At 32.4% G+C, this 56,985-nt stretch carries 67 protein-coding genes (1 of these 67 only partly in view); 44 read left to right on the forward strand and 23 right to left on the reverse strand.

Going from position 1 to position 56,985, the window contains the following annotated elements; translation table 11 throughout:
- Positions 1-76 precede the first annotated feature (76 nt).
- The 3 genes from FOF46_RS04575 to FOF46_RS04585 form a co-directional block, all read right to left on the reverse strand.
- The gene (locus FOF46_RS04575) at positions 77-562 is read right to left on the reverse strand and encodes a hypothetical protein (RefSeq protein WP_143915614.1); all 486 of its coding nucleotides are present in this window, start codon (positions 560-562) and stop codon (positions 77-79) included.
- Between the two features lie 21 nt (positions 563-583).
- Positions 584-2,011 (reverse strand): hypothetical protein, encoded by a 1,428-nt coding sequence (locus FOF46_RS04580; RefSeq protein WP_143915615.1) that lies wholly within the window; start codon positions 2,009-2,011, stop codon positions 584-586.
- Between the two features lie 185 nt (positions 2,012-2,196).
- The gene (locus FOF46_RS04585; RefSeq protein WP_143915616.1) at positions 2,197-2,490 is read right to left on the reverse strand and encodes a hypothetical protein; all 294 of its coding nucleotides are present in this window, start codon (positions 2,488-2,490) and stop codon (positions 2,197-2,199) included.
- A 255-nt stretch (positions 2,491-2,745) separates the two neighbouring features.
- Here FOF46_RS04585 and FOF46_RS04590 point away from each other — a divergent pair, with 255 nt between their 5' ends.
- The 4 genes from FOF46_RS04590 to FOF46_RS04605 all read left to right on the forward strand — a co-directional run bounded on the left by FOF46_RS04590 (position 2,746) and on the right by FOF46_RS04605 (position 6,220).
- A complete protein-coding gene (locus FOF46_RS04590; RefSeq protein ID WP_143915617.1) occupies positions 2,746-3,510 on the forward strand; it encodes a hypothetical protein in 765 nt (254 codons plus the stop codon).
- A 126-nt stretch (positions 3,511-3,636) separates the two neighbouring features.
- Positions 3,637-4,407, forward strand: coding sequence for a hypothetical protein (locus tag FOF46_RS32485; protein ID WP_244299568.1), 771 nt, complete (start codon positions 3,637-3,639; stop codon positions 4,405-4,407).
- Between the two features lie 67 nt (positions 4,408-4,474).
- Positions 4,475-4,855, forward strand: coding sequence for a hypothetical protein (locus FOF46_RS04600; protein ID WP_143915618.1), 381 nt, complete (start codon positions 4,475-4,477; stop codon positions 4,853-4,855).
- A gap of 12 nt (positions 4,856-4,867) precedes the next feature.
- On the forward strand, positions 4,868-6,220 hold the full coding sequence (locus FOF46_RS04605) for a site-specific integrase (protein ID WP_143915619.1): 1,353 nt from the start codon (positions 4,868-4,870) through the stop codon (positions 6,218-6,220).
- Positions 6,221-6,545: 325 nt separating this feature from the next.
- Here FOF46_RS04605 and FOF46_RS04610 read toward each other — a convergent pair whose 3' ends face one another.
- The 6 genes from FOF46_RS04610 to FOF46_RS04630 all read right to left on the reverse strand — a co-directional run bounded on the left by FOF46_RS04610 (position 6,546) and on the right by FOF46_RS04630 (position 9,809).
- Complete coding sequence (locus FOF46_RS04610; RefSeq protein WP_143915620.1) at positions 6,546-6,773, reverse strand: hypothetical protein; 228 nt, start codon at positions 6,771-6,773, stop codon at positions 6,546-6,548.
- Positions 6,774-6,808: 35 nt separating this feature from the next.
- Positions 6,809-6,937, reverse strand: coding sequence for a hypothetical protein (locus tag FOF46_RS32925; protein WP_262713246.1), 129 nt, complete (start codon positions 6,935-6,937; stop codon positions 6,809-6,811).
- Positions 6,938-6,945: 8 nt separating this feature from the next.
- On the reverse strand, positions 6,946-7,515 hold the full coding sequence (locus FOF46_RS04615; RefSeq protein ID WP_143915621.1) for a hypothetical protein: 570 nt from the start codon (positions 7,513-7,515) through the stop codon (positions 6,946-6,948).
- Between the two features lie 256 nt (positions 7,516-7,771).
- On the reverse strand, positions 7,772-8,047 hold the full coding sequence (locus FOF46_RS04620; protein WP_143915622.1) for a hypothetical protein: 276 nt from the start codon (positions 8,045-8,047) through the stop codon (positions 7,772-7,774).
- A complete protein-coding gene (locus tag FOF46_RS04625) occupies positions 8,037-8,936 on the reverse strand; it encodes a hypothetical protein (RefSeq protein WP_143915623.1) in 900 nt (299 codons plus the stop codon). The genes FOF46_RS04620 and FOF46_RS04625 overlap by 11 nt, the downstream gene beginning before the upstream one ends.
- Before the next feature lie 144 nt (positions 8,937-9,080).
- Positions 9,081-9,809, reverse strand: coding sequence for a LexA family transcriptional regulator (locus FOF46_RS04630; protein ID WP_143915624.1), 729 nt, complete (start codon positions 9,807-9,809; stop codon positions 9,081-9,083).
- Between the two features lie 205 nt (positions 9,810-10,014).
- Here FOF46_RS04630 and FOF46_RS04635 point away from each other — a divergent pair, with 205 nt between their 5' ends.
- Positions 10,015-10,209 carry a hypothetical protein gene (locus FOF46_RS04635; RefSeq protein ID WP_143915625.1) on the forward strand — a complete coding sequence of 65 codons (195 nt, stop codon included), beginning with the start codon at positions 10,015-10,017 and terminating at the stop codon, positions 10,207-10,209.
- Between the two features lie 23 nt (positions 10,210-10,232).
- The gene (locus FOF46_RS04640) at positions 10,233-10,427 is read left to right on the forward strand and encodes a DUF4248 domain-containing protein (protein WP_143915626.1); all 195 of its coding nucleotides are present in this window, start codon (positions 10,233-10,235) and stop codon (positions 10,425-10,427) included.
- 179 nt (positions 10,428-10,606) lie between these two features.
- Here FOF46_RS04640 and FOF46_RS04645 read toward each other — a convergent pair whose 3' ends face one another.
- Positions 10,607-11,359 (reverse strand): hypothetical protein, encoded by a 753-nt coding sequence (locus tag FOF46_RS04645; RefSeq protein WP_143915627.1) that lies wholly within the window; start codon positions 11,357-11,359, stop codon positions 10,607-10,609.
- Positions 11,360-11,420: 61 nt separating this feature from the next.
- Entirely contained in the window at positions 11,421-12,110 is a 690-nt protein-coding gene (locus tag FOF46_RS04650; RefSeq protein WP_143915628.1) for a hypothetical protein, read from the reverse strand.
- A 179-nt stretch (positions 12,111-12,289) separates the two neighbouring features.
- Between FOF46_RS04650 and FOF46_RS04655 the strand changes: the two genes are divergently transcribed.
- From FOF46_RS04655 to FOF46_RS04720, 14 genes are all read left to right on the forward strand, one after another.
- A complete protein-coding gene (locus FOF46_RS04655) occupies positions 12,290-12,793 on the forward strand; it encodes a hypothetical protein (RefSeq protein WP_143915629.1) in 504 nt (167 codons plus the stop codon).
- Positions 12,794-12,797: 4 nt separating this feature from the next.
- The gene (locus FOF46_RS04660; RefSeq protein ID WP_143915630.1) at positions 12,798-13,094 is read left to right on the forward strand and encodes a hypothetical protein; all 297 of its coding nucleotides are present in this window, start codon (positions 12,798-12,800) and stop codon (positions 13,092-13,094) included.
- On the forward strand, positions 13,091-16,219 hold the full coding sequence (locus FOF46_RS04665; RefSeq protein WP_143915631.1) for an LPD1 domain-containing protein: 3,129 nt from the start codon (positions 13,091-13,093) through the stop codon (positions 16,217-16,219). The genes FOF46_RS04660 and FOF46_RS04665 overlap by 4 nt, the downstream gene beginning before the upstream one ends.
- A gap of 31 nt (positions 16,220-16,250) precedes the next feature.
- On the forward strand, positions 16,251-16,904 hold the full coding sequence (locus FOF46_RS04670; RefSeq protein WP_143915632.1) for a hypothetical protein: 654 nt from the start codon (positions 16,251-16,253) through the stop codon (positions 16,902-16,904).
- A 78-nt stretch (positions 16,905-16,982) separates the two neighbouring features.
- The gene (locus FOF46_RS04675; protein ID WP_143915633.1) at positions 16,983-17,405 is read left to right on the forward strand and encodes a hypothetical protein; all 423 of its coding nucleotides are present in this window, start codon (positions 16,983-16,985) and stop codon (positions 17,403-17,405) included.
- A complete protein-coding gene (locus tag FOF46_RS04680) occupies positions 17,402-17,755 on the forward strand; it encodes a hypothetical protein (RefSeq protein WP_143915634.1) in 354 nt (117 codons plus the stop codon). Before FOF46_RS04675 ends, FOF46_RS04680 begins: the two co-directional genes overlap by 4 nt.
- Positions 17,748-18,098, forward strand: coding sequence for a hypothetical protein (locus FOF46_RS04685; RefSeq protein WP_143915635.1), 351 nt, complete (start codon positions 17,748-17,750; stop codon positions 18,096-18,098). Before FOF46_RS04680 ends, FOF46_RS04685 begins: the two co-directional genes overlap by 8 nt.
- On the forward strand, positions 18,095-18,424 hold the full coding sequence (locus tag FOF46_RS04690; protein ID WP_143915636.1) for a hypothetical protein: 330 nt from the start codon (positions 18,095-18,097) through the stop codon (positions 18,422-18,424). The genes FOF46_RS04685 and FOF46_RS04690 overlap by 4 nt, the downstream gene beginning before the upstream one ends.
- Positions 18,425-18,434: 10 nt before the next feature.
- The gene (locus FOF46_RS04695) at positions 18,435-19,394 is read left to right on the forward strand and encodes a hypothetical protein (RefSeq protein ID WP_143915637.1); all 960 of its coding nucleotides are present in this window, start codon (positions 18,435-18,437) and stop codon (positions 19,392-19,394) included.
- Entirely contained in the window at positions 19,381-19,635 is a 255-nt protein-coding gene (locus FOF46_RS04700; protein WP_143915638.1) for a hypothetical protein, read from the forward strand. The genes FOF46_RS04695 and FOF46_RS04700 overlap by 14 nt, the downstream gene beginning before the upstream one ends.
- 38 nt (positions 19,636-19,673) lie before the next feature.
- On the forward strand, positions 19,674-20,084 hold the full coding sequence (locus tag FOF46_RS04705) for a hypothetical protein (RefSeq protein WP_143915639.1): 411 nt from the start codon (positions 19,674-19,676) through the stop codon (positions 20,082-20,084).
- 145 nt (positions 20,085-20,229) lie between these two features.
- Positions 20,230-20,715: a M15 family metallopeptidase gene (locus tag FOF46_RS04710; RefSeq protein WP_208746749.1), complete on the forward strand. Its 486-nt coding sequence runs from the start codon at positions 20,230-20,232 to the stop codon at positions 20,713-20,715.
- A 598-nt stretch (positions 20,716-21,313) separates the two neighbouring features.
- A complete protein-coding gene (locus FOF46_RS04715; protein ID WP_143915641.1) occupies positions 21,314-21,988 on the forward strand; it encodes a hypothetical protein in 675 nt (224 codons plus the stop codon).
- 20 nt (positions 21,989-22,008) lie between these two features.
- The gene (locus tag FOF46_RS04720; RefSeq protein WP_143915642.1) at positions 22,009-22,227 is read left to right on the forward strand and encodes a hypothetical protein; all 219 of its coding nucleotides are present in this window, start codon (positions 22,009-22,011) and stop codon (positions 22,225-22,227) included.
- Here FOF46_RS04720 and FOF46_RS04725 read toward each other — a convergent pair.
- On the reverse strand, positions 22,224-22,667 hold the full coding sequence (locus tag FOF46_RS04725) for a helix-turn-helix transcriptional regulator (RefSeq protein WP_338120331.1): 444 nt from the start codon (positions 22,665-22,667) through the stop codon (positions 22,224-22,226). The genes FOF46_RS04720 and FOF46_RS04725 overlap by 4 nt on opposite strands.
- A 210-nt stretch (positions 22,668-22,877) precedes the next feature.
- Here FOF46_RS04725 and FOF46_RS04730 point away from each other — a divergent pair, with 210 nt between their 5' ends.
- The 8 genes from FOF46_RS04730 to FOF46_RS04765 all read left to right on the forward strand — a co-directional run bounded on the left by FOF46_RS04730 (position 22,878) and on the right by FOF46_RS04765 (position 31,233).
- On the forward strand, positions 22,878-23,141 hold the full coding sequence (locus FOF46_RS04730) for a hypothetical protein (RefSeq protein ID WP_143915644.1): 264 nt from the start codon (positions 22,878-22,880) through the stop codon (positions 23,139-23,141).
- Positions 23,142-23,226: 85 nt separating this feature from the next.
- A complete protein-coding gene (locus tag FOF46_RS04735) occupies positions 23,227-23,496 on the forward strand; it encodes a hypothetical protein (RefSeq protein WP_143915645.1) in 270 nt (89 codons plus the stop codon).
- A 117-nt stretch (positions 23,497-23,613) separates the two neighbouring features.
- Entirely contained in the window at positions 23,614-23,775 is a 162-nt protein-coding gene (locus tag FOF46_RS31365; RefSeq protein ID WP_167571746.1) for a hypothetical protein, read from the forward strand.
- 283 nt (positions 23,776-24,058) lie between these two features.
- Positions 24,059-24,586, forward strand: coding sequence for an FKBP-type peptidyl-prolyl cis-trans isomerase (locus FOF46_RS04740; protein WP_167571747.1), 528 nt, complete (start codon positions 24,059-24,061; stop codon positions 24,584-24,586).
- Between the two features lie 1,143 nt (positions 24,587-25,729).
- A complete protein-coding gene (locus FOF46_RS04750) occupies positions 25,730-27,298 on the forward strand; it encodes a T9SS type A sorting domain-containing protein (protein WP_143915648.1) in 1,569 nt (522 codons plus the stop codon).
- Positions 27,299-27,321: 23 nt separating this feature from the next.
- Positions 27,322-29,721 carry a hypothetical protein gene (locus tag FOF46_RS04755; RefSeq protein WP_143915649.1) on the forward strand — a complete coding sequence of 800 codons (2,400 nt, stop codon included), beginning with the start codon at positions 27,322-27,324 and terminating at the stop codon, positions 29,719-29,721.
- A 19-nt stretch (positions 29,722-29,740) separates the two neighbouring features.
- Positions 29,741-30,526, forward strand: a complete 786-nt coding sequence (locus FOF46_RS04760; RefSeq protein ID WP_160113999.1) for a hypothetical protein — start codon at positions 29,741-29,743, stop codon at positions 30,524-30,526.
- A gap of 26 nt (positions 30,527-30,552) precedes the next feature.
- Positions 30,553-31,233, forward strand: a complete 681-nt coding sequence (locus FOF46_RS04765; RefSeq protein WP_143915650.1) for a hypothetical protein — start codon at positions 30,553-30,555, stop codon at positions 31,231-31,233.
- A 291-nt stretch (positions 31,234-31,524) separates the two neighbouring features.
- On the opposite strand, the gene FOF46_RS04770 is transcribed toward FOF46_RS04765, so the two are convergent.
- Positions 31,525-35,535 carry a DUF6923 family protein gene (locus tag FOF46_RS04770; RefSeq protein WP_143915651.1) on the reverse strand — a complete coding sequence of 1,337 codons (4,011 nt, stop codon included), beginning with the start codon at positions 35,533-35,535 and terminating at the stop codon, positions 31,525-31,527.
- A 300-nt stretch (positions 35,536-35,835) separates the two neighbouring features.
- Here FOF46_RS04770 and FOF46_RS04775 point away from each other — a divergent pair, with 300 nt between their 5' ends.
- The 7 genes from FOF46_RS04775 to FOF46_RS04805 are packed head-to-tail and all read left to right on the forward strand — an operon-like array spanning position 35,836 to position 41,399.
- Positions 35,836-36,402: a LemA family protein gene (locus tag FOF46_RS04775; RefSeq protein ID WP_235010876.1), complete on the forward strand. Its 567-nt coding sequence runs from the start codon at positions 35,836-35,838 to the stop codon at positions 36,400-36,402.
- Complete coding sequence (locus FOF46_RS04780; RefSeq protein WP_143915652.1) at positions 36,403-37,554, forward strand: glycosyltransferase family 4 protein; 1,152 nt, start codon at positions 36,403-36,405, stop codon at positions 37,552-37,554. It begins immediately after the preceding gene.
- A gap of 1 nt (position 37,555) precedes the next feature.
- Positions 37,556-38,485: a hypothetical protein gene (locus tag FOF46_RS04785; protein ID WP_143915653.1), complete on the forward strand. Its 930-nt coding sequence runs from the start codon at positions 37,556-37,558 to the stop codon at positions 38,483-38,485.
- Positions 38,486-38,491: 6 nt separating this feature from the next.
- On the forward strand, positions 38,492-38,878 hold the full coding sequence (locus FOF46_RS04790; RefSeq protein ID WP_109433959.1) for a hypothetical protein: 387 nt from the start codon (positions 38,492-38,494) through the stop codon (positions 38,876-38,878).
- Complete coding sequence (locus FOF46_RS04795; RefSeq protein WP_143915654.1) at positions 38,879-39,982, forward strand: glycosyltransferase family 4 protein; 1,104 nt, start codon at positions 38,879-38,881, stop codon at positions 39,980-39,982.
- Complete coding sequence (locus FOF46_RS04800) at positions 39,979-40,596, forward strand: hypothetical protein (RefSeq protein ID WP_143915655.1); 618 nt, start codon at positions 39,979-39,981, stop codon at positions 40,594-40,596. Before FOF46_RS04795 ends, FOF46_RS04800 begins: the two co-directional genes overlap by 4 nt.
- Positions 40,593-41,399 (forward strand): hypothetical protein, encoded by an 807-nt coding sequence (locus FOF46_RS04805; protein ID WP_143915656.1) that lies wholly within the window; start codon positions 40,593-40,595, stop codon positions 41,397-41,399. Before FOF46_RS04800 ends, FOF46_RS04805 begins: the two co-directional genes overlap by 4 nt.
- Here FOF46_RS04805 and FOF46_RS04810 read toward each other — a convergent pair.
- The 7 genes from FOF46_RS04810 to FOF46_RS04840 are packed head-to-tail and all read right to left on the reverse strand — an operon-like array spanning position 41,394 to position 47,211.
- The gene (locus FOF46_RS04810) at positions 41,394-42,110 is read right to left on the reverse strand and encodes a LytR/AlgR family response regulator transcription factor (RefSeq protein WP_109433955.1); all 717 of its coding nucleotides are present in this window, start codon (positions 42,108-42,110) and stop codon (positions 41,394-41,396) included. The two genes, FOF46_RS04805 and FOF46_RS04810, sit on opposite strands and share 6 nt — an antisense overlap.
- Positions 42,111-42,123: 13 nt before the next feature.
- Positions 42,124-42,444, reverse strand: coding sequence for an Hpt domain-containing protein (locus tag FOF46_RS04815; RefSeq protein ID WP_143915657.1), 321 nt, complete (start codon positions 42,442-42,444; stop codon positions 42,124-42,126).
- A gap of 3 nt (positions 42,445-42,447) precedes the next feature.
- On the reverse strand, positions 42,448-43,509 hold the full coding sequence (locus tag FOF46_RS04820; protein ID WP_143915658.1) for a sensor histidine kinase: 1,062 nt from the start codon (positions 43,507-43,509) through the stop codon (positions 42,448-42,450).
- A gap of 1 nt (position 43,510) precedes the next feature.
- Positions 43,511-44,644, reverse strand: a complete 1,134-nt coding sequence (locus FOF46_RS04825; RefSeq protein WP_109433952.1) for an FIST signal transduction protein — start codon at positions 44,642-44,644, stop codon at positions 43,511-43,513.
- Positions 44,645-44,649: 5 nt separating this feature from the next.
- Positions 44,650-46,245 (reverse strand): PAS domain-containing sensor histidine kinase, encoded by a 1,596-nt coding sequence (locus tag FOF46_RS04830; RefSeq protein ID WP_143915659.1) that lies wholly within the window; start codon positions 46,243-46,245, stop codon positions 44,650-44,652.
- Complete coding sequence (locus FOF46_RS04835) at positions 46,238-46,783, reverse strand: heme NO-binding domain-containing protein (RefSeq protein ID WP_109433950.1); 546 nt, start codon at positions 46,781-46,783, stop codon at positions 46,238-46,240. The genes FOF46_RS04830 and FOF46_RS04835 overlap by 8 nt, the downstream gene beginning before the upstream one ends.
- 20 nt (positions 46,784-46,803) lie before the next feature.
- Complete coding sequence (locus tag FOF46_RS04840) at positions 46,804-47,211, reverse strand: response regulator (protein ID WP_109433949.1); 408 nt, start codon at positions 47,209-47,211, stop codon at positions 46,804-46,806.
- 68 nt (positions 47,212-47,279) lie between these two features.
- Between FOF46_RS04840 and FOF46_RS32930 the strand changes: the two genes are divergently transcribed.
- From FOF46_RS32930 to FOF46_RS04880, 9 genes are all read left to right on the forward strand, one after another.
- Entirely contained in the window at positions 47,280-47,408 is a 129-nt protein-coding gene (locus FOF46_RS32930; RefSeq protein ID WP_255412198.1) for a hypothetical protein, read from the forward strand.
- 194 nt (positions 47,409-47,602) lie between these two features.
- Positions 47,603-48,454, forward strand: coding sequence for an ABC transporter ATP-binding protein (locus FOF46_RS04845; RefSeq protein ID WP_143915660.1), 852 nt, complete (start codon positions 47,603-47,605; stop codon positions 48,452-48,454).
- Positions 48,438-49,190 (forward strand): hypothetical protein, encoded by a 753-nt coding sequence (locus tag FOF46_RS04850; protein WP_143915661.1) that lies wholly within the window; start codon positions 48,438-48,440, stop codon positions 49,188-49,190. Before FOF46_RS04845 ends, FOF46_RS04850 begins: the two co-directional genes overlap by 17 nt.
- Before the next feature lie 2 nt (positions 49,191-49,192).
- Positions 49,193-49,573, forward strand: coding sequence for a GntR family transcriptional regulator (locus FOF46_RS04855; RefSeq protein ID WP_109433946.1), 381 nt, complete (start codon positions 49,193-49,195; stop codon positions 49,571-49,573).
- Positions 49,560-50,129, forward strand: a complete 570-nt coding sequence (locus FOF46_RS04860; RefSeq protein ID WP_143915662.1) for a GIN domain-containing protein — start codon at positions 49,560-49,562, stop codon at positions 50,127-50,129. The genes FOF46_RS04855 and FOF46_RS04860 overlap by 14 nt, the downstream gene beginning before the upstream one ends.
- Positions 50,130-50,192: 63 nt before the next feature.
- Positions 50,193-50,882, forward strand: coding sequence for a DUF4386 domain-containing protein (locus FOF46_RS04865; RefSeq protein WP_109433944.1), 690 nt, complete (start codon positions 50,193-50,195; stop codon positions 50,880-50,882).
- A gap of 82 nt (positions 50,883-50,964) precedes the next feature.
- Positions 50,965-51,417 carry a hypothetical protein gene (locus FOF46_RS04870; RefSeq protein WP_143915663.1) on the forward strand — a complete coding sequence of 151 codons (453 nt, stop codon included), beginning with the start codon at positions 50,965-50,967 and terminating at the stop codon, positions 51,415-51,417.
- Between the two features lie 96 nt (positions 51,418-51,513).
- Positions 51,514-52,344: a DUF2306 domain-containing protein gene (locus FOF46_RS04875; protein ID WP_109433942.1), complete on the forward strand. Its 831-nt coding sequence runs from the start codon at positions 51,514-51,516 to the stop codon at positions 52,342-52,344.
- Positions 52,345-52,392: 48 nt separating this feature from the next.
- The gene (locus tag FOF46_RS04880; protein ID WP_143915664.1) at positions 52,393-53,556 is read left to right on the forward strand and encodes an acyl-CoA dehydrogenase family protein; all 1,164 of its coding nucleotides are present in this window, start codon (positions 52,393-52,395) and stop codon (positions 53,554-53,556) included.
- A 9-nt stretch (positions 53,557-53,565) separates the two neighbouring features.
- Here the strand turns inward: FOF46_RS04880 and FOF46_RS04885 are convergent, their stop codons facing one another.
- The 3 genes in view from FOF46_RS04885 to FOF46_RS04895 are tightly spaced (at most 4 nt apart) and all read right to left on the reverse strand, a layout consistent with a single transcriptional unit that may run on beyond the window.
- Positions 53,566-55,302 carry an efflux RND transporter periplasmic adaptor subunit gene (locus FOF46_RS04885; protein WP_143915665.1) on the reverse strand — a complete coding sequence of 579 codons (1,737 nt, stop codon included), beginning with the start codon at positions 55,300-55,302 and terminating at the stop codon, positions 53,566-53,568.
- Between the two features lies 1 nt (position 55,303).
- On the reverse strand, positions 55,304-56,038 hold the full coding sequence (locus FOF46_RS04890; protein ID WP_143915666.1) for a heavy-metal-associated domain-containing protein: 735 nt from the start codon (positions 56,036-56,038) through the stop codon (positions 55,304-55,306).
- Positions 56,039-56,042: 4 nt separating this feature from the next.
- Positions 56,043-56,985 carry the 3' portion of a TolC family protein gene (locus tag FOF46_RS04895; protein WP_143915667.1) on the reverse strand. Its footprint extends 329 nt past the window's final position, so 943 of the gene's 1,272 nt are visible here — the last part of the coding sequence; the start codon falls outside the window, past its right edge; the stop codon is at positions 56,043-56,045.

Here is a 56,985-nt window from a genome sequence, read left to right on the forward strand (position 1 = left end):
TACAAGTTATTTAATACACACACTTTTGGGGGTGGGTCAATTTAAACAAGAATAGGTGGGTCAGTTTAAATAGGATTTACTGGGTCAATATAATAGGAATAGGTGGGTCAGTTTGGCAAGAATTTCCACCCTTATATCCTTTAACCCATACTTTGTCATGACTAGTGATAATACAAATCTGTAATTGATCCACATTGAGGTTATGCGCTTCAGAAAACTCAGCCATAAATGTTTCTATTCCGCGTATCACTTTGGCTTCCAGATTAAAAAATCCAGAGGGTTCGGAATTTGTAAATAGGGTAATTAGTTCTTTAACAGGTATCTTTTTAACAGGTCTTCCCTGATTATGCACTGCAACATTTATAGCTGTTCTATCTTTGAAAATTCGTACTACTAATCTATCCTGTGGTAAGTCCGTTTCTTTAGAAAGTTTTGAAAAATAGCTAATGATGTTTTTGGTTACTCTTGTTTCATATCCGAACACATCAACATTCAAATTTTTAACAGCTTTTCTTAATTTTTCTGCCAACCTTGGACTTTTCCTTTTTGTCTTTTGTTCCATTTTTTCTCTTTTTTTATTGAATTATTCCTTTAATTTTGGGTTTAAAACAGCAGCATAAAACTTGCTTAACAACTCTGGTATCCCCAACTTACTTATACGCTGTTCGCACTCCCTGAATACCGTCAGGCGAGGTCGTGATTCTGCCGTATCCTTCTTTTCATTATTCCTGAATTTTCTAATTTCTTGCCGTAAAACCCTTTTTAATTTTAAGCCCTCCTTATGTTTTTTATCAGCCTGATACCAAGGCATTGTCCCTGCAAAACCACCTTCGGATTTAGGATTAAAATATTCATATGGAAGTTTGATAAAACGATGATCAGGATCACGATCAACATAGTCACGAGCGATGTGAATTCGGGATTTGTAGACATTATGAACATATTCTATTTTTTCATCTGAGACAGGTTCATACCACTGATACAAAAGAGACAGCGCAATGTTACATTGTCGCTTATTTAACCACGTATCCTTGTACAAAACGTCCTTTGCCAATGCCCAAAGCTCATTGACATATTTCGATAGGAAAGCGTGGCGGGTAGCATCACAGGGATGGTCGTTGACTTCCTTGCTATGTTCGTTCTTGATTTTTTCAGCGCCAGTTTGCCTACCCTGCGCAGTTTTTTCATCAAGCTCGGTTTCTTCCCGCCAAGCATCTTTCCTTCGTGCATCTTCTTTCAAAAGGTCTTTCCTTCGTGTTTTTTCAGTCTCTTTTTTAGGTTTTTTTTCAGTTAGATCGTTAACCGTGAGCGAAGGCGAACACCTTTCTTCTGTTTTTTCAGCACTTTTATTTGTATTTTTTTGAGTCAAATCCGAAGCTGAATCGAAATTCACTTGCCAACTGTTTTGAAGCTTTTCAACAGCTATTATTCTATTATTTCTTTTATTAGTTTTTTTACTAGTGTATGAATGAGGACATTTTGGAGTAATATTATTTTTAATGTGCTGATTTTCAATGTTTAAATTTTCATCACCCTTTCTGTTCTCTTTTGCCTTATCAACACTTCCAACGCCTTTTATCCACAAGATTTTCGGATTTATGAACAGCTCATAACTGGAATGAGAACCATGCCATATCTTTTCGGTTAAAATGCCGCATTCTAACAAACGATCTATGTGCCTTTGAATCGTTCTACCACTAGCTTGGGTAATCGTAGCTAGTTGCATATTATTCGTCCTTAAAGAAGGAAGGTTACACGGATCTATTGGTGTAACTTTGTTTGATTTCACCAGAGAAACCCCATAAATTTTGATGACTTCTTTTGCGGTAGCCAACATTGACTGCCTAATCTTTGTACCAATGGTTTCTTGATCATTATTGAATCGAAATACAAATTGATCCAACGCCTGAAATGAAATGGAATAGTTAATAATCATAGTAGTTGTTATCTTTTCAAATTGAAGATCAGGACATAAAAACTCTGCAATTGCTCCATAGCAATTGATAATCATTATTCCCAATTTTAATAGAATTTATAATGCTCAACCCTCCCTTTTGATGAGTACCTTCCTGTAATGAATAGGTGTAGTGCTTGGTCTCTTTTTTCTCTTAAATACCTGGTTTATTTCACCAAGGAGTTCCTTCCTCTGAGATTCTCGAATTGTGACTATCTTCATTGTTTTCCCTCGATTTTAAATTATGCAGATTCACTTTTCTCTATATGCTCCGCGTCAGCTAGTTCTAACTCTAACTGTATAATGCGCTTTCCACGCTCCTGAAGGGATCTCCTTTTTTCCTGAGCTTCCTCATTCAATTTAATCACGGCTTCAATAAGCTTATCTTGATTATAAGAGCGTAAAGTATTTCCCTCCAAAAATTTAGTAACCGTTGGTCTGGTAAGTCCAGATCTTTCGACAAGTTTGTGAATAGGCTCTTTGTAGTAGTTGTAGAGCGTTTCCAATTGTTCTTCAAATTCTTTTTTTGTGTACATCCCCAAGTGTTTTTAAAATTTTTGTAAATTTTCTTGAAAGTTTATAGAAAATTTATATACATTTGCCACATATTGATTAAAAACAAGTTGTCAAAGCAATTAGTTTTTAAATTTTCTTGAAACTTTCTCAAATCTATAGAATATTTCTTTAAAATTTAAAAACAAGTTTCTTTAAACTTATCGTCAATCACACTAACTAACTGATAATCAGTTTTGAAAATTTATAGAAATTTTAAATTTTAACACGTATTTAACATGTCAGCATTAGGAATTATAGACAAACAAGTACTTAAACTTGTAGATTACCTTATAGAATCACACAATAAAACGCAAAAAAATCTTGATCTTGTAAACGAAACTGCATTTGGAATAAAGTTCTACCCACACAATAGAAATATTATTACCCACATGCGAGGAAAAGAGGTAAAAGGAGGTAAGGGAAAAAGCGCTCCGCACCTTTTAATATTCAATCTTGGCAAGGCATTCAATATTGATTTCAATTTCTTTTATGATGAAACCATCGATGCAAAAGACGCCTTCTTGTCAAAACAGAAAACCGTAAACACTTCCAATAATGATGACATCAATGAAGTGTTCGGTGAAATTGAACAAAGATTAGAATTATTTAGATCAGAGAATAAAGAGCTAAAAGGAAAACAAGCTAAGAAATTTTGCGACGAAACAGAAAATGAATTATTGAATATAAAAACCCATTTCAATAAAGCGTTCTCCAAAGAAACATTTACCGAGAAAAGAAAAGAAATCATAGAGGTTTTTGATAGAATGATTTTTCTATCCAGAAGAAAAATAGACATCATAACTACTAATAGCAATCTTGAGCAAGACGTTAATAAGCTCACGGCAGAAAAAGAAAGGTATGAAAGAGGTAAAGTTAGACTTGAAGAAAGCATACAAAAATTAAATACCGATTTAGCAGAATGTAATAAAATGGCTTTTGACGCACAGAAAGGACAGACGGAAGCTCTTAAAGAATTATTAACCATAAAGAGTAAGGAATAACTAAAAATTAACGAACAGAACCTAAAACTCGATCAAATTTACAGAAGGTTCTGTTAATTATACGTTACGTTAGTGTAACGTAATATAAAAATGTTATATTAGCTCAAACACATTTATAAAGATTATATGGACTCAAAGCAAATAGACTTTAAAAATCATAGCAAGGCTTTAAATGAATTGATTTTTGAAGCAAAAGACCTTCAGGGAATTTCAAGAAGAACAGTACATAGCTGGAAACAGTCTGGAGTATTAGATGACAAAAGAGATCCTAATGCATTAAGAAGATGGAACTACTTTAGTGCTATCGACATCATCTGGATGGGAATATTAAACGAAATGAAACAATTGAGATTTACACATACCGAAATGAAAGCCATTAAGGAAGTATTGTTTGAAACTTTAACCGCAGAAGACAACAAAGAATATCCCGCAATGGAATACTACACATTCTTAGTTCTTCTTTACAATCAACCCATTTATATAGTTATCTCTTATGACAAGGGCATTGATGCCATTTGGATGCTCGATGAAAGGGATTATTTCTTAAAACTCAAATCTGGAGAAATTGAAAACCATACAGCACTTTCACTACATAAAGCAATTAAAATTAATCTTGACCCTGTTTATAAGCTTCCAAACTTTAGCCAAACAGCAGGACTTACAGACGACGAAACTAAGATTCTTAAGATCATCAGAAACAAGACATTCAAAACAATTAAAGTAACTAAAAGAAATGGTGATGTGGATTCAATCGAAGGTATAGAAAGGATTCAAGACCTAGACAAAATTGAAAAGCTGATAGAGTCTGGAGAATATCAAAATATGGAAATAAAACAGCAAAATGGTAAGATTGTTTCTGCTCACAGAACAATTAGAACCAATTTTGCCAGAAAATAATTATTAACGCAAGATGACCGCTACAAGTCATGCACACTTATAACTACTGTTTTGACCAACGCTACAATTGGAGAAACAGCAATTAAGTATTAAAATGGATACTAATGAAAAATATATAGAATTATCAGAGATATCAAGTATTTTAAAAGCTAAAAACATTGGCACAGCTCAGAAATGGTGTGAAAAATTAAAACTACCAATACTTGTAATAGGTCGAAAAAAAATGTCTTACCGATTCCTAGTAGAAGCAGAAATGGACAAAAGAATTATTCAACTTTTTAAGAAACAAGCTCCCGATAAATGGGAAGAACTCTACAGGCTATATCTTGAAGACGACCGTTATGGCTACGTAATTGCAACCCAAAGCAGAAAAAAGAAAAGAAGTAATGCTTCAATGGGAGTAAAACCTCTTTCAAAAGAAGCAATTGAATTTGCTAATGAATTATAAAAAATAACTAAGATGAAGCGAAAAAAACTTCCAAAACAGAAAGGAAAAGGAATGACTATTTTATGTATGGAAACAACATGTAAAAAAGAATTTTCTTGGACTCACAAAATAGTAAATGAAAAAATCACTCAACCTACTTGTAAATTATCAGGCAAAAAAATCTCAACCTGTAAACACCTTTCAAAACACAGATATAGAGTTCGTGTACATATCCCAGGAACATCAAAACGCTTAGCTAGAAAAATTCTTAATTCAACCACTTATGAAATGGCATTAATCGAAGCCATAGAATTCAGAACAGAGTTTATGGAAGATCTAACAGGACAGACAAGCTCGACTCATGAAAAAGTTTACTTGAATTATCTCGTCGCTGCTCAAATTGAATATCTAAATTTCCTAAGGAATATAAATGTTCCAGAGCACGAAAGAAAAAACAGAACAGAGAAACACATTAAAGAACAAAAAAAATGCCTAAAACTTTTCAATGAATCATTAACCAAAAACAAGGTGAACAAAAGAACTATAACACTGGAAAAGATAACACCACAGCACGTAGGTTATTTCCATTCCTACTTAATAAATGACTTAGAATACGCCAATAGCACATACAACAAAAAAATGTCTTCTCTATCTACTTTTTTCGGATGGGCTATAGACAAATACTCAGTGGAAGGGAAAAACCCTTTTACTAAGGTTCAGAATAGGAGTTCTTTTGTTGACAAGGATTCCATCACTAAAAAAGAATTTGATTCTTTACTTAATATCATTAAACCAGAAAACGGAACGGTAACTTCAAAAAGTAAAAAAAGGGCATTTCAAAGAAACCTCTATCGTCCATACTTGAAGGATGCTCTAAGACTTGCTTTACATACAGGAGGAAGAAGAGAAGAAATAGTTGCTTTGCGTTGGAATATGATTAAAGAGCTTGACAATAAACCCGCCTTCATACACATAAATAATTTCAAGGTAGAGAGAATGGCAGGTGAAGCAACAAAAGACAAAGTAAAGCCCAAAATATTCCCAATAACTGCTGGTCTAATGCAAATATTAAATGACCTTGGATACAAAAACAATATTAACAGCAGTAATTACATTCTTTGTCCAGACAGAGATGACCTTTCAACAGCAACCATAATGGACTTAATCTCTAAAGGATTTAACCACTACTATAAACAGCTTAACACTGGACGAAGATTATTATTTAAGTGCTTAAGAAAAACATATTTAACATACCTAGATATAGCGGTAAATGGAGATACCAAAACCCTATCTTCTCACTCTACTGACGATATCTTGAAAAAACACTATATCGACGAGAAAATTGTTAGTTCAGCCGTAAAGAATTTGAACATTTTTGAAGAATAAAACTTAAAATTCCTTCCACCAATTCCTTCCACCATTGCTTAAAAATCGAATTACACAATTGAAATTTCCTCGTATAAACGAAAATAACCTCTTGAAAATCAAGAGGTTATTGCTAGTAGCGGGAACTGGACTCGAACCAGTGACCTTCGGGTTATGAGTTTCCCGAAGCAAAAACCCTACATTGATAATCAGCTAATTAACTTCTTAAAAATGGTGTTTTTTAACGCTCCTGTATTCGGTTTAGTATTCACTAAACCTAAAAATCAGTAAAAATGCTATTAAACAATAAAACAAAAATAGTTTTTATTTTAGACTTACAACACTTCTAATTTAATATTTCTGTTCTTATTATTTGTACTTGAATATCTTCTGGTATTATTTGGATTTTTTTTTCAGATATATAACCAAAATATTCAGAACTTCTCATTTTAATTAGACTTTCAACTTGGAGTAGATCAATCACATCATCATTTTGATTCCAAGAGATAAAAGATTTATGTTCATTATCAAAATGATGATGACTGGCATAGAATACAGCAATACATTTTCTCATATGCTTTATTTATTGTTTAGTTAAAATTTATACCTCTACATACCTTTAGGTTTGGAAGGAGTAGTTGGTCTTTGAATATTTGGTTTAGATCTACTAGGAGATGGCATACTATGTGTTCTTCCCGGAGGTGGTGGAGGTGGTGTTGGTGGTTTCTGATTTGACATGTAACAGTTTATTTTGAAATGATTAATAATCCTAATGGTAATAAAACTAAAGCAGCTATTAATAAATATTTTCTTGATAAATAATAAGTTCTTTCCCTTGCATCATTAACCATCTGGTTATTATTAGTAAACCTTACATAATAATCTAAAAGGTTAGAATTGAACTCATTTAGTGCCCATTCCTTAGACTCTTGATCTATGTTCTCTTTATTTACTTCCAAAAAATGAGTTCTATAATGCTTCAAAAGCTCTACTTCCTTATCAAATAACTGTTTAGCATGCGGCAAATATTGATATTTCTTAAAAAGATTAATATAAGTCGTCATCAATAGACCAATAGAAACTATTATTAACGCTGAAAAAGAAGTTAAAAAAAATATGGCTAATACAATTTTCAACACTGATTCATTTTTTATATTTCCAAAATCAATCATGTTTAATAGGTATAATAATACTCCGATAAATAAAGATATTAAGGTTGTAGGATAACTTATTGAAGAATCTATTTCTTTTTTTCTATCGAATTCTTTATTATAAAGTTCTTTATAGAAAGTTAAATCAAAAAGATCATTTGGCATTTCATTCTAATTAAATTCGACGTATTACTAATATTGTTTTGTTAAAAATGTAAAAAACTTCTGGGATTTATTCTTTGGTATTCATACTGGACTACTCATTACTTCTTGATTATTTTTTATGATTTGACTTTTTAAATTTAACTCAAACCAATTACTGAAAAATTTAAATTGGTATTTTAAATTGCTCTTATAAAAGTTAATCATGAGAAAAGTGTAAAAACTCTATAACTTAGTATAACCTATATTAGTGTCTTTTTTATATCTCTAGAAAAGTAAAAAATGCCCGTGCGATGAAACTTGAACTTTTAGACTTTGTTTCAAACTCATCCTCTAACTTAGCTTCAATACTCTTTAAGTGATCATACTCTTCCTCTGAAAATGTATGCATTGTAGCAGTCGGCAAATTATTTACTATTTTTTCAACTTCTTTTGGCTTCCTTCCCTTGGGATTGATAATTCTTTGATACACTACCGATTCATCAGTTTTTTCCTTAATTTCAAAAAAAGAATTTACTTTTACTTTAGTTGTCATTTTTCTCAGAATTAAATTGTTCTATTATATCATATATACCATCTGCGACACCTTCTATAATCGCAGTGGCATACTTATCATCGAAAGAATCCTTTTTATTTGAATCAATACAAATAAATCCATGACAATTATAATTGTCATTATCACTTACCTTTAAAGGAACTATAGGGTGAACAAGTTCACTATCATATGGGAGTATTTCATCCTCATAACATTCTTTACTTGTATTGCGATAATTTTTTTCATTGTTTACATCGCTATTGATATAATATTTTTTTTGATTATTTTTCAAAACCTTATCTAAACAATTGCTAAATGCAGAATTTCCAATAATTGTATGCTCAATATTATTATATTCTTCTGTATCTCTTGACTTATTTTCTTTATTTCTAGTCAAGTTTTTTAATATTGTTTGCTCTCCTACTCTTACATCTCTTATTGGGACTTTTATAGAAACTGAACAATCTGATTTAGTTATTTTATCATATATGAGTTTCAAATTATTACAAAAAACCATCATTGACCTCATAAAGTCTTCATCTTGAAATTCAGGAGTTTTCCTATAATAGTGTGCTTCGGCAAAACTTTCTTTTAAAAGAATAATGGCATCCCCATAAACAGATTCTTTATAAACCGAATGAAAGTATTTTATAGATTCTTTCAAGGCTATTATTAAGAACCTTAATATATACAGAACCAAAGATATAACAAGAGCAAAAATTAATGCTGTTACCGTATCCCATTCAAGAACTTCTTTTCCAATAGGAATTATAAAACTTGTCAACAAACTAAAACCAACGGTGATAATCCATTTTCCTAAACTCCATTTAAAAGCTTCTAAAAAAGCGCTTCCTAAAACTTTAAAAAACTCTTTGTAATTTATTATCATTCAATTCTTATTATAATAAATATATGATATAATTTAGAATAATCATTATTCTTACTATATCATATATTTATTTTAAGCTAATTTACTTGTATCATTTTATATTCCATTACGGATTTCCACAACAACCAATTTTCATTGAAGCTCTTACCTCCTACTCCTATTCCTCCTTACATCCACCACATTAAAAATTTTAGCTACATCTTTTAGATGAACTTTGATATCTTCATAATAATCATTTAGAGAATGAAGTATCAATGTCCCTTTATCCACATCGTGATCTGTAATTCTTTTTAGAAGTATCCCTTCGGTTTTATGCACAATCACAAAATCCCATTTATTGATATGCAATTTACTACTCCAAAAATCTTGTCTTACCTCCCGGCATAGAATAAGATCACCTTCCAGATAGCTTTCATAACTAGCATTATCCATAGATTCCCCTTTCACCTCAAAGAACACATAATTACCTTTATACTCCCGATCAGCCAGATATGGCATTTTTGGTAATTCTTCAACATAATCCTCATCAGAAAATCCATTTAAATAGCCTGCATAGGCATATTGGTTTACTAAAGGAATCATCATCACATTTACATTTAGGGTATCAATTGGTATAGCATCGCTATTGGATTCTATGTTTTGAATCATTTTAGTAGCATCAGCATTTAGTTCAATATTTTGAACTAAAGCTAATAATTCTAAAGGAGGAGTTTCTAAAACATCCGATATATTCAGGAATGCTTCTAGGGTTATAGGGGTTTTACCTTTCATATAATTGAAAAGTGTTCCTTTCTTAATCCCTGTTTCTTCAATTAAATCCTTGATTAGCTTACCTTTTTGATCTGCTATCTCTTTTATCTTTTGTAAATCCATTGTATAAAAGTTAAAATTTCGAACTAATTCTTTAAAGTTCAAAATATTACATTTTTAGAGTTGATTTTTGATTAAAAACATTTTAAATGTTCAATATTTTAAACTATTTTTGTATTCAAATCTAGTCAAATATACAAAAAAATGAACCTTAAAGCGCTTTAAAGCCTTTTCGTATTCAAATAACCTAAAAAAGAAGCATTACATATTGGTAGCAGAAACCATATTTCCAATTGTAGAATCACTCTCAAGAGACGAGCAGTTAAAACTTTTTCAGAAGCTTGAAAAGGATTTAAGGTCTATGGAAATTCGTAGAGCACCAAGAAAAATGACAGCAAAACAACAACGTAAAGCCGAACGTATAAAATGGCTCAAACAACATGTTTTTTATCCACCAAAATAATAATCCTTTTAATATTGAAATCTATGACGTACAAATCAACATCTAAAAAAACACTTGCTCAAGCCTACAGCGTAACCGATAAAACTTTTGCAAACTGGATCAAACCTTTTGAAAAACAAATAGGAGAATATCGTTCTCGTTGTTACACTCCAAAACAAATAGAAATTATCACTTCCCTTTTGGGAATGCCAGAACATTCTAATTTAATTTGTTCTTAGTACATATACACTTCTCTTTTTTCCTTTAAAATATCGAAACCGACAGAAAAATGTCGGTTTTTTTTGTATCTAATTCGTTTCTTTATGATCAAATACTAGCAGAAACAGTACTCCTTTACTACTAAATCAACCTCAAAACGTACTAAATGTTAACTAAAATAAGCTTGATATAGTTAAAATCAACTTCTAAAATCACTAACAAATCTGCAAATCCTCAATGTGTGTGATTTTATATTCAAGAAAGAACTGTTTTTTTTCAATTCTCCAAATACTGCAAAACTAATATTACCATTTTCTTGACTAAGATTGTTTGCTTTATACCCTGATAATGATATCGAAAAAACAAACTTTCCTTCTCTTCTAAAAATTAGTTGCTTAACTGTGAATTTTTCTTTTGTCTGTTTATTTGTTCTTTCATGATTTTTGATTTCCAATTCAGCTTTACCATAAATAATTATGTGATTATCTAATAGTTCTTCTTTTTTCCTAAGATTTTTAATATGGACTCTAGGAATACTTTCTTTCTTATAACGATCAGTATTTCCTTTTTTCTCTGTATTAGTAGAAGAATTATTTTCTAAAAAATTAGTATTAAAGTTATTCCCTTTTTCGTTTCCTAATAATAACCTTAAAGATGCTTTAAGGTTTGACCTTATTAGAAACTCTAACCTTTTTTGATCTTCAATTTGATTACTATTAATTAATCTCACTAAATTCTTATTAGGAATAAATTCTTCGTAATGCTGGCAATCTTGATGGTGTTCCTCTTTTCTATTTGAGGCGAAATAAGGAGGAATTTTCTGCTTTCTAACAATATGAATAGGTGCAATCTTGCACTCTGGACAAAAGATTTTTTGATAATGCACTTTATCAATATAATCTTCTATGGTTATATAAATTTCCAAATATTTAGCTTCCTCAAACTGGCTCATATATTATCATATTTAAGATATAATTAAACACCACATGCACTTTAAAAGTCACTTATCATTTTTAAACTAGTTTTTTTTCAACTTGACAATAAGTTTGAGTTAAAAAATCACCGATCACCTCAGTACATCCTATCAAAACTGATGAATCTGTAATTCTGAATTTATTATCATTAATTAAAAAAGTTTTGGTATTGTTTAGCATAAACCGTTTGACGCTTTCGTATTTCGAACGATGAAGTGAGGAATTATCATGTACAATACTATTCCTTATCAATCTGATTCTATTAACCCGATCCCATAGATCAGCGGAATACTCAACCTCAAAATTTACTTTCAAAAACTTCTTATATTTCTGTAAATCTGACTTACCCTTAATCTTATCCAAACGTTCTTTTAGGTCTTCTTCATTATGGTGTTCTAACATTTGAATTAAACTAGTTATTTTATTTTCTAAATGTGAATAAAGTGTAATAACCACCGAGTGAAGAATAAATTTGGGATATATGTTAAAGTATTTCTCATCCTCCATTTCATAATAATTTTCGAAATCATATTTTTCTTCCTCAGATTGAAACTTAATGTCTTTAACCCCTTCTATAAAAACATTCTGATGTTTTTTCATGGAACTATCCATGTCATATATAAATTGTTTGAAAACAAATATTTCATGATAAACATTACTTTTAGCAAAATGGACTAATAGGTTAATAATTGGCGTTGGTTTAAAGAAATCTCTTATTTTCTTATCCATATGGTATAATATCTAATTTCATTACCGTAGAAAGTTACAAACTTTTATTCGTTTAAAATCACCTAAACTAATCCTAACCTCAAAAATATCCTTTAAACCTCTACTATCATTTTTAAAGGTTTTGTTTTCATTTTAATCTTCCTCTAAACTCCTCAACTCGAAAGCTCCCTTTCTCATAGGTGCATCTTTGTCCTATGAAAAAAACAAGACTCCTTATATCACTATTAATCCTTGCTCCACTGGGGGTAACCGGATGGCATATTTTCAAAAAGATCCGTCATGCCAAACGCCTTACTATTGGAGTAGAAAAATTCAAACTCTTAAACTTTTCCCTTTCTCCTGTCAGTAACATTGTCCTGTCCCTTGGTAACTTCAGTCCATCGACTTTTACCATCTCCCAAATCAAAGTAGATGCCTATACCGAGAACGGGCAAGTACTGGCAGCACAAGCAGCTCCACTAGCACAGTCCTTTACATTACAACCTAATCAAAACAGTACCCTGCCACTTTCCTACACCATTAGTGCACAGGTGGTCATCTCTGCATTGCAGGGTATTGGGGGGCTATCCAGTGTAGCTGCTAATTTTTTAACCACCGGAAAATATGGGCTTCCCATTGTCTTAAAAGGATTTGTAGAAGCTGAATCCATATCTATACCTATTGAAGAAACCTTAATTATTTAACCCTATGAATACACTGTATAACATTATGATTCCGATCCTTTTTAGTGGTCTTGTGGGTATCCTTGGATACTTTCTAAAAACCATTCACGCAGAGGTAAAACAACTCATTAAAGAACTTACTGAGTACACCAATGAACTACGTGCCCTTATCCGGGGGATACAGGTACAGATTGATAAGGGCATTGAAGCCGATATCCATGAGATCAAAAGTGATATCAAACACCTGTACCGTAAATCAAATACCCATGAGGCAGCCCTTATCAAATCGGCTGCTGAAAAACCTAAAGAAAAACAGAAATGATTCCAAATACCCACATACCCGACCCATGGGATACTATACTAGGTAAGATCGAAGATGCCGGGCAGGTGGTTCGCGGAGGTGGTATTGATCGTCACTGGACTCATATTGAGCCCGATAAAAAGACAATATCCCTGTTTGGAAAAAAGCAAAAACAGGACTGGCTTTTTGATAGTAATACAGCCCTTGATCATTTTAATCTTAGAAGTATTGAGTTTGGCAATTGGATGAGTCAACAAGACCGTGCCAACTTTTTATATGGTGCTATGCTTTCCCTGCATCATCTAGCTCAAATCCTAGGGATTAAAGATGCTGCCATGGGAATGGATGGCAGGCTTTCCCTTGCTCTTGGAGCAAGGGGGCATAGCCGGGCACTGGGGCATTATGAGCCGACGCCTTTTGGGGTGATCAACCTTACTAAAACCCAAGGGATGGGTGGTGTACTGGCACATGAGTATGCACATGCCATTGATAATATGATCAGTTATGTAACAACTAGTAAAACGCTGAACTACGTTTCAGGAGGGCGTACCACCCGAAAAGGCTATGCTCCTGAAATAGCAGAGCAAGGGAATTATTTTGAGAAGGAATTTGAAAATTTCTTTAATCGACTCTACTATACCAAAAAAGGAGAAGAAACTGAATTTCATAACCACCTAAAACAGTTTGATGATTACTGGAACAGGCGTAATGAAGTTTTTGCCAGAACCTTTGAGGTCTATATCCGCATGCTTTTAGATGCCAAAAAGATTAAAAATACATTTTTGGTTTCCAAAACGTATCAGAGCCCTGCCTATCCTGACCGGGATTTAGTAAATAACGTTAGCCCTCTTATCAAAAGTATCCTAAAAAAAGGCTTTGCTACCATTAAAAACTCTGCAAAGACATTAGAAGGGATTAGCACTCCTACCGGATATAAAGGATTTAGAACCACCCTTAAGAGTAATGCAAATCTTACTGACACTCTTGAAGCTATGCAAGGCATTGCGCTTCGGGATTATAAACAAGTCAGTGCATTGGCATTAGAACTGGAAGGTAGTACTATCGCAGAAACGGCAGAAAACATTTGGAACTATTTACGGAAGCATACCCGCTACAAACTAGACTCCGCAGGTATAGAGGAATTACGAACCCCTTCACGTAGCCTTGTAGACGGACAAAAAGGACTTGTAGATGTTAATTTTGGGATTGACTGTGATGATTATACGATTCTAATCAGTGCCATGCTATTACATCTGGGAATTGCTCATGAATACCGTGTGGTAGCTTATGAACAAAAAGGCAAATTCCAACACATCTACCCTGTAGCTTTTGATACTAAAGGCGAAGCTTTTGTGATCGATGTTGTCCCGGAAATCCCCTACTTCAATTATGAAGAACAACCCATTATAGACTTAAAAACAATTTCTATGGAATTACATGAACTCTCGGGTGTCGATCCCGAGCTTATGGAAGATAGTGACTTCCCCGTAACCGAAGAAGAAATCCAGAATGATTTTTTCGAAGAATTAAATGAACCATACCAGTTAGAAGGTATTGAAGATGATTATGAAGATTTGCTGTTGGAAAGCAATTTCCTTTCAGGTTTTGAAGAGGTATATGCCGAGAATGAAGCAGATATTGTACTCAATGGCACATCAGATCATATTGCGCTTTTAGAGCGTGGGATTCTGGCAGAAGTGAACAAAGCCCGACAAGCCCTACTGGATGAACAGCAAGCCCCAACGGTATTAAGCCAACTGGTCAATGTCACCAAAGAATTGCAACTGGTGGATACCCTTATGCAGGTTTGGGAAGACCCCGAAGACAGGGACACTGCCCTTATGGAGGCTATTGAATCCGGTAGCCAGTATACTAATTTCTTTAGGGCAATCAAAGAAAGCCTTGATGGGTTGCAAGAAGAGAGCCTACAAGGATTTGATGATGATATGGATGAACCTTTATACTTAGCCAGAGTTCCTAATAATGAAGATTTGTTACAGGATGTACTGGAAGATCAAGATGTGGAAGATGATAACTTAGAAGGATTTGATACGATGGAGTTTGATGATTTTGAGACTATCGATATCACTCCTAACCTAAGTGGTTTTTTTCGAAAAGTATTTCGTAAAATCAGAAAAGGGGTTAAAAAAGTGGTCAAAGCTGTAGTCCGTTTTAACCCGGCTACCCTAGTGATGCGAGGGGCAATTATTTTAGTGCTGAAGCTGAACCTGTTTAAGTTCTCTCAAAAACTGATCTATGGGTATTTAACAGAGAGCCAAGCCCGGCAACAAAATTTAGACCTGAATGAGTGGCGCAAACTGGTTGGTAAGAAAAATAAGGCTGAAAATTTCTTTAGAAAAATTGGTGGTCGCAGAAGTAAGTTTAGAAAAGCGATTGTTCGTGGTAAGGCAGCCAAAAAAACAGGATTACGTCTGAGTGGTTTGGGGGCAGTAGCCACCGGGAGTACCGCAGCAGCCAGTGGGTTTATTGTATTTGTCAAAAAACTGTTATCCAGTATCAACCCTGCCAAATTGTTTAAAAAGATAAAGAATAAGATCATTAGGCGTAAACCTGCTCCTGTAGCTATTCCCAGAACCCCCACAAGACCATCGTTTACTCCCCCTGCCAGAAAACCTGCCCGTTTTATCCCTCCAAGAACGAGTGTAACCACAAGCAATCGTGGTGGTACTACTCCTAGTTTTTCTAATCCTCAACAATCAAAGGAAGGACTAATGAGTAAAATAAAACGATTTTTTAGCACCCATAAAAAGAAAGTGGTCTTTTTTGGCATTGGGCTCTCAGTACTTGCCGTGATCTTTTACAACAAACGTGAAAAGAAGAAAAAACGATCCCTTGCCGGTATCAAAGCAGCAAAGACCAGAGCCAGAAACCGCAGAAGGTTATCAGTAGCAAAACGCAGCACCCCGGTTAGAGGTAGTACTACTAACAGGAAAAGGACTACCCCACAATTAAAAGGAAGAACCCCTGCACGCAGGACTACTTCCAAAGGGATAAGTGGGTCATCTGGTAGCAGATCAAATACCAATCGGTTAAAAGCCATGCATCGCAAAGCCAAGCAATTGCAAAAAACACATCCCAAAACCAAGTACAGCACCCTTTTGAAAAGGGCTGCCAAACAGATATAATAAAATTAATACTTAAATACACCAGAATACAATGAACGATTTAACAAACGATGAAATTATTTTAGCCGGACTCGGAGAAGTAGGCAGAGCCAGAGGACGAGGCGGAAGAGTAAGCCGGGTGCGTAATGCTGTTAAAAATGAAATAGGGGCATCCCGGTTTAGAAGACATTTTCTAGAGCGTGTACACAAACTGCCCCGTCAACTGCAACAGGATTTAATCCGTGGTAAAGCGCAAATATCCGATGCTCCGTACTATGCCACTAATGAACTCAAAGGCACACGCTCAGAACTGATTAAACTCTCCACTTCCGAGAAATTGGGAATGACCAATATTGATAATGGAAAGCTCAACAAGGATAGGTTTTTAACCTTATCAGGCATCCGGTTATTGTTTGACAAGGAGAGTATAGAAGGGTGTTTTACTGATCCTTTCCCGGCTGACCTTTTAAACGGGGAATGGGAACTGGAACTTAACGGACAAAAGGTATTTGAGAAACAACCTATCCGTAAGTTTTTTGATGGCTTCTATGGCTATAATACCACAAAACCCTTTGGGCTGTATATCCTGAATAACCCTAAGATTATCAATCCACAAACCCCAATTGAATTTAATGTCAACCTGCCTAACGAGGTCAAAGGTTTTCTAAAAGTATTTCTGGAAGGAACATCAGTATACAGCTTCTAATCATTTTTTAACTAGGGCTATTGTCCCCATGTTTCCCCCAAGACTATGGGACAATAGCACTACAAATTCCAAAACCTTATGAAAGATTATAATAGTTTACTCAAAGCAGAACTGGTGGAACTTTTGGAAAAAAGAGATGCTGAACTAGCTCGGCTAAAGGGTATCAATACCACGCAAGCTACCGATATTGTAAAACAGGTAGCCATCATACAAGACCTTAGAAAGGATTTAAAATTGTGTCAGGATAATACATCTCCAAATGGAGATTGTATAACTACAGCAGAAGAGTTAATTGAGGCGGTACTTTGCCTTAAAGAAGAAGAAATACAGGCATTACCTGTACTACTTAGAACTACCGATGATGGAATAGCAGCCTACACTGCTTTTACCTATGGGGTATTGTCCTGTGTCAGTACCCCATCCCAAGGGACAGACCCTACTGATCCGGATATTATTTGTCCGGGTCTTGAAGTACCCATCTCTCAAAATAAAACGATATGAATACTAAAATCCAACTGATAGAAACGGAAGTACTCCAAGCAGGGAATCAAATCCGTATTACCGATGATCTGGATATCGGGTACAAACACCTTATGGGAGTGGCGATCCTTAGTAGCATTGGTAAAGGTCATGTATTACGCTCATTTACCTTATCGGGCAAAGAACTGTTTCCTAAAAACTTTGAAGTGGAGTTTTTACAGAGCAGTAATCACGTCTCTCCCAAAGAACGTTTTTTTCCCCTTCTGGAAATTGCAGATGGGAAAAAGATAGAACTGGAATATATTGATAGTGGAACAGCTGAAACCTATCCCTATACCTTTAAACTCTATATGTTACTTGCCGATGAATGATACTAAGCTAAAGATTAGCCGAATAGTTGGGCAGACCCTTAAGCCCTCAGAACGTACAACATTCAGGTATGTCTTGGAGAAGCATAACAAACATATGGCAGGGATACTGGCAACCAGTGGTACACAACTCACTATAAGCTTTTTAAATGGCTCAGATGTGGAGATCAACAGTTTTGAACTCCTGAGTGCTGATCCTGTAAATGTTTCGCCATCCAGACGTATACTGCAATGGGAGGATGAGCTGACCGACTGTACCATTCTTACCGGAAGTATAGAGAATATACAATCCAAGTCGCAGTATGTAAGCCTGTATTTAATCACTTTTAATACCCAAAACCCATGAAAAGTAATGATTCCTTATTATATCAAATGATTGCTACTGACCAGAAGCAACACCATAAACTCCCTAAACTGATCACCGATGAACGTATTTATGCTCCTGAGACCATCAAAGTAGGGGTCAATGAAGTGGTATACCTGCATTATTTCCGGTCTAATGTCTATAATTTTTGTATACAGGTGCATACGCCTACAGAAATCCTGACTTTGGATCGTAAAAACACCCAATACAATGCCAGTAATACGATTCTTAGGTCAGTATCGGATATCAAATTCAAGAGTGAAGCCAGAGCAGATTTTTATGTACAACTCTTAAGAATCCAATATTAATATGAAGCGCGTGAAAAACTATATCCCCCCGGAACTGGCAAAAAAGAAGATTGCCCGTTACAAATACTGGAATATCAAAGATGAAAGTGGTATAAGCATCACTTCTTCAGAAGATAGCGAAGATAACAGAAGCTTTGCAGAAATACTGGATCGTATCATCAATGATAATGTGGATGCGGAGGTTCAGGTGAAATTTGGGGTCAATGAGCAATCCTCACGGCAAAACGCTCCTATTTTTATTCGTATCAACGAAACTATAGAATGGGTAGAACCGGAGGAAGATGAATCCATAAAAATCAATGGCATACCCCATAAAGTAGATAAAAACGGTAATGTCAATATAAACCTGAATACCCCTTCGCCTGAGGCTACCATTGTAGAACCCAAAACCGATGTGATCCGTCAGGAGATGGAATTGCAACTGGAAGGGTTACGTAAGGAAAGTGAGCTGAAAGAACAACGTTTTCAGGCAGAATTACATAACCAACTGGCAGAACAAACCTTAAAATTTAAGGAGATGATGCTTGCTGAGAGGGAAGCAAGGATTACAGAACGTGAGCAATCCCTAGCTCAACAGGAAGCTATTTTGGAAGAAAAAAGTGCAGAGATGGGAGATCAGCTAAAAGGCTATGTTAAGCTGATCCCTTCAACGCTTGGAACGGTAGTAACCGAATGGATCAAAAGTAACCCTTTTGCCAAAACCAGTAGTACATTATCAGGAGCAGAAGCTTCAAAAAAAGAACCTAAACCGAGAAACAAAGTACAGTTTTCTATAACGGATGATACAATAAGTGATGCGGTAGAAAAAGAACATCCAATAGGAGAAACCGAGAATACTAATCCTGAATTTATGGAGATGGAAGAAGAATTTGGATTAGAAGATTTTGATACCACAATAGAAGAAAAACAAAAATCCATAATAGAAAACGAAAACAACCCTTTAGAAAATAATACCGATGAAAACATTTAATATCAACCTGAATATCAATGCCACTGACCAAAATGAACTCGAAGCCAAACTACAAGCCTTTCAGGATTTACAAGATCACTTGGATCATGAAGATTTTATTGCAGCCTCAGAAGTGATAGTAGAACATCCTGAAATTGTAGAATTTATCAAAGAGGTTATTCCTGAAGAAGGAGGAGAACTTGGTATGACCGATTATATCGGGATTGCCAGAAAAGCATTTCAGCGTTTTGCCGTGGCGTAGCCTATAATATGGTATTCATTAATAAAAAAAACAGACCTATGAACCCATTAGTAATAGCACAGGCAGCAAAAGCGACGCAGTCCTTTTTGATGAACAGAAAAGTGCAGATTGCCATACTGATTATCATACTGTATTTCGTGTTCAAAAAAAAAATTAAAAAACTGATCCATAGAATCCGTCAACGCAAGTTTGATAAAAATGAAGCACAGGATGTTAACCAAATCGCACAGCAGTATAGATCAGCTTCAAATCCATCAGGAATATCATGGATGATCAATGTTGATGGTACAGATGAAAAAGAGATCGAAAGGCTAGGCTACCAGAGTAAAGGAAAACTACAGCCCATAGCTAATGCCTACCGCTTAAAGTTTGATGAATCCTTAAGTGACAGGCTTAGAAAAGAGTTAAGCCCTGAAGATTTTCAGGATTGGAAAAATATTGTGGATTAATTGATGTAAAGCACTTTTTTAAACCTAACTACTTATGAATCGTAACCTTATTTCCAGTACCACCTTTAAAATTCTTATAACTACTGTGTTTATTATCATTATTATCATCGCTTATAAAAAGCGGAAAACCTTAAAATCCATACCTATGCAAACCCTTAATTTTATCAAAGAAAAAACGTGGGATATTGTCTCAGACAGAAGAATAGATACCCTACATCCACATATTAGAAGTAAAACCAAAGAATTTATTATTAAAGCAGAAAAAGAATTAGGAATCAAATTGCGTGTCACTTCTGCTCTTAGAACATGGGAAGAACAAACCCGATTATATAACAAAGGAAGATCCTCCCCTGGTCGGATAGTGACCAATGCCAAAGCAGGGGAAAGTTATCATAACTACGGGCTTGCTTTTGATGTAGTTGAGATTAAAAATGGAAAAGCGATTTGGGATAACCCCAATTGGCAAAAAATAGGAGAACTTGGAAAATCTCTTGGTTTTGAATGGGGAGGGGATTGGGTAGGACTAGTCGATAAACCACACTTTCAAATGCGGTTTGGGAAGCATCATGCTGAACTGGCACAATTATATAAGTCTGGACAACGACAAGGAAGATTTGTAAATCTAAGTTAAGATAAAGGGGAAATTGACATGTTAGAATAATAATCGTAGTTTTACTATTCTTGTCTTTCAGTTCCTAATAAATTACATCACCAAAATATCCAAAAACACCACAAGGCATAGAAGATATTTTTTTGATTATGAGTGGTGTTTTTTACGAACCTGAACTAATAAGTAAAAGCCTCTTATTGAAATATTTACGGGTTACCGCAAAAGAAATCGATAGTATAGAAATATTATTGGTTTTTTTTCTAATTTTCAGCACTTCATAAAATTCTAAATATCAGTAAGATGATATTGTTTTACTATCACAAAAACAGAGAGTTACGGAAAAACCGTATTCGAATATGCTACTTTCTTCAGTATATTTGAGTGTTTTAAAAGATAAATATTGAATTAGATTGATTCTACTATAATGTATAATAGTACTTCCCCAAATCATTCTAAAAAATTATAATCAATTATCGTTTGATAAAGGGTAATTCCCTTATTTAATAGTATTTTAGGGTAACAAACCTTAAAATATTATCTCAAATGAAAAATCTTATTATTTCAATCAGTATGTTACTTATGATTTTAACACTAAGTAGCTGTGAAAAAAAAGAGTTAAATGATGAAACAGGAATTGAAAACATACAAGAAAATCCAAGATTTAAAATCGACAAAGAAGAAATCGAACCAGGTACTAAAGGGTGAAAGTATTAAAAGCCTTTTTTGTTATATATCGATAGCTATACTTCCATTTGTTTTGTATAGCTATCGCTTTTTACCAAAAGTAGAAGTTATTACATTATTTGGGTATGAATGGAATTTTAACGGTTTCACATCATCCTATTCCTTTCTATTTGCTTTTTTATCCAAAGTGGCGCCAATATTATTTATATCCCTGTTTTTTTTACGTCCAAAACCAATAACCATTTTCAAGAAGAAAGTAACAGTTAAACATTTTTTGTTTCCTACGCTTTTAATTTATTGTTACCAAGTTATTTTTATTATTGCTCCTGTAGAGAAAATTGATGAAGGGTTTTACTCAGAATTAGTAGGTTGGAGTGCAGCATTGATGATGTCATCTATAGTTATTTTTTCTAATGAATTTTTCGTCGCAATTTCAAAAATATTTCACTTCTTTTATCTAAGATTAACTCTCAATTCTTATCGTTTAAAATCAAAAATAAGAGGATTAATATCTTTTATACTAAAAACAAGAACTGATGATTCACATTCGTTGAATCAGAAAGTATATGATGAAAAAATGTGGGAGATTCTTGATAAAACTAGCAAATAAGAGCATCGTACATATTAAAAATGGACAGAGATAAAATAAAAATAGTAGAGCGATTAAAAAATAAAGGGCTAATTACCAACAGGGATAGTCTTAATGAATTAATGGCTCTAGCTATTCAGGAAAATGAAAAACAAATGGAAGAATTAAAAAAAAATTCAATTAATATTTTAAATTCTCAAAGTATTATGCCGCAAGAGAAGTTTTTAAGTTTACTGACTTGTCGACTCGAGAAATTTTAAACATCGTCATCTTCAGTGCCTAATGTTTTTTCAATTGCTAGATTTCTCATTTCATGCTCAACAATTCGCCATGCCTCTGACTTTATTATTGATTTGATCAGAGGGTTTTTTAGTAATTTATGTTTTTTGAAGTCGACATAAAGAGCCACTTCATCATCTCCAATATGTTCGAATTTTTCTAAAACTTTACTCATTAAAGCTTTATCTGTTTTATTTAAATCTTTGGCATAATGATCTTCTTTCTGAGATGAAGAATTCTCCTTTTTATTAAATGTCTTTAGGATATATTTAAATAATTTTTCTCTGGACTCAGGAATATTTCCCCCAGATTCATAGTTTACTATTGTTTTCCTAGTCACACCAAGTAAATCAGCAAACTCTTGTTGTGTCATACCCTGATTCTTTCTCTCTTTCTTTATGTCCAAACTATTTTCAATCAATTAAATGTCACAAATTTACCTTTATTTAGGGTATTTTTACCCTAAATAAATTGTTTTTGAGTAATTTTACCCTTATTTTTGTTACATACTTTATAAGAAATACAAATATATGAAAACAACATCAACAATTTACCAATTCCTAATCATTCGATCAGTCCATAAATCTATAATAACAAAAAGATCAAAAAACATATTTTTTGAAATATGGTAATGAAAGATCGTAATCCTATAAGTAGTTTATTATCAAGACTATTAAAAAAATCACTTACAACCGAAGAATTACAAATAATAGCTACCCAATATAATGTTCATTACAATACAATCATCAATATAAGAGATCGTAGAAAAAAAAATCCGGACAAATCTATATTGAAATCTATGATAAAAATTGCAATAAGTGTCCAAGAGAAACAAATTAAAGATAAAACAGAATTGATAATTCTTTTAGAACAAGAATTGGAAAAGATAGTATAGATTGAATTTGATTAAAACCTTACTTCATCCCATATAAACATTAAGCACATCAATTAAAAATTAATAACCCTAAAAAATAAATAATATGAAAACTATTTTAGAGTCTACTTTAGAAGGAATGCAACCAAAGATTTTTGAACAAGAAATTTTGAAGATTTTATCTATACAACCTTGGCACTTTAATAGTTGTGTAAATAAATATGGAGGATATGCACTTTTATTAAAAAATTGGATTCATGAATGTTACAAAGAAGGATACACTACTCACGAAATAGCACAAAATATTCGTAGTTCACCATTATCATTAGAAGGCATTAAGAAAGGTAAGCCTTTAACTCTCAAATTATCAGCATAAAACTATAATTATGATTAAGAAAAGGAAAAACAGGAGTAATTGTTATATCAACTAAAGTTGAGTTTGTGTACATAGTCCCCTTAATTGCTCCTGTATCCTTTTTGATATTGTTTTTTTATGCTCCCAGATCAAATAAATAGTATTCCTCCAGAAATACTTTTCGATATGCTTCGAGAATTAGATATGGATATTGGAGAATTTATGTATCAACTCCTAAACGATAACCCTAAAGCAATAATGATTTATGCCAGAATATACATAGAATACAATACTAGTTAAGTTTTCCCCATAATCTTAACTCAAGCTCTAAATCGAATAAAACCTGCTTATGCTTTTTTAAACATAAAAGAACATTTTAGATACCAGTTTAGAAAAGCAATACAGATTTCTGTAATGCTTTCATTTAATGTTGTCCTAATTTCGCAAAATGATTTATCGTTCACAAAAAAATGATAAAGACTTGAAACTTTAACATTGTCATTTTACAGAATCCCGAAAAATGAAACTGATGTGCTGTAATATTGCAATGAAAAACAACTCATAATAACCTAAACAAATGACAATGAAAAAAATGCTCTTATTACTTAGTTTGTTAGTCGCATTTACCGCATGCGTAACTAACGACGATAAACCACCTTTTAACGAACCTGACCCACCAAACTATGAATATACTCAAGAGGAAAAAGATGCTGAAATTCTTAGAATTGAAGAATATATAAAACAGTTTGACTTGAAGGATATTATAAAAGCCGAGTCAGGATTATTTTATCGTATCGACGAGCAAGGTGACGGTTTGTTTATAGAAGAAGGAGACACTGTAATATTTCATTTTAAAACAACAAACTTAGAAACTAATGAAGTTCTTGGAGAGTCTAATATGGAAAATAACAACTATGGTCAATCATTTAATTTTGATGGATTATTACCAGGAGTAAAAGAAGGCTTGCAACTTATACAAGAGAGAGGTAAAATAACAATGTTAGTTCCTGCACATTTAGCTTATGGTAAGTACCCCGTATCTTTTACAGGCATAGAACCTGAAACAAACTTAATGTTTGAAATGCAACTTAATATTGTTTTAAAACCATAATAACTCTACAAACATACTAAAAATGAAAAAAACACTAATAGCAATCAGCCTACTAGCATTGTCCTACTCATGTAGCTCTGATAATGACTCAGAATTATCATTTGTCGAACAAGTAGAGCAACAACGACAAATAACAGAATCAGAAAGAAAACAACGAGTAGTTATCCAGAAATATTTATCAGATAATTCTTTAACCGCCAAAGANATTACAAATCATGGTAATGGTCAAAAATTAACAACTAACTCTATTATAAAATTTAGTAGTAAAATGTATTCCTTGGATGGAGAACTTAACAACAACCCTATAATATTATTTGATAAAATTGCACATCTTAATAGTGCAATACAGGAAGGGCTTTTATTGTTAAAGACTGGTGGTTCTGCAACTTTAATTATGCCATCTACCCTACACAGAAGGCAAGAGAGTTTATTAAAAAACAAGCCTGCAATTTTTGAAATAGAAATATTAGAGTTATTAAACTAAATAACAATTATAAGAATGCACAATACTCTCTTTTTAATTAAAATAGNTGCAACTTTAATTATGCCATCTACCCTACACAGAAGGCAAGAGAGTTTATTAAAAAACAAGCCTGCAATTTTTGAAATAGAAATATTAGAGTTATTAAACTAAATAACAATTATAAGAATGCACAATACTCTCTTTTTAATTAAAATAGGAAAAAAAGCCACAGATGGCGACCCTAAAGCAATATTTCTTATAACTATGAATTAACATCACCATTATTACAGAATCCCGAAAAATGAAACTGGTACATCTTAATATTGCAATGAATAACAACACAAAATAATAACAAATAAAAATCCAACTTATGAAAACGATACCCTATTACACTCATTAGAAGAATCACATAATAAATCATAACATAGAAAAAAACAATAAGAGTATAGCGCTGTATTCAAGTTGTTGATCATAAAGGAGTTTCTCCTTTAATAGGCCTTATCATGACTTTAGGTCTGATGTTACCCCAATATAAAAATAATGCAAGTTCGATATAAGGTATTTGTAAAATCAAGGCTTAATGTTTGGTTTGAATACTTTATGTCACACTGAGCCCTTCGACAAGCTCAGGACAGGCATTGTCGAAGTGTAATTAATAACCATTTTTAAATTATTACAAAATGAACAAATCCATTATATGGGGCTTGCTATGTCTTGCCTTAACCTATGTGCAACCCACATTTGCACAACTCACAAAAACCGAATGCGATCAAAAAGCTGAAACTATAATAGAGTTAAAAAACAGCTTTAAAGATTTTCCTATTCCATTTATTGACGAATTAATTAGTTTTATTACTCCATGTGCTGAAAGTGGCTACGGTAGGCTTAGCCCCGCATCTGCATATGCCGCAGGATTACTTCACCTTAGAAGAGGGGGGTATACTACTTTTCCTGGAGGTAGCGTTCAAGAAACATCATATTTACACTTTTTTAGGGCGTCTTATTATAAATATCCCCCAGCAATGTTGGATCACGGCATTAATCTATTAACTAAGGGATATAGAGGAAGGCATTCTATTGCTTATGGAACTATAGCTAATAACCTTGAAGCCTTAGTTGCTCAAGATTATAAAAAAGATATAGCGCATTATATCCTAGGGTACCTTTATTTAAAAAACCTGGTATCTAATGAGGATTTTACCAATGCTACTTTGGTTGCTAAAGCAAAAACAAATTTTGAAGCTAGTAATCACCCAATGGCAAAACATTGGTTGGCGATCATGTATTATTTTGGATATGGTGCACCTCAAAATAAGGCACTGGCAATACAAATGCTTACCGATAATAACATTCTTAATAGTACTACTTTAATAGAAACACTACAAAATCAAAATAATGATTGGATTCCCATCTCGGCAGAGGAACGTTTGGCTTCTTTGGATAATTATGCTTCAAATAATAAAGAAATTACAATTGTAGGAAATGGAACAACTACTTTTAAAGGGCATTTTATAGTATATGATTGGACTGCCGCAGGAGTAAAGCAATATGTCCCCGTTACCTTATCGATAACCGAAAGAGAAGATCATGGTACATATAAAAATGTTAGTTACGAACTTATAATGAATGGAGAAACGGTGGTAAAAAATGCTCGTTATGCACAGGTTAATACTTCCGTTAATGAATTTTATAGCGGTTTTGGTTCAAGCTTAACTCTTAAACTCCCACCACTAAAAAATGTACTGCAAGATCATCCTACTAAAAACACAATAATTCATAGTCTTACAGGTCTATATTTTAAACAAGCTACCGTTGATGGAAAAGAAGCGCTAATAGTAAAAACACCTTCTGCAAGTCAAATTGTAGAGTTTAATGAAGAAATACATACGCCTATACGAATGGTTTTATATCCCGAAACTCCAACTCCTCCAACAGCAATAACCACTATTGCAGAAACAGACATAAAAACATCAACACCTTTAGAACTGGATAAAAACTTTGCAACTATAGCACCTAATCCTATCGGCAATCAATTTGAGATCACCTATTCTTTAGATAAAGAAGCAGAAGTGCAGATTTCTATTTATGATTTATTCGGACAACAACGTTTGAGCTTACCTAGTCAAAACAACTCGAATAGTAGCTTACAATCTACAACTATAGATAGTAGTGCTCTACCTAGTGGTACATACATTGTGCAAATGAGGATAAACGGGCAGTATTTTACTAAAACTGTAATTAAAGAATAAGCTAACCATACAAGATAATAATTATGAAATTTATATATAAAATATTAGTATTAGGTATGGTCTGCCTAATATCAAACGCTACATACGCACAAATAGAACAATATTCAGATGACGGTACAGAAAGTTGTCTCGATTGTGAAGAAAAAAGTAGTGAAACTAGTGGCTGCCTTTGTACTCAATTATTTCATTTTAATGCCTTTAATCTTGCCATACCCATAAATAACACAAAAGAAGAATGGTTGCGTGGTCAGGAAGGCTTGTTAAAAACAGCTATGAGTGGCTTACCCACTGAAAGTTTTACAGATGTTCAAAGGAACTATTTTAAACGTGTTGAAACCAATCAACTTGCCTTAAATTATGTCTCTAGATTATCAGCGAGTATAGCTTCAATAGAAAACTATAATGAGGCGACATTACAAACTTCTACTGCTGCTGTAAGTATATTAGATATCAGAAAAAGAAATGGTAATTATGGAGACTTAAAATTTCGCAACAGATATCTTAAAGACATAACAGACAATGAAGTGAATTCTTTGTATAGCGAGCAGTTAGGGGTTAGAAATAGTCAACGCGAGGCAGCGAATAGATTTGGTGTTCGTAATAGTCGTTTATTGCGTATGCAATCTGACGGATACATATCTAACTTTTTGGCAGGTAGTCTTGTTGTACATTATAATCATTTAGATTATGAACCTGCTATTCGTTTTATGACTACCTATATGATTCGTAATGCAACAGGGGTTGATGATGCACCAAAAAATTTAACAGATTTTGAAGGGAATCCACTTGTTTTTTTTAATGAAGCTGACGATTATAGTTTAACGGCAGAAGGCACTGAATCACAAAACTTACAGACACTTTTTGCAAGAACAGGCGCAAGCGCACAACCAACACAAGTAGGCTATTCTCCTCCTGTCTTTGGAAACACACCTTCGGACGATGAAGTATTGTTTAATTATGCAATAAATGGTTTTGACAACAATAACTTGCTTAATTTTTTTAACAGTCAACCTGATATAAGAAAAAGAGTTAAAGATTATTTAGGATATCAAGGTTATAAAGAAAACTCTTTAAATTTGTCAGAGAGCTTATTAAATGCGGTTAATGCGGACACTCCTTTTCCTCATGCTAATTATACATATAATTCTGTAACACCTGTTAATTTTCAAACAGCATCAAACCAAGATCTCGCTTTTAATATCAAAAGAAGCTTAACATCTAATAGAGAATATTATGGTTTAGCAAAAATGCTTGAGGCTTTAGATCAAGCAAACGTTAAACCTAATTTGGTAGGTCAATTTATACAAGAAATGGCTTCTGATAATGGTATCAATATGCAAGGTGTACTTAGTTATGAAGAAACGGCTTTATTATTTGATTTTCTCATAGAAGAACAATATTTCACATTACGAGAAGCTACATATTGGTTAAACTTTAAAGGAAACATAGGAAGTGTTTTATGGGCAAATGGTTTAAGTTTCCCGTCAATGTTACAAATCCCTTATGCGGTTGAGGGAGCTTTAGCACTTGCCAGAGGTGAAACTTTTGACTTTGCTTTTAGAAAGAAAGTGTATGATATTGCTCAAGCACTTACTTTAAATCCTGCGCAACAAAACGAGTTGATTAATATGCCAACTGAAACTGGCTTAATTTTTGATTATTTAGATGCAAATAACTTTTCAGCAAATAGTATAGCTTTTGCAAATGAGGCAAGAATTGCATATTTGGCAGGGGAGTTTGTAGATTTGGATTTACAAATAGTAAGTGATGGATTAACGGGTAAAGCAAAATGCTTACATGAATTTCTTGCAGAAAAAGGGAGTAGTTTTATTAAAAATATTATGGCTAATTTTGAAGGGAATTCAAGATTTGGAATTAAAATTGTTTCAAAACCGACAGTGCCGGGTAATGATGGAAATAAGGTAGGCGGAAGAACTTTTGCTCCAAAAGATGGAATAATTGTAATTGAAATAAGCACAGAAAGTGTAGCATCTCGTTCAGCATTAAGTGCTGCAAGAACAATAATACATGAATATATACACGCAGATATGTATAGAAAAATCGAAGATACATCAATACACGACCAACAAGATGTTTCTGATTTTCTTTCAATTTATTATGATTTTGACAACACTAAATTTGAGCCAAAACCACAACATCAAACAATGGCAAAATTATATGTTAATCAAATTGCAAACACCCTAAAGGAATTTCATAAAAACGTATTAGTTGGCGATTATAATTATCTAACTAATAATGGAACAATTTCTTTGGATGATTTTTATCAAGGTTTAGCTTGGAGTGGTTTAAGAAATCACAATGTACAAGCGTGGATTGATTTAGGAGCTGTAGAACAACAAAAATTAATAGACGCTACTCAAGAGTATTTTCATGCTACAACCAAGACTTGTCCTACAAATTAGTAACTTAAAACCTATAGATATGAAAACAATTCAGATAGTAACGGTAATCACATTTTTATTCTTTTCAAATTTTTTGTTCTCTTGTGATTGTGAGCCACCGCGCCTTATTAATCGATTCATTTTTAGTGATTTTGTAGCTAGTGCGAAAATTTTGAAGGTGACAAAAGACAATAAATCAAATGATTATCATAACATTGAAGTTGAAATACTTGACTTGTATAAAGGAAAAAATACCACTTCTTTAAGAATATTTAGTGCATTAGGTTCTTCTTGTTCCTTTTTAACTCCGGAAAATTCTACATGGTTAATTTTTGCAGATTACAATAAAAAAGGACAGCTTGTTTTTAATTATTGTTCTGGAGCGCAACAAATTGATCAAAGATTTAATAAAGAGATGTTCCCAAATGCACATGAAAATCATAAACGCTCTATAGAGTTACAAACACAAGTTTTACATTATCTCAAAAATCAAAAGCTCAATCTCAAGAATGAATATAATTTAAAAGTAGGCGTTAGTTCTGAATGTTTAAAACAATTTAGAGGCGTACAAATTAAAAATGATAGATTTGCTCTTTACGAAGTAACAATTAACAAAGACTTGTCTATAGAAAAAGTCCATTCAATAAAGAATTTTGATAATTTAGAAATTCAAGAACAATTAATGAAATGTCTGGAGGATAATGTAAAAGTATATAATTATAGGTCGATATTGAAAATTCCAAAAAAGACAAAAATAATACTGCCGCTTTATTTTTATCCACCAGAAAAAAGCCATCCCGGTTTTATATCCAATTTTGACTTGTAGTTTTAAAAGCAGGAAAATAATAAAAAATGAAAGACTCGCAAAATCAGCTGCAAGAGGGGAAAAATGCCCTTAAATGTTTAGTGTTTTTAACTTTGTTGTCGTTTACATCGTTTTCTCAAAATTTAAAGGGAACGTATTGCATGAATTTTAAAGGACAAAAAGTTGATAATTGTATTACTTTTTTAGAAAATAATAAATTCATATACAAAGGGCATTGTCGATTTGGCGATGTTGGCTCTGATTATGGAGTTGGTCATTATGAAATCAATAAAAATTCATTACGATTACACTTTGATTTAACAAAAGAAAGTTACGGAAATTATCACAATATAGAACGAAAAAAAAACACTTCTGACTCTATATATGTTAGTATTAAGGTAGTTAATAAGGAGAATGAAGTAATTCCTAGTACGAATATTGACTTAGGTAGTGGAGTTGTTAAAACAGTAGGAGTTGATGGTGTCGTTAATTTTAAAGTTAAAAAGTCTCTTGTGCCAAAAAAATGCAATGTGTATGTTATTGGATATGAACAGTATGATTTTTATCTTAACTATAACGCTGATTATAATATTGTTGTAAACTTAAACACATCTCATGGATGCAATATCATTGATGAATTGTGGAGTTATAAGATTATAGAAAAAGATGATAAAATTATTCTTAAAAGAAACAATAAAGAATTTAGACCAACAATCAGGTCTAAATAATAGAATAAATCATAAACTAAGCCTTGATTTCAGGGCTTAGTTTTAACACTTTACATCTATGAAATTAACAACCAAGACTTGCCTCTAGCTCCGCAAAGTCTCCCGACTTCGCGGAGTTTTATTGTTGATGTATGCTACAAAGTCAGGAGACTTCGTAGAACTTGGTTTTAGGCTAAAATGGTATTTTATGAAAAATCCTATTTTTAATAAAAAGATAATGGGATTAAAAAAATAACGAGAATAATCATAAGACTATTCTCGCTATTACCCAAATCTGAAACCAACCTGATATTAGTATCGTATTAAAAAATTACCTTTATATCTTTCTTTATTGTTACCTCTTATAGTATAATAGTATACTCCGGGAATAAGATCTCTGGTCTCAAAAGTTATTGTGTTTTGATTAGGAACTATACGTTCTTGTCTAACGGTTCTTCCTATAATATCAATAACTGTCATTTCTAATTCATTATGTACACCTGGTACTGTGATCGTAGTTTGAGTACTAAATGGGTTAGGATAATTCATTAATCTGATGGTCTCAGGTTGTTCATCCATTACTTGTGCCACTTCATCATTTTCATCATCTCCGGCATCTGGAGTTTCTGGATCAATTTCTGGACTTATACTTTTGGTACTTGTAAAGGCTAAATCAGAAACTTCTACATGAAATGGTGCAAAGTTTTGATAATCTCCCTGTATAGAGAATACTACACTTCTTACTTTTTGAAAAGTTTCATTTTCTTTACTACCATTGGTAAAGTCAGAGAACGAGATTGTATGCGTCTTTTTTTCTGAAGCTGCATAAATTTTGTATCTAAGTCTATTATTCCAGTTGGTAAGGCCTTCTGTTACCAATATCACTTCGACATCTTTATCATTAAACATTTCGAATTGCAGCGCGTCATAATCAGATATATCTAATGTAAGTTCACCAGCTAAAATATTTCTGAATAGGTTTAATGTTTCTTTTACATTACCCTTTACAATACTATTACGCTCTACGATATATGTATTCTCTTTGGTTTCTTTATCATGTTCTATTACTTCAAAAGTATCAATAGTAACCCCTTGTTGTAAGTAGTCGATACCCCATGGTCCATCGGCCAAATACAATGCATCTAATTGTGGAGAGTTTTCTCCTGTAATCGAGAATCCTATATCAAACAGATATCCTGTATCTATAGTTACCTGCTCGTGATACGCTCCAGATAATGTGATTGTTTTTGTAATGTTTTCTTCTGGGGATTGTTCTGTTTTTCTTACGTTTCCATTAAAATTGATATGGTTTGAACCATGTTTGTTAATAATATTTAACGTCAATTTACCATTAGTGTAAGATCCTTTTTCTACAAATACGGTTGGTACTCGATGACTCACTTTATGACTTCTTAATGGTTTGTCTGTTGTAAACGAATTTAAGATATGATTGGCTATATTGGCTACCTGTGATACTGATCCTCCCCATACCTGGAAGTTTGTATAATCGCCTTCAGGATAGTTTCCGATGTTCCATAAGCTATAGATTTCATTTTCAGAATCACCTTTCTTGATAGAGAACGTCAAGGCATATTCAATTTCTCCAGTAGCTCTTTCAATTCTAGTACTTACGATGGTATGATTTTTTATTTTTACCGTTCGTACATCTAATAATTTAGAACCATTTAATCGATCACATATCGTTTTTGAATGATCATAAATAGAACCCTTTGTTGAGGTAGCTAATGCTGCTGCTACTCTTTTACTTCCTTTGTAATAATCTACAGAGAAAATTGCATTTGCGTTGGTGATAGAAATTAGATCTTCTGGGCTAGATACATACGTAGTTTCTGTGCCAAATATTCCTGTTTTTGGGAAATATATACTTAAATCATCCTTGTTACCAGATGTATATGATTTTTTTCCTGGTTGAAATCTTTTTTGTGATTTTTTAGTATTAAAAATTGAATTTGTCTTTGTTCTTGTAAAGTTACGTTTTGCAATTAGGTTTGCTAAATCTCCGTTACTTTCTAACCCACCATCATTAGCAGAAGTTACATCAGTAGCAGTATCAATATCAACATAATTATCGGTAACTATGGCAGTGTATGGACTAGCTGTGATATAGAATAATGCATCATTAAAATCCTGATCGCAAGAAGCATAATCTCTTCTGATATCTTCAAAACCTAATATGATTCTTTCATTTTCTGGATCAGATAATAATACATTGTGATATCTTAATTCTGGATCGGTTTCTGGATTATAATCAGGATTAGAATGTAATTGCCAGTTTCCTGTTCCTACACAACCATCAGACCAAGCATTGGCTAGTAATACCCACCCTATTCCTGTGTTAGGAGGAAAGCTTCCAATATTTACTTTATCACCAACTTCTAATCCGCCTCCACTTCCAACAGCAGATACATTAGGGAAAATAATAGTAATATCTTCTGGGACAGGCATAGATGGTGATGGATTATTAATGTCATAGGTATAGAAACCTAAAGTGTTTTTATATCCTGCTCCTTCTCCTACAAAAGTTACCCAAATATCAGCTTGTTCTTGAACAACAACATCGGTATCATAGCCTGAAGAAATATAATGTGGATTAAAATCTGGTACAGGGTATCCTTCTGGTAAAGCATCATTAATCATATCTATAGTTTCCTGACTCACTACGTCTTTTTCGTCAAAGTATAATGGGGTACCATCAGAAGAAAAATCTCCTAAGTAATTATATCGGTCACAAATTTCAGGAATTGGGAAACTGTTTGGGCTTTGTCCTCCATTTTCAGGAGCAAAACTACTTTTTCTTAAGTCAAAACTATCATCTAACCCATCATTATCGTTATCTATTCCAGAAGCGGTTGTTTCTGCCACTCCATCACCATCACTATCATAAGCTTCTGTGCTGTCTAAAATACCGTTATTATCAGAATCAGTATCCAAATGATCATACCCATCTGTACCATCTGTATTTACCGTTCCGTTTGTTGTTCCGCCAAAATCAGTATCAAAAGCATCATCTAACCCATCTTTATCCTCATCAATATTAGAAAGACCAATGTATGCATTACTTTCTTGTCCTTCTATAATATCTACAATTCCATCATTATCAGAATCAATATCATAACAATCATAGATGTTGTCGTTATCTGTATCTAAAGGAATAAAAGTAGTACCTGTTTGATCAGGATCAAAAGAATTAGCTATACCGTCATTATCTGTATCCTGAAAATTAGTGTCAGATCCATTATAAATTCCGTCGTTATTAGTGTCTTTATCTCCTTGACCAGCTTCTACAATATCATAGATCCCATCATTATCTGAATCAATATCTAAGAAATCTGGATTGCCATCACCATCTCTATCAAAGGCGTCTTGTACCACATTGTCTCCATTACCACTTATATCGTTATCCAAATAGTTATACATATCATCACCGTCATCATCTCCATAAGGATCTAGTCCGTTGCATTCTATGGTGTTAGCTATACCGTCACCATCACAATCTGCATCCATAGAATCCAAAATACCATCTTGATCTTTGTCTAAAGGAGAGATGCCACTAGCACATTTAAATCCGTCATTAGAATTTGTAGTTTCTGTAAGGTTAAGTAACGTAGCTGTTGGGGTGTTACCCTCATAATCATTTATTAAGTATAACCCGCCATTATTATCAGATAAGTATAATCTGTTGTTAGCATCTGCATAGGCAGCACCAAAAGTACCTCTTGGAAGATTACTAACAGTCTTACTAGAAAATACAGGTGTACCAGATGAAAGATCCCATTTGTATAGCTTTCCTCTACTACCTCCATAAATGTTTCCGTTAATAAATGCAATATCCGCACATGTACTGGGAGAGGCTACATCAGCCTCGATCACCTCAAATACCGGAGATGAAGAACCATTGTAATCTTTTAGGTTTGTTATTTTATGAAATGATTTTTTATTATTGTTCTGAAAAACCCAAAGATTACCATCTGTATCTACATCTGCTGCATATCCTCCTCCAAAAGCTGTAGTTCCTGACGGTGTTACTGCACCCAAGTCGATAACCATATCTTTGGCGATTCTTAAAAGGTGTTTATCACTATTTTTAATAGCATATAAATAATTATCTACTACATTATATCCTCCTGCATTATAGGAGGAATAGGTATGTAAAGCATCAGAATATGAACCTGTGATAGGATCATAAGCTTTCATTACACCAGAAATAACCTGATAGAAATTACCTTCGTTACAATCAAAAGGCTGTTGAGCAAAGCCCAATGCTCCAAAACATAAAATCAAAAGAGTAATAATTTTTTTCATAGCGGTATAGTTTAAGTTTTCAGATGGTTAAAATTAATCTATACTTGTGCCTGATCATGGAGTTATTCGATCAGAGGTAATTTACTGTAGGTGAATGGATTTTGTATCAGGTTGTATCTGTCTATAGTATTATTGTACAGATTGATAAGAGTATTGTTTCAGATTATTTTTATACTATTCTGAGACCATTATATAATCATCTGTCAATATTTATTTCTATTTTTAACAAATCATGAAAAAAATGACGATCTATATAGTATGGTCAATTTAAATTTTTTATGACTAAATTTTGTTTTAGCTATGAGTGGAATTATGATTATTGTTTTTATTGTTTTAGGTGGTGTTATCCTGTTGTTTTTGGCAGGGATTTCTATTTATAATAGTTTAGTTACTAAAAAGAACCTTATGGAAGAAGGATGGAGTAGTATTGATGTTTTTCTAAAAAAAAGAAATGACTTAATACCTAATTTGATGGAAACCGTTAAAGGGTATGCAAGTCATGAAAAAGAGCTTTTTGAAAACGTTACTGCGTCGAGAAACTTAGTTCAGAATGCTAATACGGTATCTGATCAGGGTAACGCAGAAAATGCACTAAAAAATTCTATGATGAATCTTTTTGCAATTGCAGAAAATTATCCAGAATTAAAAGCAAATCAGAATTTTATCGAAATGCAAAATGAATTAAGTGCTATTGAAGAAGAGATTGAGATGGCTCGTCGATATTATAACGGTACCGTAAAAGAGAATAATATAGCAATAGAAAGTTTTCCTTCTAATATTATTTCAAATATGTTCAACTTTAATAAGGGAACTTTTTTTGAAATCAAGGAAACATCACAGCGAGAGCCAACAAAAGTATCTTTTTAGATGATGTTAAATGTTTATGCTGCTTATGATGTATTTCCTAGTTCTAAAGGATCATCTACACATATAAAAGAAATGATATCTGAGTTATCGACACATGGGGATGAACTTAGATTATTATGTCTAAGGGGAAATGATAAGCTTCCCGCAGTACAAAAGCACGAAAATATCTTAATCAAGAGGTACTATTCTAATGAAAGATTAAATTATTTAGAAAAAGCCTCTCTGTTCTCTGAAGAAATATTTTTAGAAATTGAAAGAAATAAAAATAATATAGAAATAGCCCATTTCAGAGATATATGGAGTGGTATGGGAATCATAGCTCATAAAAATATCAAGTCAGTTTTTGAAGTTAATGCACTTACTTCAATAGAATTGCCTTATCGATACCCCAATCTTACAGATGATTTTCTAAGTAAACTTAGGTTTTTAGAACAAAAATGTCTCGCAAATTCAGATGTCATTATTACACCTTCATATACAACAAAAAAGCTGTTAGTGTCTGAGTATAATGTTCTTGAAGATAAGATTAAAGTGATTCCTAACGGAGCATATATTCCTGAGTCTTTTGAAAGACCAAATGACGCTCCAGATAACTATATCATTTATTTTGGAGCTTTACAACGATGGCAGGGAATAGAAGTGCTTTTAAAAGCGATGACTTTTTTACAGGACTACGAAGATTTAAAATTAGTGATTTGCTCATCTGTAAAAGAAAAAGCGTTTAAACCATTACAAAAACTAATAGAAAAATTAGAAATTAACGAACGCGTTATAGTAAAGTCAAAATTACAAAGAGAAGAACTTTATAATTATATACATTTCGCAAAATTATCAATAGCCCCTTTAAAAGCATGCAATAGAAATATTATTCAAGGCTGTAATCCTTTAAAAATATTAGAATCTATGGCTTGCGGAACTACGATTGTAGCATCAGATTTACCTGTAGTAAGAGAACTTGTATCTGACAAAGAAGCGATGTTAGTAGAACCAGACAGGGAGTTAGATCTAGCTCGATGTATCCGTTTTTTACTGGATACTCCAGAAGAGCGTATAGCTTTGTCAGATAGAGCATTAAAGAAAATGAAAGAGGAGTTTACCTGGCAAATACAAGTAAAAAAGTTAAACCAAGTGTATGAGGATTTAAGAAATTAATATGAATAAACAAGGATCTGTTTTAACTGCCGAACAATTTAGTGGAGCTCCTATAGAAAGAGCACATTTACATAGGGGCTTTACATCAAAAAAGACACCATTAAAATGGATTCGTTTTTTTAGAGCTTGTGTATTACAAAGAGAACATGCAAATAATAAAAAGAAAAAAGAAATTAAAAAAATATGGATTGGGGCAGTATCATTAATTGTTCTTGGGTTTATAATTAATTATTTTTATTATTTTCCCGTAGTCATATTGATTATAGCAAGCATAGGTGGTGGAATACTACTTACTGTAAATGTTAATAGTAAGTTTAGGAAAAAATATACAGACGGGTTTGATTTTTTTTCAGATTATTTTTCTGCTTTTTTTACATTAATAGAAGAGGATTTACAACCTCAATCCAGAATTTCGTTAGAAGCTAATGTAAAAAACACAATGCAATCCACAAATTTGGTAAAACAAGAAAAACATGAGGCAAACACTTCTGGGTTCATTTCGGGAAGTAATTATTATTATGAAAAAGAGATTAGTAAGGGATCTTGCTTTTTAAGTGACGGATGCATGCTTTCCTTTAATTTTACAGAACGATTAAGAAATCGTATTATTACCAAAAGAGGGAGTGTAAGTGGTAAACGAAAAACAAAACGGAAGTATAAATCGGTATATCCTTTTGTATTAAAAATGAAAATTCCAAAAACGAAATATATACTTAAAAAAGAGGTGGATAAGTCTAATATACAGTTAGCAGAAGACACAAACTTTTATATTGTTAAAACCACTAGAAAATTTGATATTAAAAATGAACACCCAGAAAAATATCAACCGTATTCATCAAGCTCTATAGAGATGTTTTCTTCTGATTATTTTGCTTTAGAATTAATTAATTTGATAAACGTAAGTTATAGTTGTGTAACTCCAAGAGTGTAAACCTATATGGAAGAAAGAAAAAATTGCGAAGAGACTATCGGATTATTTGTTTTGCGAGCATGTGATACAACAATGGTTCATAATTGTAAAAGATGTGATAAACCCATATGTAATATTCATGCATTTAAGCCTTTAGAGAATACTAATGCAGAGATAGGAGCACAAAACTTATGTTTAACGTGTTTTACAGAGCAAGACACAAGATTAACCAAAGATATTGAGTTATACTCGAAAGACCGATATGTGTGGCGTAGAAAAATGATAGAACGTTTTCATAAAGAATATGAGTATATGACCTTTATTGCAGAGGATTATGGAGGACTATTTATGGTTGATGACTATTATGATAATTATGATGATACCGATGATGGAACTTCTTATTTTGATAGCTAAATGAGCCTTCTTTTTATTACTCAACATTATCACCCTAGCAAAGGAGGGATGGCAGAATCTTGCGATCGATTAATTCGTAATTTCAGAAAGCATAAGGTAGATGTTCACGTCATTCACTTTACAAATAGAAGAAAAAAGTTTTACACAGAAGCTGCTGTACAAGGAAGTTATTCTGCGGTGCCAGTTTATAATTCAGAAGAGTTTACGCTTAATCTAGCTTCTCAATTTATAGAAGGATTATCCATATTAAGTGATATAAAATATGTTGTTGCGTTTGGTGGACATCTGCCTATTGTTTTAGGACCAATTATTTCAAAATGGATAGATAAACCATTAATTACTCTAATTAGAGGTAATGATTTTGATGAAGCAATTTTTTCTAAGAGACGCGAAGCTTTGTTATATACATTAAAACAATCTAAATTTATTTTCACAGTTACCGATGAGAAAAGAGATAAAATTGTTAAACTAATACAACATCCAAATGTGTATTTTACGCATAATGGGATTAATTGTAAACTATGGGAACCTGGTAATAGTCAATTAATACAGATTGATGCATTAAAAAAGAATTCTGAGGAAAGAAAACGAATTGTTATCGTTGGACAATTAAAAGCCAAAAAGGGGATATTAGAATTTTCAACTACTTTTTCTTCTTTTAGTAATAAAGAAGAATATGAAATTTGGATGGTTGGTGATATAGAAGAGTCTGTCAAGGAATACATTAATCAACTCGATATTAAAGTATGTTTTTTTTCATTTGTAAATAAAAATGAATTAATAATCTTTTATCATGCGGCAGATATTATTTTAATCCCTTCTTTTTATGATGGAATGCCAAATGTATTATTAGAAGCGGGAGCTTCAAAAAATGTGGTTATTGCCTCAAGAGTTGGAGGCATAAAAGATGTAATCGAGCATGAAAAAGATGGCTTTTTATTTAATCCATTACAACCTTCGAGTCTTCTAGAAGTGCTCATGAAAGTACATAAATTAGATTCAGAAGCAAAAGCTGAAATTTCTAATCGTTTATTTAACAAAATAAACAATGAATATACCGAAGAAAAAGAGATCATAAATTATTTAACTAAACTGCAATTATGAAAAAGATATATACTGTAGCATTACTTTGCTTATTGTTAATCGCAAGTAGCTGTAAAACAAATACCGAAAATAATGCATCAAAAGAGACCGAAGCAAACCATGTTGTAGAAACAACTAATGTTGATGCTCAAATGGTTATTTCGACAGCAACAGGAGAAAAAATAGGAGGATTTACTCTGGATCCCTTAACGATTTATGCAGGAGGAAATAAGCATACAAGCAAGAACAAACCTGATAAGCATAAGTTTTATACCAACGGGTCAATGGTGTATGAAGTTAAGTTTAAAAGTGAAGGTTTTAAATTAAGAGATAAAAATTCAGAGTTATTATGGAAAATTAAAATATATCCAGATAAAATTAAGATATCAAACAATGAAGAAAATGAAAATGCTTTTGAAATCAAGAGATACGAAGATAAAATCAAAATAAAGCGTAATGAAGAAGAACTGTACGCTATCCAATTAGGTTCTTCCTCGGTTATTATCAATGATGAAGCGCTATACCAATTGTCTTCTGATCAAGATAGCTATGCATACGCCATTTTAGCTATAAAAGAAATCCCAGAAGATCAAAAAATATTCATTCTTGCAGAATTGTTGTCACAGCTACAATGATCTTATTTTATGTATATGGATCTGGATTAGGACACCTTAATAGAATACTTAGTTATATCAAGATTAGAAAAATAAAACTTTCATCTTGTATTATTCTAACCAATTCGCAGCATAAAAAATTTCTTCCGCAAGAAATAAAAATGATGTGTTATCCAGATTCTTTTTTTAAGGATCATGAGTTGTTTTTTAGTACACTTATTCGATGTATTGAAAAGTATGCTATCTATGAACTTGTAGTTGATGTTTTTCCATGTGGTTTTTATGGAGAACTTAGTATTCTAGATAGAGTTAATGTAAAAAAAACAATAGTAACTCGTATTCTTAAAACATCTTATTTTGATAAATATAGTTGTCCTCATTATGACGATTTAATTTTACTAGAAAAGGGAATTGAGCTTGATTATTATAAGTATTCAAATCTAATATACCTATCTATTCAGGAAGGTTTTGAGTATTCAAAACAAAAACTACCATTAAAAGAACCATTCTTTTTTATTATTCATTCTGAACCTAAAGAAGAAGTGATTCAATTGTATAAACTGGCGCAGTTATATCAAAAAAACAATGAACATATTTATATTCAAACATTCAGTAAAATAACTGAATTTGATGAAAAAGATGTGACTTTTATTTTTTCTGAAAAACCAATTCTACCTTTACTTGAACGTTCTGTAAAATTTTTTACAGCTTGTGGATTTAATACTTTTTTTGCAACACAAGACTATCGTCAAAAACAACATTTTTTACCCTTTAAAAGAAGGTTTGACGATCAATTTAAAAGAAAAAAATACAATCCATTATAACAAGTTTAATCTTCTCATGAGTTCAGGTCGATTTGATCGACTTACTGGGATTACATCTTTAGCAATAAGGACACTATTATCTTCTATATCAATGATTTTTTTGATATTGATAATGTAGGAACGATGTACTTTTAAAAAAAGGTCATCAGGTAATTTTTCTTCAATCTTTTTTAATGTAGAATGAACCGTATAATTCTGTTTTTCAGTTTTAATTAGGATATAATCTCCTTTTGCCTCAATTACATTAATAGTGGGAATATTAATTTTAATTAATCTTCTATCGATATTAATATAGAGTTCATTTTCTTCAGAAGTAGGGTTTAAAGAAGACTCCGTTTTTGTTTCAACTTTTGCCGAAACAGTAGCGTTTTCAGCTTTTTGAATTGCTTTAAGAAAACGAGGTAACGTTATTGGTTTTACCAAATAATCTACAATACAGTCATATTCAAAAGCTTCTAGAGCAAAATTCTTGTCAGAGGTCGTTAAAATAATTTTTGGAGGGTTTTTTAGTGTATCAATAAAATCAAAACCGGTAAAATCAGGCATGTGGATATCCAGAAATATAAGATCAACTTCTTCTTTATTTAAAAATTTTATAGCCTGAATTGCATTAGGAAAATCCTGAATTACATGTAATTCATCAACTTGCGAACAAAGTTGTTGAATAATAGCTCTTGCAGTTTCTTCATCATCAATAATAATACAATTCATATGATTTTGATTTTTAAATAGTTTTAAGAAATTGTTCTATGGATTCTAAAATTAACATAAATTTTGAATATAATGAAGGATCATTATCTTTTAGTCCCTCTTCAAAATTTATTGCAGTCTGGTAACCTTCTTCATATCCAAACATACCAATTTTGTGTTTTAGTTTATGTACATTTTCTGCTGCTTTACTATAAGCATTTGTCGCATAGTTGTTAAGGAATTCTTTTTTTTCTTCAGGAAATTCTCGTTTTACGATTCCTATTAACTTTTGTTCGAAAACAACTGAACCGGCAGCCAATTCTTTTATATATATAAGGTTAGGGGTTTCACTCATTTCTTATTTTTTTAATGTAAAATAAAAAGTAGTACCAATCTCTTTTTCTGATTCTATCCAGATTTCACCATTATAAAATTCCACTATCTTCTTCACAATCGATAATCCAATACCTGTTGAAACTTTTTTGTCATCAAGAGTTTGAAATATTTCAAATATCTTGTTATGGTATTTTTTAAGAATTCCTTTACCGTTATCTTGAATACCAAATTTCCAGAAATCAGGAAGTTCTTCAAAAAGAACTTCGATCTCTCCTTTTTCCTTATCAATTGCATGTATGGCATTATTAATCAAATTCTGAAATATTTGTTTTATTCTGGAGGGATCTGCATGTATAATAGGAAGCGTATTGGGAATGCTAATAGTAATATGATCTGAGATCGGTATTAAGTTTATGATTCCTTTAATCAAATCAATCAGATTAATATCAGATTCTAGATTTCTTGCTTTATCATCAATAACAGAATATTCTAAAATTCCGCTGATTAGATTATCCATTTTTTCAATGTTTTGATCAATCAAATTAAGATTGTTTTCTGTTGTGGTTTCAAGTTTCCCTTGATTGTCTTCTTTTATCCAGGTAATGAGTGTATTAATACTCCTAAGAGGAGATTTTAAATCATGAGAGACCACATGCGCATAATCATTAAGTTCTTTGTTACTTTTTTCAAGATCTTTGAGTAGTAATTCTCTCTGTTTTTCTACTTCCGAAATTTGATTTGCTTGTTCTTCTATTAATGTTGCAAGTTCTATTCCGGTGAGCTCTTCTCCTTGATGATCTCCTTTTTGTTTTTTGAATGTTAATAATTGTAAAGTTTTGGTTGCGTCGGTTAGTCTGGTAATCACTTTTTTTTGTCGTTCTGCTTCTTGTTGGAGTTTTTGATTAGCCTCAAATAACTCCTGAGAGCTTATAGACATAGCTCTTTGCAACATGCTAAATTGATCTTCAAAATTATGATAAGATTTATCAATAGCACTAAGGAATTTTTCCATGTCCAGAAACTCTTTGGTGTCTGGATCGATATTCAAGAATTTTCTAATTTGTCTTACTAATAATGAATGCATATTATTCACTAAATAGGGTTAATGTCATAGTTTGATTATGTAATTCACAATTTACGTTTCCCGAAAAAGGAGCCAATTCGCCATAAGAATAAAACCCAGCTATAGTAGATTGAGAGCCAATATGCTCCATGACTTCTTCTATCTCTTCTTCTACACGTTGATCCATAACTAATTTTCGACCTATACAGCTAACTAATAATGCTAATTCTGGTTTGTTTTTTCTGTTTTCCATACCTATTTCTGCTGCTCTTAATGCACCATCAACAATATGATCAATATTTGCCATCATCAATTGCACGACAGATCCTTCGGGAACATCACCAGCTAGTATCATAGCATTAGCTTCTTCATTAATGGTGAGGATAGTCCTTACAATAGACTCTTTTTTATCCTTTGATTTTACACTAAGAGGGTATAGTAATGCAGATTGAGGGAGCTCTGCAGCTTTATCGCCTAAATATTTTTTATATAAGTCTAAAGCAGGTTGATTGTCTAATTCGTAGAGAATATTTTGTTCAGACTTCGTAATAATTCGTTCTGGTCCAAATGGTGTCCAGCCACCATATTGAGCAAAACTAATTTCTAGAGACTCGCCATAAAATGCAATTAACACAACTTCACCTTCTTTTGGGTTTTCGTTATAACTAGCAAGGGTTTTTTCAAATCTCGAATCATCTCCGCACAAACCACCAGTTATAGCAATTTCGTCATGCATTGTTTCTAGACCTTCTATCAAAGCAGAGCCATTGATAAAACTCCCTTCTGAAACAATGAAAATATGCTTTAAACCTTGTTTGGGAACTTTTTTAATAAGTTTACGACCTATTTGTATAGCATCTTTGTTGTTATCCAAACTGTTTTCACGAAATATTGAATAGGTGCTTTTTTCAAATTCTATAGCAGTTAATGTTATTGATTCATCTAGAACATTTCCTCCTATGATTTCTCCAGCAGTAGAACCAAAAATGATTTCTCCATCAGGAAATAAATCTTTAACTTCTTGATAAATACTCTCTTTTTCTAATGCGTATCGATTTCCAAAAACTAAAACTAAAGGCTTTTTTAGTTTTGGTTGCGTATGATCTTTAATAGTCCACGTTTGGTTTTTTTTCTTTTCAAATTGTTGAAATTTCATAAGACTTATTTTTTTAGTGTAAAGTAAAATGTAGTACCTATATCAGGAGTACTTTCCAGCCATATCTTTCCTTCATATAGATCCACTATCTTTTTGACTATAGCAAGTCCTATTCCTGAAGAATTTTCATTATCTCCAACAGATTCAAACATTTTAAATATTTTTTCATGATATTCCTTTTTGATTCCAATACCATTATCTTTTATAGAAAAAAGATGGTGTGTTTTTTTATCCTTATGGTCTATTTCTATTTCCCCTTTTTCTTTATCCATATAAATTACAGCATTACCAATTAGGTTTTGAAAAAGTTGTTGTATTCTTATCTCATCTCCATATATAATAGGTAACTGTTTTTTGCTAGAAACCACAATGTGTTCTGGAATTAGTACAATGCTTTTGATTTCATTTATGAGTCTATTAAGATCGATGTCTTTGCTTTTGAGGTTGTCTTTATTACTTACACTAGAATAACTAAGGATATCATTAATTAAGACTTCCATTTTTTCTAGTGTTTTTTCTATCATAGAAAGATGATCAAGTCCGCTCTTATCAAAGACAGTACTATAATCTTCCTTAATCCAATTCACAAGAGCATAAATGCTTCTCAATGGTGATTTTAGATCATGAGATACAATATGTGCATAATCTTTAAGCTCTTGGTTAGTTTTTTCGAGATCGGTTACCAACTTTTCTCTTTGTTTTTCAAACTCTAACTGCTCTGTAATATCCTCTATTAGTGCAACCTGATATTTTACACTTCCATTATGATTACGAACAGCGCCTACATTCGTTTTTGCCCAAAGTGTATTTCCGTCTTTTTTGAGATATCTTTTATTTACTGTAAAACTGTCAATCTCTCCATCATTTACTCGTTTCATATTATCTTCAGAGGCAACATATTCATCTTTTAAAGAAATATCTTTCACTTCCTTTTTTACGAGTTCTTTTTCAGAATATCCCAGTAAATTTTGAAAAGCTTTATTGGTTTGAATTATTTTACCTCCCTGGGTAAGCGCAATACCAAGAGATGAATTCTCGACAATAACAGATAATTGTTTTTTTTGTTCTTCAAATATCTGTTTCTGCAGAAGTTCTTCAGTAATGTCTCTTACAATTCCTTGAGCTCCTATAGGGTTTTTGTTTTTATCTTTAATTATACTTGCATTAATATGTACGGTTCTAATACCATTATTTTTTGTATATACTCTGGCTTGGTAATTAGAAAAAGAACCTTTAGTGATAAGTTCTTGAAAAGAGTTCATGGCGTATTGATAATCTTCTTTGTAGATAAGAGTCATGACATTTAGAGTGTCCTTACTGATATCATATCCAAATAATTGATTGGCAGCATGATTCATTTCTAGTACATTGCCTGATATATCCATCAATACATAGGCGTCTACTAAGTTGTCAAAAACACCTTGTAATTCAGACTCTTTTTTGCCTACTAGGTACTCTAGTTTCTCATTAGTCTCTTTTAGTTCCTGGGTGATTTGGTAGAGTTCTAGTGATTTATCTTCTAGAATATTTTCTGCTTGTTTTCTAGCAGCTTTTTCTCTTTGAAGGGCTCTTTTTAGTATGTCTACATCTTCATTACTCATTTGTTTTTACAATGCTAAATTTTACTTCCGTTCCATCTGATTTGAGTTTTTCGAAGGTAATCTTTGCAGTAGTGTCAAAGTGTTCAAAAGTTTTGTTCATTAGCCCCAATCCAAAACTATACATGGCTCTACTTGATTTATAAATCATGACCAATTTGGTGTCAGTTTTTTCTAATACTTCAAAGGTTGGTAGTTCGGCGTCAGGGTATATTTTTCGAACTTCTACATGTATATGGTTTTCAATAGAGGATAAAAGTTCTATAGGATCGTTGTATTTTTCGATCAAACCGGGATAACTACCTGCTAAAACGCTAAAAAAATGTTCTGCATAGACAAGAAGCAAGTCATCTATGCTCAATTGGGTATGTTCACTTAAATGTTTAAGTAAACCTAACATTTCAGAGAAATCATAGGTGCCGATTGCAGTGTAGACTCCTTGAGATGGAAGGTTGGATTGTTGTATGATTTTATCAACGACTTCTAGTCCGAATTTATCTTCTACTAACTCTAAAAATTCAGTAAATACAATACCCTTCATATAATTATTATGTTTTTAGTTTATCCTTTTACAAGCTCATTTACAGTCCAATATTCGATAAGACATTTGATCTTGTGTACATAATCTTCATATTTTAATGGTTTGACAATATATCCTGAAGCACCAATTCTATAAGCCTCTTTAAGATCTTGATGATTGTTAGAAGTGCTTAATATGACTACAGGTAAATATTGTAAAGTTGCATCTGCCTTTAGTTCTTTTAAAAACTCCAAACCGTTCATTTTTGGCATGTTTAAATCCAGAAAAATTAAATCTGGGAGTTTCTCTTTTTGAGCTAAAACATCTAGTGCTTCTTCACCATTAATAGCTTCAATAATGTTGTGGGGGTAATTGTTTTTTTGCAAGACTCGTGCAAATTTTAATCGTTCTATTTCGTCATCGTCAATCAATAAAATGTTCAAGCCCATTTCGTTTCAGTTTATTAAGTTAAGTTAAAAATTGTTTTTTAACAACAATAAAGATGTTCTTTTTATTGATGGATTTAGTATTTCTTTCGCCAAAACCTATTTTTAGTGTAGATGAATGGGAGTTTTCTATAGATGAATGGAAATTATTTTTTTTCTCATCAAGATATCAAAATGATCAAGATATAGAGAAGACTTAAACCTTCTCAAACTACCATTATTATTATGTTGATTGATTTTTAGGAGTTAATGTTTTGATAGCCATTCTTTTAAGAAAATAGAAGAATGATCTATTCTTTTTTCTTAACGACGAATCAAAAAAATGAAAAAAGGTTTGGTTTATTTGATTTACTTATATAATTTTGAAGTGTACTAGGTAACTAATACACTAATCATGATACATTTTAAAAACATAAGATTTTATTACCCAAAGGGAAAAACAATCCTTGATGATATTTCATTGGATTTTGTTCCTGGTAATATATATGGAGTATTTGGGAAAAATGGAGAAGGAAAAAGTACTTTGATGAAAATTGTAGCAGGGTTATTGTTTCCAAAGTCTGGTAAATATCATGTTATGGGAGAGGCTATGTCCAGAAATACAGTAAAGTATCTTCAGCATATGTTTATCGTACCAGAAGATTTTGAGTTACCGGGAATAAAGATTTCTAGTTATGAGCATATAAATTCTCCTTTTTATCCTGAGTTTTCGAGAGAGCAATTCTATGAATTGTTAAAAGAGTTTAAACTTTCACCTGACGAAAAGATATCTACGCTTTCATTTGGACAAAAGAAAAAAGTACTGATTGCATTTGGGGTTGCTACAAATACTAAGTTATTACTGATGGATGAGCCAACTAACGGTTTGGATATTCCATCAAAAAGTCAGTTTAGGAAAATTATGGCTTCAGTAGTAGATCAAGGTAAATGTGTTGTGATTTCAACCCATCAAATTCGGGATTTGCATAGTTTAATCAATCATATAGTGATTCTGGATCAGTCCAAAGTTGCTTTTGATCAACCGCTTTCAACTATTTCTGAATGCTTATGGTTTGGAAAAACCAGACGAGATAGCAATGAGTCTATTATTTACTCTGAAGCATCATTTGGAGGTAAAACCATACTCTCACGTCAGGATAAAGATGAAACAGAGGTTGATCTTGAGCTTTTATTTAATGCGGTATTAAATGAGCCTGTACGGATTAGTAATGCTATTAAAAACACCCATCATGACTCAGCAGTTTAATATTAGAAGAATAGGTAATTTTATCTATAGGGATATTGTATTACTTAGAAATACAATAATTACAACCTTGTCTGTAGTTGGTGCACTTTTATTATTCTTTTTTTTATATGATTTAAGAGGAGATCATATAATATCAGAAGAAGAATTTGCAAGTAATTTTATGAAGTTTTATGTTGTATTGGGGATATTATTTACGTTCTCCATTTTTAGAGAGGCTCATCATAAGAAATCAAACCTTTTTTACTTTTCGCTTCCAATCTCATCTTATGAAAGAGTAACTGCAATATGGTTAACGACTAGCGCTTTGTATACATTGCTATTTTCAGTATTCGGCTTTTTGATAGGGCAAGTAGCTATAGTTTTGGGTAGTATGTTTTCTGAAACTAATTTTCACCTATTACCAATATTTTCAGAAAGCTATTGGCAAGGTGTAACATTCTATTTTTTTATTCAACCTACTTTTTTATTGGGAGCCATACTATTTACCAAAAATAGAATTATAAAAACATTACTCTTTGTTGTATTGCTTGTTTTTGGGCTATTTATTTTTAATGGAATACTCTTTTCAATATTCAATATTGGATATGATATATTTTCTGAGGATCAGATAGTTTCTAATGCATTTTCCCTAGCAAGAGAGGACTTTTCGGGAATTGGAATATTCTTATTTGTGATTATTATGGTGCCAGTGATGCTTCTGGCTGCATATTTTAAGATAATTGAAAAGGAAGTTTGATCATGGATTTTGATAATAGTAAACCTATTTATTTACAAATCGTGGACTTTTTTTATGAAAATATCCTCTCAAAGAGATGGCCCGAAGAAGAGCGAATACCTTCTGTAAGAGAGATTGCAGTAATGGTAGAGGTTAATCCTAATACTGCCATTAGAGCTTTTAACCACCTACAGGAACTAGGGGTGATTTATAATAAAAGAGGAATAGGATATTTCGTTTCGGAAAACGGATATAATACAGTTCTTAGTATTAAGAAAACAGAGTTTAAAGAAGAAATTCTTCCGGATATATTTAAAAAAATGGGACTCCTGGAGATAAAATTTGAAGAAGTAAAAGATGCTTTCAACCAATATCTAAATAATAAGGATAATGAAGAGAAGTAACCTGATCTTATTAAGTGTATTAATTGTCATTTTTTTCTTTTTTCTGGCATTTCAATTATCGGTACATCGATATGTGGTAAAAGAAGAGAGAGAAGAAAAAGAGATAGTGATTAATAGAAATGTTATAACTGAAAAAAGATCAATTTTAGACTTTAGTAAAATATCAGTAAAACATGGAATTCAAGTTTTTTTTCACCAAGACAGTGTAATACAGTTGAAAGTTGAAACTCTGGAAAATTTGATGCCTTACGTTAAAACCGAAGTACAAGATGGAAAACTAGTAATAGAAAAAATTGAGAGGGTAAAACAAAAAGATACAATTAAAGTGTTTGTCTATGCAAATAAGTTAGAGGAGATTAACATGGGTACAGGAGTACATTTTGAAACCATAGGAAAAGTTTCAGGAAAAGATTTAAAACTAGAATTTAACGGCGATAATACTGGGAATTTAGAATTGTATTATGAGTCTGTGCAATGTAAAACTGCACCAGGTTGTAATGTAACGTTAACAGGAGATACAGAGGAAATAAACTTTACCACATATCATGAAAAATAATGAAAATTAAATTTTAAAATATAAAATCATCATCAATCAATCATCAATCAAAAAACGAACATTATGGAATCACATAAAAAAATCGGAAAAATAGCAGGAGGTTTATTCTTGCTTATGATTATAACCGGTGCCACGGGTAATTCACTTAGAGGGTTGTCTTTGTCTCTTATAGCATCTCAAAATTTTTTTAACCAAGTTTTAGAAGATTTAATACAAATGAAAATAGCCATTCTTTTAGATTTAATTGCAAGTGGTATTGGAGTTTATATTGGTATCATACTATTTTCTATTCTAAAACAATACAACAAAAAAATAGCTATTGGGTATGTTAGTGTATTGGTCGTAGGATTTACAATAACTGTAATGAGTAATATCACTCACCTATCTTTTATATCATTATGTCAGGAGTTAGCTAAAGGTGTAGCTCTGGATGAAAACTATTTAAGGGTGTTAAGTCTTCTAAAAGTAGAAGAATATTATTGGGCACATTTTTTAATATTAATCACTTTTAGTTTAGGAGCTTCAATTTTATATTATGCGTTATTTAAAACAAAGTTGATTCCACGGTTTTTATCAATATGGGGGCTTATTGCTGTTATACTGGTCTTTTCAGTATCGATGCTACAGGTTTTTGACTATGCGGTAAACTTTATTTTTTACGCTCAAAATGGAGTGTATCTATTATTTTTTTCTATATGGCTTATGGTTAAAGGATTTAATCCATCCGCAATTATTACTAAGTCTGCAACATAAAGCGTAGAATATATTTAACATCATCAATACAATTGCTTTTTACAAGGCAGTTAAAATCATCATCAATCAAAAAACGAATATTATGACCACAAAAAATCAGGTTGTGGACACACAACAACGCAACCTTAAAAGTGAAAAAAAACTGTCAAAAATACGATTGTATTTAATGAGAGGACTCTACCTTCTTACGTTCTTGAGTTTAGGATACAATTCATGGTTAGAAATTATCATACCCAGTGAAAAATGGGGGCCTTATGATGGTATTACCTTTAGTTTTTGGGCAGCGTATGCCATTTTGATGGGTATTGGAATTCGATATCCGATAAAAATGCTACCACTTTTATTACTTCAATTATTTTATAAATCGGTATGGTTAATAGGTATTGCATATCCTTTATGGTCGACGGATCAATTGGATTCGGTTTCAGCAGATTTTCTTAGACCATTTCTTATTGCAATTCCAGTAGATCTTATTGTGATTCCATGGGGATACGTATGGATACATTACATCAAGGGCTTTTTTAAGTTTAGATAATAAAAGTTATTTAGATATATACGTATTTAATTTAGGTTTTTGGTAAAATGACCAAGAACCGTTTCATCAATCATCATCAGTTAAAAAACGAATATTATGAGTTTACAACATAGTGTTGTCGCTACACCGCAACGTAAAAAAAGAGGTGCAGATAAAGTACTTAATGCAACCGTTACTTTTTGGTTTACTGTTGCAGTAGCAGGTCAATGGTTATTTGCCTATTATGTAACTGCCTTTTATGGAGGAGCAGCTCTACAAGGCGACCTTATGAAATGGAATCAGGTATTACCACACGGATACACGCCAGGTGAAACCATGGGGAATCTTGCCGTAGCTATTCATCTTTTATTAGCTGTGATTATGATGGTAGGAGGTCCACTTCAGTTTATTCCGCAACTTAGAACTCGTGCAAGATCCTTTCACCGTTGGAATGGTCGATTATACATCATAACTGCTTTCGTGATTAGTTTTAGTGGAGTGTATATGGTTTTAAGCAAAGGAACTGTTAGCGGTTTGATAGGCGACATTAGTGTTAGTATTAATGGAATCCTTATTATGCTTTTTGCAGCACTTGCTTGGCGTACCGCTGTTGCCCGTAAGTTTGATGCGCATCGTCGGTGGGTACTTCGTCTGTTTTTAGTAGTAAATGGTGTTTGGTTTTTTCGTATAGGCCTAATGCTGTGGTTATTTATCCATGGTGGTCCTGTTGGATTTGATCCAGAAACCTTTAGAGGACCATTTCTTATTTTTCTTGGGTTTGGGCAATATGTGATTCCGCTTATTATTTTAGAACTCTATTTGTATGTGCAAAATAATTCAGGTGCACTTGGACGTATTCTTATGGCAACTGGTTTTGGAGTATTGACCATTTTAATGGGTATTGGGATTTTTGCTGCTACTATGGGGATGTGGTTACCTCGTATATAATAAAGGAGTTTCAATCAAAAACTAATTTTCTCTTAAAAATATTAGAAGATGAATACGATAACAATCAAGAATAAACACGATAGAAAAATAAACGAATTAGAAAAAGTATGTATAAAACTCAGAGAATTTGAAAAGACTAAGGATTATAAAGCATTTTATACTTTTATAAAAACTACACAAGTTCCCTTTATACCTTGTTATGAAAGAAAGGCAAAAGCGATTTATCAGGAATGTTTTGATACTTTGCATAGTATTGGTGGGATTTCAATTCCTGTTGCCGTAGCATTATCCATGCACTATTATGTTTTAGCATCTTTATCATCATATCCTTTTTCTATACAAAGTATGGAATATTGGAAAAGAGAAATGTTATTAAAAAAAATTAGAAAAGAAAAATTGTTGATAGCTAACACGGGCTCGATACGAACATTTAAAGATACTTCTATAAATGAAAACATAATTACACAAATAGAAAAAGACAACTATATAGTTAATGGAGAAGCACCATTTATGTCTTTGTCTGAAGTTGCTGATTATATAGTGTTTACTGCTGAGTTATCAAAAGAGGATAAGCTCGTGTTTTTTGTGTCGTCAAATACTAATGGAATTACATTTCATGATGCTCCCTTCGGAGATGAAATGTTAGGATCATTTACAAAATCAGTAAGATTCGATAATTTAAATGTTAATAGCAATAACGTTATTAAATTAAACAGTGCCAAAGAGGAAAAGTATGAGTTATTGATCTATCAAAGATCCTGGTTCCAGGGGCTGATATCTGCGCCTTATTTGGGAGCAGCGTTAAGTGTTATTTTGTGTTTGAAGGAATTTAGCAGGAAAAAAATCAGACATGATAAATTACTTTCTGAGTCAGATAATTTCCTGGATAGTATTGGAGAATTAATGATGAAGTATAAAACTGCAAATCAATTATGTAAATATACAGGGGTGTCAATTTCGAATTTTAAAAAAGGAGATACGGTACTATTAGAAAAGATGTTTGAAACTTCTGTGCTATCAAAATATTATTCTACACATATTGCTGAAGAAATTGTTACTAAAATCAGATCCTTAATGGGATCAAAGTTTCTATCTCCTGGTACAATAACCAATAAGATCTATAAAGAAATAGTATATGGGCCTTTACAGCCTATGACTGATCTGGATATCAAAAATTACTTTGGGACAAAAGTGATGCATCATGAAACTTAAATCCATGTTTTATTCGATCGTTTGTTGTATACTACCACAGGTGAGCATATTATTTCCAAAATATGGATTGCGAATTTCTTTATCTAAACTTAACCAGGATGCTCCTTTGTTATTATTTGCCATAGGACAGAATTGACTATACACTTTTTGGGAAATACCAAAGGTTTGAATTGCATTGGTTAACCCTATCGACAAACCTATAAAATGATTTCTTTGTTCTTTTATATCAGGTGCGTTGATTATAGCATGTGTAGCTCGCTTAATTTGATCTTCTATTTGTATCCATTGATTCTGATTCGATATGTCGATAAGTAATTTTACATTGATGGCTTCTATATTTTTGATCATAGCAATCGACGCTTTTTTAGCTATATCGGCGTCGTCTTTTACCAAAGCATCTTTTAAAAGTATATACTCATCGAGTATTTTTTTTAATTGCTCTTGAAATTTTAACGATGTTTCATTCTTTGTCATTGCATTTGATACATCTACGGCATGATGCTCTTTTGTTTTTGAGTTTTTTGTACTCATCATAGATTTTTTGCCTTGTAATTGTGCAGCAGCATCAACCGTAAATGTACCATGAGTAACAATTTCATCTCCTGTATTTAAACCATCAACTATTACATAATGGTCACCTATTTTATTTCCTAAAGTAACTTCTCTCATTTCAAAAACAGGAGCGTTGAGGTCTGTTTTGAGATACACTACAGATCGTTTTCCCGTCCATAAAATAGCAGTCGAAGGAATACTTAATAGTTGCTTTTTGTTCATATTAATATCACCGCTAATGCTACCTTCAATAAACATTCCAGGTTTAAATTGAAGTGCTGTATTATCTAAAACAGCTCTTACTATTACTGTTCTTGTTTTAGTATTCAAGACAGGATCTATAAATGATATTTTTGCATTAATAGTCGCATTTGGATTTGCATTTGTAGTAATCGATATAGGCTGGCCTTCTTTAAGTCCGGTAATTTGTTTTTCATAGGCATCAAAATTTGCCCAAACGGTATTTAAGTTTGCCACTTTCAAAAGAGGTTGCCCTTGTTTAACATAGCCACCTTGTTCTACTAGTTTTTCTGAAACTGTTCCAGAAACCGTAGCGTATACAGGAATATTCTCCTTTACCTGGCCTGATGTTTCTATGGTATTAATTTGACGCTCAGAAAGTTTCCATAGTTTTAACTTATTGCGTACTGCTTTATATAATGCCGGTTGAGATGTTTTTAAAGAAGCAGCAGTTATCAATTCCTGTTGTGCTGCAAATAATTCTGGAGAATATATAGTTGCCAATAATTGACCTTTACGTACTTGATCTCCAGTGAAATTTATATTCAGACGTTCTATCCTTCCAGAAAAATAACTGACTTGCACTGTATTTGCTTCTTCATTTTCTACAATCTTACCAGACAGTTTTATGGTGTTACTTTCGACCTCATTATGACCAACAATAGATGTTTGAATATTGGCTAATGCCATTGCATTTTCTGTCAGTTTAAATTGATTTGCTAATAACCCGGAGTTTTCAGTATCAACAGGAATTAAATCCATTCCGCAAACAGGACAATCTCCTGATTCAGGTAACATAATTTGTGGATGCATAGCACAAGTCCACATTTGATCGGTTTTCTCATGTTTATCATGACTATGAACAGTACTTTCGTTAGAAGAGCTTCCAAAAAATAACCATCCAAAGAATAATCCGATAGCTAATATTATAATATATACGAGATAATTTTTCATCTTAAAAAATGTTTAATAACATAAATATTGCCATAATGATCATAATAGCATTTTCTATAAATGTAGCTTCGGTCATAGGAAGTTTTAAAGCAGTACCCAGACAGGCACAGCGAATTGTTTTTTTATCAAGAAGTGTTTTTGTAACACCGATTGTGGTAATACTCAAAATAACAAGTGTACTAATTAAAGCAATTTGTATTTCGAGTCGCATTAAAAACAAGATTCCCAAAGCGGTTTCGATAAATGGGTATATCCTACCATAGATAGGTAAACGTTTTGCTAATGGGTCATACATGCTAAAAGATGCGGGAAACCCTTTTAAATCCAGCATTTTAAAAAAGCTAAAAACAATGTAAAACAACCCCATGAAATCTAGCATTACCTCACTAACACTCCAGTTTTTATAATGTAACAAATTACTAGCTACGGTAATGTACAAGAGAATTAGTAATAGTGGTTGTAGTTGTTGTAATTTATTTTTTTCTTTTACAAGGGTATTAGAATCTTGTTTAGGTTCGAAAATGTTTTTAGATTCTTTTTCTGCAATTGTATATTTTTCGGGTAACCCTTCTTGTAAGATTGAAGTTGGGATATGAGTATTCATTGTCACTTTGGCTTCAGCTTTTTCCAGATGTACTAAAACTTGAGTCACTCCATCGACTTTTCTCAAATATTTGTCAACAGAAGCTTTACATCCGCCGCAGGTCATTCCTTGTATTGTATATGTGTGTTCCATGTTTTTAATTGCTTAAATAATTGATGATGGTTGTAGCATTAAAATATGCTTTCACCGATGCTATTTGATTCATTTGAAATTTTAGTTGTAATTCCTGAATGTCCAGAACATCATTAAAATCAATGGTTCCGGTTTCATAACTCTTTACCAATATTTCTTCTGCATCTTTTGCTTGCTTTAAATTTTTTGCTTGAGTATCAAAACGTATTCTTGCTGTTTTTCTATCTGTAATTGCTTTATCCAGTGCAGTTTTTAATGTATTAAGTCGTTCTTGTTTTTGAACCTTAATTTCTTGCTGCTTTAATTGATTTTGCTTTGTTTTTGATTTGTGTTTTTGATTGAAAAGAGGAATAGATAATGACACCATAGGCATTATAATATCTTTTCCATTATCGCTAAAATTCATATTTGGTCGTTCTGAAACGGCTATATAATCGATACCAAATCCAATCATAGGATTACTTTTCTTTTGATTCAATAGTTCTGATTGCTCTACAGATTGGTATAATTTATCATATTTGATAAGTTCAGGATGTAATGCTAAAGTAGTAGAAGTAAAGGATACATTTTCTGAAGGAATAGTTAATTCGTTTACGATCTGGATTTCTATAGACTTATCTCTATCTAAAAGGGTGTTGAATACGGTTTGCTCAGCAAGAAAGTCTTGTTCTGATACGGCCAATACCTGTGATAATTCGTTTTGTCTAATTTGCAAACGCAACACATCGACTGCTGAAGCTTTACCTATTTCTACAGCTGTTAGAGCCAGTGTTTCATATGTTTTAAGTAATTCAATATGTTGTAGCAGGATTTTTTGTTGTGCATTAATCGTGTATAAATTGTAATAGGATTGTGAGACAGCAACGATTAATTTTCTTTTTGCAATGACAATATCCTCGTATTTGGCATTTGCAATAGCACTCGCATAACTTTCTCGCGCTGTTATA

The organism is Aquimarina algiphila (assembly GCF_007489275.1).
In the GTDB taxonomy this organism is placed as follows: Bacteria; Bacteroidota; Bacteroidia; order Flavobacteriales; family Flavobacteriaceae; genus Aquimarina; species Aquimarina algiphila.

What these genes read in the sequence shown, in the direction of transcription:
- FOF46_RS04740 (WP_167571747.1), top strand. Translation starts at nt 24,059, where the DNA reads ATGAAAAAAATGCTCTTATTACTTAGTTTGTTAGTCGCATTTACCGCA.
- FOF46_RS32485 (WP_244299568.1), top strand. Translation starts at nt 3,637, where the DNA reads ATGGACTCAAAGCAAATAGACTTTAAAAATCATAGCAAGGCTTTAAAT.
- FOF46_RS04780 (WP_143915652.1), top strand. Translation starts at nt 36,403, where the DNA reads ATGATGTTAAATGTTTATGCTGCTTATGATGTATTTCCTAGTTCTAAA.
- FOF46_RS04670 (WP_143915632.1), top strand. Translation starts at nt 16,251, where the DNA reads ATGAACGATTTAACAAACGATGAAATTATTTTAGCCGGACTCGGAGAA.
- FOF46_RS32925 (WP_262713246.1), bottom strand. Translation starts at nt 6,937, where the DNA reads ATGTCAAATCAGAAACCACCAACACCACCTCCACCACCTCCGGGAAGA.
- FOF46_RS04770 (WP_143915651.1), bottom strand. Translation starts at nt 35,535, where the DNA reads ATGAAAAAAATTATTACTCTTTTGATTTTATGTTTTGGAGCATTGGGC.
- FOF46_RS04720 (WP_143915642.1), top strand. Translation starts at nt 22,009, where the DNA reads ATGGACAGAGATAAAATAAAAATAGTAGAGCGATTAAAAAATAAAGGG.
- FOF46_RS04730 (WP_143915644.1), top strand. Translation starts at nt 22,878, where the DNA reads ATGAAAGATCGTAATCCTATAAGTAGTTTATTATCAAGACTATTAAAA.
- FOF46_RS04805 (WP_143915656.1), top strand. Translation starts at nt 40,593, where the DNA reads ATGATCTTATTTTATGTATATGGATCTGGATTAGGACACCTTAATAGA.
- FOF46_RS04790 (WP_109433959.1), top strand. Translation starts at nt 38,492, where the DNA reads ATGGAAGAAAGAAAAAATTGCGAAGAGACTATCGGATTATTTGTTTTG.
- FOF46_RS04625 (WP_143915623.1), bottom strand. Translation starts at nt 8,936, where the DNA reads ATGATAATAAATTACAAAGAGTTTTTTAAAGTTTTAGGAAGCGCTTTT.
- FOF46_RS04810 (WP_109433955.1), bottom strand. Translation starts at nt 42,110, where the DNA reads ATGAATTGTATTATTATTGATGATGAAGAAACTGCAAGAGCTATTATT.
- FOF46_RS04815 (WP_143915657.1), bottom strand. Translation starts at nt 42,444, where the DNA reads ATGAGTGAAACCCCTAACCTTATATATATAAAAGAATTGGCTGCCGGT.
- FOF46_RS04645 (WP_143915627.1), bottom strand. Translation starts at nt 11,359, where the DNA reads ATGAGCCAGTTTGAGGAAGCTAAATATTTGGAAATTTATATAACCATA.
- FOF46_RS04860 (WP_143915662.1), top strand. Translation starts at nt 49,560, where the DNA reads ATGAAGAGAAGTAACCTGATCTTATTAAGTGTATTAATTGTCATTTTT.
- FOF46_RS04705 (WP_143915639.1), top strand. Translation starts at nt 19,674, where the DNA reads ATGAACCCATTAGTAATAGCACAGGCAGCAAAAGCGACGCAGTCCTTT.
- FOF46_RS31365 (WP_167571746.1), top strand. Translation starts at nt 23,614, where the DNA reads ATGCTCCCAGATCAAATAAATAGTATTCCTCCAGAAATACTTTTCGAT.
- FOF46_RS04580 (WP_143915615.1), bottom strand. Translation starts at nt 2,011, where the DNA reads ATGATTATCAATTGCTATGGAGCAATTGCAGAGTTTTTATGTCCTGAT.
- FOF46_RS04835 (WP_109433950.1), bottom strand. Translation starts at nt 46,783, where the DNA reads ATGAAGGGTATTGTATTTACTGAATTTTTAGAGTTAGTAGAAGATAAA.
- FOF46_RS04665 (WP_143915631.1), top strand. Translation starts at nt 13,091, where the DNA reads ATGATTCCAAATACCCACATACCCGACCCATGGGATACTATACTAGGT.
- FOF46_RS04660 (WP_143915630.1), top strand. Translation starts at nt 12,798, where the DNA reads ATGAATACACTGTATAACATTATGATTCCGATCCTTTTTAGTGGTCTT.
- FOF46_RS04615 (WP_143915621.1), bottom strand. Translation starts at nt 7,515, where the DNA reads ATGCCAAATGATCTTTTTGATTTAACTTTCTATAAAGAACTTTATAAT.
- FOF46_RS04800 (WP_143915655.1), top strand. Translation starts at nt 39,979, where the DNA reads ATGAAAAAGATATATACTGTAGCATTACTTTGCTTATTGTTAATCGCA.
- FOF46_RS04830 (WP_143915659.1), bottom strand. Translation starts at nt 46,245, where the DNA reads ATGAGTAATGAAGATGTAGACATACTAAAAAGAGCCCTTCAAAGAGAA.
- FOF46_RS04610 (WP_143915620.1), bottom strand. Translation starts at nt 6,773, where the DNA reads ATGAGAAAATGTATTGCTGTATTCTATGCCAGTCATCATCATTTTGAT.
- FOF46_RS04885 (WP_143915665.1), bottom strand. Translation starts at nt 55,302, where the DNA reads ATGAAAAATTATCTCGTATATATTATAATATTAGCTATCGGATTATTC.
- FOF46_RS04870 (WP_143915663.1), top strand. Translation starts at nt 50,965, where the DNA reads ATGACCACAAAAAATCAGGTTGTGGACACACAACAACGCAACCTTAAA.
- FOF46_RS04685 (WP_143915635.1), top strand. Translation starts at nt 17,748, where the DNA reads ATGAATGATACTAAGCTAAAGATTAGCCGAATAGTTGGGCAGACCCTT.
- FOF46_RS04760 (WP_160113999.1), top strand. Translation starts at nt 29,741, where the DNA reads ATGAAAACAATTCAGATAGTAACGGTAATCACATTTTTATTCTTTTCA.
- FOF46_RS04605 (WP_143915619.1), top strand. Translation starts at nt 4,868, where the DNA reads ATGAAGCGAAAAAAACTTCCAAAACAGAAAGGAAAAGGAATGACTATT.
- FOF46_RS04825 (WP_109433952.1), bottom strand. Translation starts at nt 44,644, where the DNA reads ATGAAATTTCAACAATTTGAAAAGAAAAAAAACCAAACGTGGACTATT.
- FOF46_RS04775 (WP_235010876.1), top strand. Translation starts at nt 35,836, where the DNA reads ATGAGTGGAATTATGATTATTGTTTTTATTGTTTTAGGTGGTGTTATC.
- FOF46_RS04590 (WP_143915617.1), top strand. Translation starts at nt 2,746, where the DNA reads ATGTCAGCATTAGGAATTATAGACAAACAAGTACTTAAACTTGTAGAT.
- FOF46_RS04690 (WP_143915636.1), top strand. Translation starts at nt 18,095, where the DNA reads ATGAAAAGTAATGATTCCTTATTATATCAAATGATTGCTACTGACCAG.
- FOF46_RS04680 (WP_143915634.1), top strand. Translation starts at nt 17,402, where the DNA reads ATGAATACTAAAATCCAACTGATAGAAACGGAAGTACTCCAAGCAGGG.
- FOF46_RS04575 (WP_143915614.1), bottom strand. Translation starts at nt 562, where the DNA reads ATGGAACAAAAGACAAAAAGGAAAAGTCCAAGGTTGGCAGAAAAATTA.
- FOF46_RS04715 (WP_143915641.1), top strand. Translation starts at nt 21,314, where the DNA reads ATGATGAAACAGGAATTGAAAACATACAAGAAAATCCAAGATTTAAAA.
- FOF46_RS04630 (WP_143915624.1), bottom strand. Translation starts at nt 9,809, where the DNA reads ATGGATTTACAAAAGATAAAAGAGATAGCAGATCAAAAAGGTAAGCTA.
- FOF46_RS04620 (WP_143915622.1), bottom strand. Translation starts at nt 8,047, where the DNA reads ATGACAACTAAAGTAAAAGTAAATTCTTTTTTTGAAATTAAGGAAAAA.
- FOF46_RS04795 (WP_143915654.1), top strand. Translation starts at nt 38,879, where the DNA reads ATGAGCCTTCTTTTTATTACTCAACATTATCACCCTAGCAAAGGAGGG.
- FOF46_RS04675 (WP_143915633.1), top strand. Translation starts at nt 16,983, where the DNA reads ATGAAAGATTATAATAGTTTACTCAAAGCAGAACTGGTGGAACTTTTG.
- FOF46_RS04820 (WP_143915658.1), bottom strand. Translation starts at nt 43,509, where the DNA reads ATGCATTCATTATTAGTAAGACAAATTAGAAAATTCTTGAATATCGAT.
- FOF46_RS04650 (WP_143915628.1), bottom strand. Translation starts at nt 12,110, where the DNA reads ATGGATAAGAAAATAAGAGATTTCTTTAAACCAACGCCAATTATTAAC.
- FOF46_RS04765 (WP_143915650.1), top strand. Translation starts at nt 30,553, where the DNA reads ATGAAAGACTCGCAAAATCAGCTGCAAGAGGGGAAAAATGCCCTTAAA.
- FOF46_RS04750 (WP_143915648.1), top strand. Translation starts at nt 25,730, where the DNA reads ATGAACAAATCCATTATATGGGGCTTGCTATGTCTTGCCTTAACCTAT.
- FOF46_RS04785 (WP_143915653.1), top strand. Translation starts at nt 37,556, where the DNA reads ATGAATAAACAAGGATCTGTTTTAACTGCCGAACAATTTAGTGGAGCT.
- FOF46_RS04880 (WP_143915664.1), top strand. Translation starts at nt 52,393, where the DNA reads ATGAATACGATAACAATCAAGAATAAACACGATAGAAAAATAAACGAA.
- FOF46_RS32930 (WP_255412198.1), top strand. Translation starts at nt 47,280, where the DNA reads ATGGATTTAGTATTTCTTTCGCCAAAACCTATTTTTAGTGTAGATGAA.
- FOF46_RS04700 (WP_143915638.1), top strand. Translation starts at nt 19,381, where the DNA reads ATGAAAACATTTAATATCAACCTGAATATCAATGCCACTGACCAAAAT.
- FOF46_RS04845 (WP_143915660.1), top strand. Translation starts at nt 47,603, where the DNA reads ATGATACATTTTAAAAACATAAGATTTTATTACCCAAAGGGAAAAACA.
- FOF46_RS04875 (WP_109433942.1), top strand. Translation starts at nt 51,514, where the DNA reads ATGAGTTTACAACATAGTGTTGTCGCTACACCGCAACGTAAAAAAAGA.
- FOF46_RS04855 (WP_109433946.1), top strand. Translation starts at nt 49,193, where the DNA reads ATGGATTTTGATAATAGTAAACCTATTTATTTACAAATCGTGGACTTT.
- FOF46_RS04735 (WP_143915645.1), top strand. Translation starts at nt 23,227, where the DNA reads ATGAAAACTATTTTAGAGTCTACTTTAGAAGGAATGCAACCAAAGATT.
- FOF46_RS04585 (WP_143915616.1), bottom strand. Translation starts at nt 2,490, where the DNA reads ATGTACACAAAAAAAGAATTTGAAGAACAATTGGAAACGCTCTACAAC.
- FOF46_RS04890 (WP_143915666.1), bottom strand. Translation starts at nt 56,038, where the DNA reads ATGGAACACACATATACAATACAAGGAATGACCTGCGGCGGATGTAAA.
- FOF46_RS04850 (WP_143915661.1), top strand. Translation starts at nt 48,438, where the DNA reads ATGACTCAGCAGTTTAATATTAGAAGAATAGGTAATTTTATCTATAGG.
- FOF46_RS04640 (WP_143915626.1), top strand. Translation starts at nt 10,233, where the DNA reads ATGACGTACAAATCAACATCTAAAAAAACACTTGCTCAAGCCTACAGC.
- FOF46_RS04710 (WP_208746749.1), top strand. Translation starts at nt 20,230, where the DNA reads ATGCAAACCCTTAATTTTATCAAAGAAAAAACGTGGGATATTGTCTCA.
- FOF46_RS04755 (WP_143915649.1), top strand. Translation starts at nt 27,322, where the DNA reads ATGAAATTTATATATAAAATATTAGTATTAGGTATGGTCTGCCTAATA.
- FOF46_RS04840 (WP_109433949.1), bottom strand. Translation starts at nt 47,211, where the DNA reads ATGGGCTTGAACATTTTATTGATTGACGATGACGAAATAGAACGATTA.
- FOF46_RS04865 (WP_109433944.1), top strand. Translation starts at nt 50,193, where the DNA reads ATGGAATCACATAAAAAAATCGGAAAAATAGCAGGAGGTTTATTCTTG.